Raw genomic sequence first — 55,936 nt, forward strand, 5'->3', positions numbered from 1 at the left:
CACGCCCGAGGGCGCACCGGACACCGAGACGATGCTCCAGCTGTCGCCGTCCGGATCGCTGCCGCCGACGGTGTAGGCGCCACTGGCGCGCTCGCCCGTGCTCTTCGATGCGAGCGAGATGCGCGGCGCACGGTTCGCGGCCTTCGTCGGCCGCGGCGTCGCGGTGGTCGGCGCGTCGAGCGCGTCGTCCGGGCTCGGTTCCGGTTCACCCGACAGGACCGGGGTCACCACGTCCTCCGCCTTCTCGGCTTCGGGGATGTCCGGGATCGGCACGACCTCACCCTCCCGCGCCAGGTCGGGAACCTCGCGCCTGATCAGCGGGAGCGCCGCGGTGAAGGCCTCCTCGTGCCAGCCGGTGATCCGCGCGAGGTAGTCGGCCGACGGCACGGCGCCCTCCGGCAGCAGCGTGGTCCAGCGCACCTGCCGGCTGCCGCCCGCAGGCAGCTTGAGCCGCCAGTAGACGACCGGGTCCGCCTCGATCACCTTGCGGTCGACCGGCTCGAACTTGACCAGGCCGACGTGGTCGGCCAGCTGCTTCGGCACCACCTCGGTCCACAGGACCGTCATCGCCGTCTTCTTCGTGTTGGTGAGCACGACGGTCGACGACACCCGCTCACCGCTGAGCAGGTAGGTCCGTTCGCTGCGCACGCCCTTGTCCACGTCGGTCCCGCCCGCGACGGAGAGCGGCACGAAGTCGGCAGCCGGGGTCGTCGTGCTCGAGCTGCGGTCGGCAGCCTCCGGGTCGTCATCGCCGCGACCCCAGCCGGAGGCGAAGGCGATCCCGCCCGCGAGCAGGGCCACGACGGCACCGGCGGCCAGCAGGGTCCGCCCGACACGGCGCGGACGCTCCGCGGACTCGTCCTCGAGGGGAACGGTGGAGGGCCGCTTGACCGTGGTCGCCGCGAGCGGCGCCGCTTCCACGCCGGCCGGCGCCGGGCGACCGGCGACCTGGGCGGCCAGCCCCTCGACGGGCACCATCGCAGCGCGCAGCTCGGTCAGGTCCGGCTCGTCGAGCTTCCCGACCGCGAACGCCAGGACACCGAGTGCCCAGGCCGCGCTCGTGGACTCCGTCGTACCCCGGTCGCGGGCCAGCTCCCGGCCCAGGAGCCGGGTCGCCTGGGCGATCTCGGCACCGTGCTCGACCTGGTCCATGAGGCGCGCGAAGGTGCCCAGGCGCACAGCGTCGACCAGCAGGTTGAGCTCGCCGCGCGTCGCCGCGTCCTCGGCGAGGAAGTCGTCCAGGGCGGCACGGAACGAGTCGGCGTCGTCCAGCACGCCGGGTCCGGCCTGTTCGACCAGACGAGCAAGTTCGTTATGCATCCCCACGTTCGGGAAGCATTCCAGCCATCGGCTCCACGCGGACCCGAACACCGATTTCCGGACGCTCCGGGTGCCGTTCGTCGCGCCGTACCGACCGTTCGTCGACAACCCGTTCCCACTCGGCGCGCACCCGGACCGCACCCCTGACGGTGTGACCGCGATCACTCCTAGCGTCGCAATGTCCGGTCGCGATCGCGGCCACTGCACCAGCCCAGGAGGTTTCGTCGTGACATCTGAAGTCGCCCCGCACGACCCGCACGAGGTGGCGTCACGCCACGATCCCGTGTACGACGAGTTGCACGCGTCGCCCGAGTTCGCCGAGCTGCGGCGCCGCTACCGGGCGTTCGTCTTCCCCGCCACGATCGCGTTCCTCGCGTGGTACCTGCTGTACGTCGTGCTCTCCAACTGGGGCGGCGACTTCATGACCCACAAGGTCGTCGGCAACATCAACGTGGCCCTGGTCTTCGGCCTGTTGCAGTTCGTGACGACGTTCGGGCTCGCGTGGCTCTACAGCCGCTACTCCAACGCCAGGCTCGACCCGCTCGCCCGCGAGCTCGACGAGCGCTTCATCGCCCTGGCCGGCAAGTCGTCGCACGGAAGGACCCAGAACTGATGGACCACCAGGTACTCACCGCGGGGCTCTTCCTCAGCGTCGTCGCCCTGACCCTCTTCATCACCATCAAGGCCAGCCGCTCGAGCAGCGGCACCGAGGACTTCTACGCCGGCGGCCGCTCGTTCTCCCCCATCCAGAACGGCCTGGCCATCGGCGGCGACTACATGTCGGCCGCGTCCTTCCTCGGCATCTCCGGCGTCATCGCCCTCGCCGGGTACGACGGCTTCCTCTACTCGATCGGCTTCCTGGTCGCCTGGCTGGTGGCGTTGCTGCTGGTCGCCGAGATGCTCCGGAACTCCGGGCGCTTCACGATGGCCGACCAGCTGGCCTACCGGATGAAGCAGCGCCCCGTCCGCACCGCCGCAGCGACCTCCACGGTGGCCGTGTCGATCTTCTACCTGCTCGCGCAGATGGTCGGCGCCGGCAGCCTGGTCGTGCTGCTCCTCGGCATCGACAAGGAGAACACCCTCGCCGTCAGCTCCGTGATCGCCGGTGTCGGGGCGCTGATGATCGTCTACGTCACCGTCGGCGGCATGAAGGGCACCACCTGGGTGCAGATCGTCAAGGCGGTCCTGCTCATGGTCGGTTCGGCCGTCATCGTCGTACTCGTCCTTGCGAAGTTCGACTTCAACCTCTCCGAGCTGCTCGGCGCCGCACAGTCGAACTCCGGCAAGGCAGGCTTCCTGGAGCCGGGCCTGAAGTACGGCATCGACGCCACCCACAAGCTCGACTTCCTGAGCCTCGGCATCGCCCTGGTCCTCGGTACGGCAGGCCTGCCCCACATCCTGGTCCGCTTCTACACCGTCCCGACCTCGCGCGACGCCCGCAAGTCGGTGCTCTGGGCCATCGCCCTGATCGGCACGTTCTACCTGTTCACGCTGGTCCTGGGCTTCGGTGCCGCGGCACTGCTCAACACCGGTGTCGGCAGCGACGTCGCCAACAGCGGCGGCAACCTCGCCTCACCCCTGCTCGCTGAAGCGGTCGGCGGTGGTGCCGGCTCCACGGGCGGCGCGATCCTGCTGGCGGTGATCTCGGCAGTCGCCTTCGCCACGATCCTCGCGGTCGTCGCCGGACTGACGTTGACGTCGTCCACCTCGGTGGCGCACGACATCTACAACTCGGTGATCCGCAAGGGCAAGGCCACCGAGGCCGAGGAGATCCGGGTGACGCGGTACGCCGCTGCCGGTCTCGGCGTGATCGCGATCCTGCTGGCCATCCCGGCCCGCAACCTGAACATCGCGTTCCTCGTCGGACTGGCCTTCGCGGTGGCGGCCTCGGCCAACCTGCCGGCGATCGTCTACAACATGTTCTGGCGGCGCTTCAACACCCGCGGCGCCACGTGGAGCATCTACGGCGGCCTGATCTCCTGCATCACGCTCGTGATCTTCTCGCCGGTCGTCTCCGGCAAGGGCGTCGACGCAGCCGGCAAGAACCTGTCCCTGCTGCCCACCAGCATCGACATCTCGTGGTTCCCGCTGGAGAACCCGGGCCTGGTCTCGATCCCGCTCGGCTTCTTCTTCGGCTGGCTCGGATCGATCCTCGCCAAGGAGCCGGAGTCCGAGGAGCGGTTCACCGAGCTCGAGGTCCGCGCCCTCACCGGCGCAGGTGCCGAGCAGGCCGTCTCCCACTGACGCCGGTGGTCGAGGAGGTTGCACAGCAACCGTCCCGAGACCACGCAACCACGAAGCAACCCCTAGCGGGCACAGTTGGGGGTGCGGCAATGTGAGCCGCACCCCCAACGTGCCCCTGAACGTCGAAAGGCCCGGTAGTGACCGACCACGAAGAGACCCTCGCCAACCTGTCGCGGGAGGAGCGCCGGTTCGAGCCCCCGGCCGAGCTCGCTGCGAACGCGAACGTGAAGGCCGATGCGTACGACGCCGCGGCCGCCGACCGTGAGGCGTTCTGGGCCACCCAGGCCGACCGGCTGGACTGGGCCACGAAGTGGGACCAGGTCCTCGACTGGTCGAACGCCCCGTTCGCGAAGTGGTTCGTGGGCGGCAAGATCAACGCCGCCTACAACTGCGTGGACCGGCACGTCGAGGCCGGGCGCGGGGACAAGGTCGCGATCCACTGGGTCGGCGAACCTCTCGATGACACGAGGGACATCACCTACGCCCAGCTCAAGGACGAGGTCTCGAAGGCCGCCAACGCGATCGAGGAGCTCGGCATCGAGGCCGGCGACCGGGTCGCGATCTACATGCCGATGATCCCCGAGGCGATCATCGCGATGCTGGCCTGTGCCCGCGTCGGCGCCCCGCACACGGTCGTGTTCGGCGGCTTCTCCGCCGAGGCACTGGCCTCACGCATCGAGGACTGCGGCGCCAAGCTCGTCATCACCGCCGACGGCGGCTACCGCCGCGGTGCCGCTGCTGCGCTGAAGCCGGCCGTCGACGAGGCACTGGTCAAGATCGACAACGACAACACGGCCATCGTCGAGAACGTCCTGGTGGTCCGTCGTACCGGCCAGGAGGTGGAGTTCAACTCCGCGATCGACAACTGGTGGCACGAGGTCGTCGACGAGGCCTCCCCGATCCACGAACCGCAGGCGTTCGACGCCGAGCACCCGCTCTACGTCATGTATACGTCCGGCACCACCGGCAAGCCGAAGGGCATCCTGCACACGACCGGTGGCTACCTCACCGGGGCGTCGTACACGCACAACGCGGTGTTCGACCTCAAGCCCGACGACGTGTACTGGTGCACCGCCGACATCGGCTGGGTCACCGGGCACTCCTACATCGTCTACGGACCGCTCGCGAACGGTGTGACCCAGGTCGTCTACGAAGGCACCCCCGACGCCCCCGAGCGTGGGCGCTGGTGGCAGATCATCCAGGACTACAAGGTCACGCTCTTCTACACCGCTCCCACCGCGATCCGTTCCTTCATGAAGCAGGGCCGCGAGATCCCCGACAAGTTCGACATGTCGAGCCTTCGGATCCTCGGCTCGGTGGGTGAGTCGATCAACCCCGAGGCCTACATCTGGTACCGCAACGTCATCGGCGGCGACCGCACCCCCGTGGTCGACACCTGGTGGCAGACCGAGACCGGCGCGGTGATGATCTCCCCGCTCCCCGGTGTGACCGCCGGCAAGCCCGGCTCGGCCATGACCGCCATCCCCGGCATCGAGGCCGACGTCGTCGACGACGAAGGCAACTCCGTCCCCAACGGTTCCGGTGGCTACCTCGTGATCACCTCACCGTGGCCCTCCATGCTGCGCACCATCTGGGGCGACGACCAGCGGTACGCCGACACCTACTGGTCCCGCTTCAAGCAGCAGGGCTTCTACTTCGCCGGCGACGGCGCCAAGAAGGACGACGACGGCGACATCTGGCTCCTGGGCCGCGTCGACGACGTCATGAACGTCTCGGGCCACCGCCTCTCCACGACCGAGATCGAGTCGGCCCTGGTGTCGCACCCCAAGGTCGCCGAGTCCGCCGTCGTCGGGGCCAACGACCCCGACACCGGCCAGGCCGTGGTCGCCTACGTCATCCTCCGCGAGGAGGCCGGTGACGGTGGACCGGACATCATCAAGGAGCTGTCCGACCACGTCCGCAAGGAGATCGGCCCGATCGCCAAGCCCCGGCAGATCATGATCGTCCCCGAGCTCCCCAAGACCCGCTCGGGCAAGATCATGCGCCGCCTGCTCCGCGACGTCGCCGAGGGCCGCACCGTCGGCGACACCCAGACCCTCGCCGACGCCTCGATCATGGACCTGATCTCGGCCGGGCAGACGACGTCGACGGAGGACTGAGCTCCTGCAGGAATCCCCGGGCGCCCGGGGATTCCTGCGCCGGATGGGGGTTGCAACCCCCGTCCGGCGCAGGAACTGCCCATCCCGTGTGACGGATGGTGCACGGGGTGCTCGCCACGGCGTCCGTACGCTCGAAGCATGACCACGGCCCTCCCCGGCGTCGCCTCGCTCCAGGCACGCTTCGCGACCGAGCTGCCCGAGCTCGCCGAGCCCTGGCAGGCCGCGGCCACGCCGGCACCCCGGCTGCTGGTCCTCAACGAACCCCTCGCCGCCGAGCTCGGCCTCGACGTCGAGCGGCTGCGCAGCGCCGAGGGCCTCGGTCTCCTGACCGGGACCGAGCTGCCCGCCGGGAGCACGCCGGTGGCGCAGGCCTACGCCGGTCACCAGTTCGGCGGCTTCACGAAGCTGGGCGACGGACGGGCACTGCTGCTCGGGGAGGTGATCGACGCCGACGGCAACCTGCGCGACATCCACCTCAAGGGATCGGGACGCACGCCCCACGCTCGCGGCGGCGACGGCCTGGCGGCGGTCGGCCCGATGCTGCGCGAGTACGTCGTCAGCGAGGCCATGCACGCCCTCGGCATCCCGACCACCCGGTCGCTGGCCGTGGTCGCCACGGGACGCGACGTCCATCGCGAGACCGTTCTGCCGGGCGCCGTACTGACCCGGGTGGCGAGCAGCCACCTGCGGGTGGGTTCCTTCCAGTACGCGCAGGGGATCCGCGACGACGACCTCCTGCGCCGGCTGGCCGACCACGCCATCGCGCGCCACTACCCGGAGCTCGCAGCCGATCCTGAGCCGTACCTCTCCTTCTACCGGGCCGTCGTCGCAGCCCAGGCCTCGCTCATCGCGCGCTGGATGCTGGTCGGGTTCGTGCACGGCGTGATGAACACCGACAACATGACGATCTCGGGCGAGACGATCGACTACGGCCCGTGCGCATTCCTGGACGTCTTCGAGCCCAACACCGTGTTCAGCTCGATCGACAGCGGCGGGCGGTACGCCTACGTGAACCAGCCCGGCGCGGCCGAGTGGAACCTCGCCCGTTTCGCCGAGGCCCTGCTCCCCCTGTTCGCCGACGACCGGGACCGCGCCGTCGAGATCGCGAGCGAGGCGCTCGCGTCCTTCCGCACGGAGTACGACGCCGCGTGGTCCGCCGGGATGCGCGCCAAGCTGGGCCTGGGTCCCGCCGTGGATGCGCAGGCCCTCGCGAGCGAGGTGCTCGACCTGCTCCGCGCGAGCCACGTCGACCACACGACGTTCTGGCGCCACCTGGCGACAGCGGCCCGCGGCGACGCCGAGCCGGTCCGCGGGCTCTTCCTCGACCTGCCGGCGATCGACGCGTGGCTCGCCCGGTGGCGCGCGCTGGGCCCCGACGCGGAGGCGATGGACCGGGTCAACCCGCTCTACATACCCCGCAACCACCTGGTCGAGGAGGCGCTCGCCGCCGCCACGGCGGGTGATCTCGAACCGCTGCACCAGCTGGTCGGGGCGGTGCGTTCACCGTTCGTCGAGCGCCCGGGGTTCGAGCGGTTCGCCGAGCCGGCGCCCGACGACTTCGGCCAGTACCAGACCTTCTGCGGAACCTGAGGAGCCTCGAACGTGCCCGTCCTGCATCCCGTCGACTGGTCGGCCCTGCCCGCACCCCTGCTCGACTTCTGGACCGAGTACCACCTCTGCACGCTCAGCACCCTCGACCGCACCGGCGCGCCCCACGCCGTACCCGTCGGGACCACGCTGGACCTCGAGAACCAGTGCGCCTGGGTGATCACCCGGCGCGGCTCGCAGAAGGTCGCCAACATCCGGCGCGACCCGCGACTGTCGATCACCCAGGTCGACCGCGGCCGCTGGTCGAGCATCGTCGGCACCGGCGAGGTGTTCGAGGACGAGGCCTCGATCGCACGCGCCTGTGAGCGGTACGCCGCCCGGTACCGCCCGCCGTCCCCGAGTGCCGAGCGGGTGGCCGTGCGGATCACCGTCGAGCGGTTCCTCGGTTCGGCGCAGGTGCTCTCCCCGATCTCTTGACAAGGATGGTGCGCCAGGCGCATTCTCCTAACTGTGTTAGGAACACCTAGTCGCAATAGGATTGCCGAACGACGTGAAGGAGTGCGTCGGGAGATCCTCGATGCCGCGTGGAGCCAGGCCAGGGACGTCGGGCTCGCCAACATCACGCTGCGCGACATCGCCCGTGAGGTCGGGATGCAGCCACCCTCGCTGTACTCGCACTTCGCCTCCAAGAACGCCATCTACGACGCCATGTACGCCGAGGCGTGGCTGGCCTACGAGGAGTCCGGCTCCGCGCTCGAGCCATTGCCCGAGCACCCCCGGGAGGCGTTGCAGAAGATCGCGCGGGTCTTCTTCGACTTCGCCGTCGCCGACCTGGCCCGCTACCAGCTGATGAACCAGCGCACGATCCCCGGCTTCGAGCCCAGCCCGGACTCGTACGCCCCCGCCGTCCGCGTCCTCGAGCACGGCCGGGCAATGGTCGGTTCGTGCGGCGTGTCCGACAGCGCCGACTTCGACATCATGGCGGCCCTGATCGGCGGCCTGATCGACCAGCAGTTGGCCAACGACCCCGGAGGGGACCGCTACTCGCGACTCCTCGAACGGGCCATCGACATGTGGGCGGACGCTGCCGGCGTCCCGAAGCAATCGCCTGCCGCCAGGAGGGCGGCCCGCAAGAGATGAGCACGACCATGAACCAGACCACGACCGCGCCGGGCATTCGACGCTCCGCCCTGGACCGCCGTACGGCGATGGCGCTCGCCGCCGAGGAGTACCGCCGCTTCGCCGACACCGTCGCCGCCCTCGACGCCGCCGACTGGAAGCGATCCACGGACTGCCCCGCCTGGGACGTGCGGCAGTTGACCAGCCACGTCGTCGGCATGGCCGCGATGGCGGCCGGGATCCGAGAAGGCGCCCGTCAGCGCAAGATCGCCGGCGCCGAGTCCTCCGCCCGCGGCATCGCCATGGTCGATGCCCTGACCGCCCTCCAGGTCCGCGAACGCGCCGACCACTCGCCGCAGCGTCTGGTCGACGACGCTCGCGCCCTCGGACCCCGGGCCGCCCGCGGTCGCCGGATGACGCCGTTCTTCCTGCGCCGGATGGCGATGCCCGACAAGCAGTCGGTGCAGGGTGTGGACGAGACCTGGGCGCTGGGCTACGTCATCGACGTGATCCTCACCCGCGACACCTGGATGCACCGGATCGACGTCGCCACCGCGACCGGTACCGCACCCGCACTGACCGCCGAGCACGACGGCAGGATCGTCGCGGACGTCGTCGACGAGTGGGCCGCCCGCCATGGTCGGCCGTACTGCCTGGACCTCAGCGGACCAGCCGGCGGCTCGTGGCGGTCGCCCGGCAACGGGCCGGTGATCGAGATGGACGCCGTCGAGTTCTGCCGGGTGCTGTCCGGCCGCGGTCAGGGCGAGGGGCTGCTCGCGACCGAGGTGCCCTTCTAGGACTGGTCGACGACCTCGGCCGGCTGCTCGGCGACCTCGGGTCGACGGGACGCCAGCAGGAGGACGACGACGCCGACGACCGCGGCAAGGACGGACGCCAGCAGGATCCCGACCTTCGCGTCGTCGGTCAGCGCGGCCGAGTCGGGGTACGACAGGCCTGCGATGAACAGCGACACCGTGAAGCCGATGCCGGCGACGGCACCGACACCGATCACCTGGCCCCAGTTGGTGTCGTCGGGCATCCGTGCGACGCCCAGGCGGATCGCGATGAAGCAGGCGAGCGCGATGCCGAGCGGCTTGCCGAGCACGAGTCCCGCACCGATGCCCAGGGCGACGGTCGAGGACAGCGCATCACCGAGCGCCCCATCCCCCAGCGCCACACCGGCGTTGGCGAGCGCGAACACCGGCAGGACGACGTACGACGACACGGGGTGCAGGCGCGACTGGAGACGTTCGGCGATGGGCACCGACTCGGCGAGCAGGAACCGCATCCGGTGCAGCTCCTCGGCGTCGAGGTCGTTGTCCTGGAGGGCGCCCGTCGCGAACTCCTTCGCGACCTCGGGGCGGAGCAGGGCGACGGCCGGTGTCATCAGGCCGATCGCGACTCCGGCGAGCGTGGCGTGGACGCCCGACTCGAGAACGGCGAACCAGATGGCGAGGCCGAGGACCCAGTAGACCGGGATCGCCCAGACGCGGGCGGCGCGCAGGACGGCCATCACCGCGAGCAGGCCGACGGCGATGCCGAGCCAGCCCCACGCGAGGTCGGCCGTGTAGAACACCGCGATCACGATGATCGCGCCGATGTCGTCCACGATCGCGAGGGTCAGCAGGAACAACCGGGCGGCCGAGGGGATCCGGCGGCCGAGGACGCCGAGGACACCGACTGCGAACGCGATGTCGGTCGCCATCGGGATGCCCCAGCCGGCACCGGCCTCGCCGCCACCCGCGATCGCCACGAACAGCAGCGCCGGCACGGCCATGCCGCCGACGGCCGCGATGATCGGGAGCGCTGCGGTGCGGGGGTCGCGCAGGTCGCCGTGGACCAGCTCGTACTTGATCTCCAGGCCGACCACGAAGAAGAAGATCGTCATCAGGCCGTCGTTGACCCAGTGCTGCAGCGACTCCTCGATCCGCCAGCTGCCGACGTCGAGACCGATCGGGGTGTGCCAGAAGTGGTCGTACCCGGAGGCCCAGCCGGTGACCGGCAGGTTGACCCACAGCAGCGCGATCACGGTCGCGGTGAGCAACAGGATCGACCCGGCGGACTCGACGTGGAGGAACTCCCGGATCGGACGGGCGACGTACTTCGCCAGCGGCTTCTCGCTGGCCGTCCAGACGGGGCCCTGGCGCCAGAGGTCGTCGGGCGAGCGGGGGGAATCGGGCACTGAGGCCTCCGGAGTCAGGTGGGCAGGGGAGATCGTCTGCCGACCAGACTTCCCGGCTCACCTGACGGGGAGTCTATCGATGTCGGTAAGGTCGGTCGCATGGCCATCGAACCGATCCGGGAAGAGCCCACCATCGGGCGCCTGATCAAGGACGCGCAGACCGACTTCTCCACGCTCATGCGCAAGGAGATCCAGCTCGCCAAGTCGGAGCTCAAGGTCAGCTTCACGGCCGGCGGGATGGGCGCCGTGTTCCTCGGCGCGGCGCTGTTCGTCCTGACCCTCGCCATCATCATGCTCTCGATCGCCATCGCGTTCCTGATCCACTGGAACGGCGACGGCCTGGACCTGCACTGGGCGTTCCTGATCGTCTTCGGGTTCTACCTGCTGGTCGCCGCGCTCCTGGTGCTGCTCGGCGTCCGGAGCTTCAAGAAGGTCAAGGCACCCGAGCGCGCCATCGAACAGGGTCGAGAGATCCCGCGGGCGCTCAAGGGACAGGCCTGATCCTCCGACCACCCGAGTCGACCTGAGAGGACCTGATGGCGCGGCAACCGGTCATCGCCGGTCGGGCTGAGCAACTGCTCGGCTCCGCCGTCGTGGCCACCGCGCCCGTGGCCGGCGGCGACATCTCGACCGCGGTCAAGGTGCGCCTCTCCAACGGCAGGACCGCCCTCTTCAAGACCCTCGGCACCGCACCCCCGCACTTCTACGAGCGCGAGGCCGCCGGGCTGCGCTGGCTGGCCGAGGCCACGCCCGACGGCGGCGTACCCACCCCCGAGGTGATGGCCGTCGCCGAGGACTGCGTGATCCTCCAGTGGATCGAGACCGGGCGCCCGGGCGCCGAGGCCGCGGGCCGCTTCGGCCGCGCACTCGCCGCGACCCACGCCGCCAGCCCCGACTTCTTCGGGTTCGACGCCGACGGCTACATCGGCCGGCTGCCGATGCCCAACCGTCCGGCGCCCACCTGGGCGGAGTTCTACGCCGAGCGCCGGATCGCGCCGTACCTCAAGGTGCTGCGCGCCAAGGAGATCGTCAGCGCCGAGGACGGCGCCACCATCGAGGCGGCCGTCGCCCGCGGGCCCGAGATCCTCCCCGTCGAGCCGCCCGCGCGCCTGCACGGCGACCTGTGGAACGGCAACGTGCTCTGGACCAACGACGACCGTGCCGTCGTGATCGACCCGGCGGCGTACGGCGGCCATCGCGAGATGGACGTCGCCATGCTCGCCCTCTTCGGCCTCCCCCAGCTGCCGCAGGTGATGGCGGCGTACGACGAAGCGGCGCCGCTCGCCGACGGCTGGGAGGACCGCCTCGGCTTCCACCAGCTGTTCCCGCTGCTCGTGCATGCGTGCCTGTTCGGTGGCCAGTACGGCGCCCGGGCGGCCAAGATCGCGGCGCGTTACCTCTGACCGCTGCTGGTTCATCAAGGTATGTCGGCGAACTGACACTTCCCCGCCTCTGCCCAGCGTGGGGAGTGCACATTCACCTGCATCCCTTGATGAACCTGCAGCGGGAGACGGCGATGACACAATCGCGACGTGGCCCTCTCGGACGAACTCACCGATCTCCTCGCACGCACCGGCAACGGCATCCTGTCCGACGCGACGAGCTTCGGGGCGGCGCTCGACGACTTCCTGACGCCCGAGGCGGCCAGCCGGGGCGTGACCAACCTGCTCGTCGATGCCGTGCGCCAGGGCGCCTTCGACCGGATGCAACGCGACATCGCCAACGGCGGGGACCCGGACATGGCCGTCGCCGCTGCAGGTGACCAGCTCGCGCGGGACCGGGCGGCCACCGACGTCGCCCCCAGCCGGTGGGCGGTCGCCGTGCTCGGTGTGGCGGCAGGCGTGCTGGATCGCGGGGTGCTGGACGCACAGACGGCGCCCGCCCCGTCCGTTCCACGGCCCACCCCGCCACCCAGTCCCCAGCCCACCCCGCCACCCGCTCCACCTGCGTACACGCAGCCACTCCCGCCACCCCCGGCCTGGGGACCACCCCCGGCCGCGGCGCGCCCCCGGCGTCGTACCGGCCTGGTCGTGGGCGCCGTCCTGCTGGCGCTGGCGCTGGTCGGTGGCGGGACCACGGCAGCGATCCTGATCGCGCAGGACGATCCGTCCGCCCGCCGCACCGATCCCCCCACCGACACGGCCACGACGGACGGGCCGACCACCGACGGGCCGACCACCGACGGGCCACCCGTGGCCGACCAGTACGCCATTGCGGACCTGATGAAGGAGGTGGCGCTCGACTCGTTCCCGGGCGCCACGGACCCCGAGGTGAGCGCCCGGTCCTGGAGCACGGCCGCAGACAACCTGACCGACAACTTTCCGCGCGACCTCGCCGTGGGCGAACGGGCCGAGGCGACGTCGTGGACGGTGCGCACCAGCATCGACGACCGGCGGCTCGACATCCGCGCCGAGCACGAGCCCAGCGACGGAGGGTCGTACTACGACTGGAAGTGCGCGGACCTCCAGTCCCGCGGCGACGTGCTGACGGAGTGCACCGAGGTCCCGACGAGCGACGGCCGGACCGCCATCGACTACTGGTACATCAACCGGGCCATCCCCAGTGCCTCCCACAACTTCGTCGTTCCTGCCGACCAGGCGACCGGCCGGGTCGAGGTCTTCGTCGGCGAACGACTCGCCGACCCGCCGGCCGACCTGACGATCGCCGACCTGAAGGAGAAGCTCCAGCTCAGCAGCCGGGCGATGCTCGAGATCGCCGAGGACCCACGACTGCGCCTGCCGCTCCCGGCCGCGCTGCCGCCACTGCCCAGCTACGGGTTCTGCATCAACTCCGACCCGCGCCCGCCGGAATGCCCCGCGAGCCTGTACTGACCTCGCTCTCAGGACGTCTTCAGGCCCATCGGCCATGATGGTGCCGTGTCCCGCCCTGTCCCGCCTGCTCGCGTGCTCGTCGTCGACGACGACCGCGCGGTGCGTGAGTCGCTGAAGCGCTCCCTCGTCTTCAACGGGTACGACGTCCACCTGGCCGGCGACGGAGCCGAAGCCCTGGCGGGGATCGGTGCGCTCGCGCCGGACGTGGTCGTGATGGACGTGATGATGCCCAAGCTCGACGGCCTCGAGACGACGCGGGCGTTGCGCGCCGCCGGCAACGACGTACCCGTGATCGTGTTGACCGCCCGCGATGCCGTGGGCGACCGGGTCGAGGGGCTCGACGCCGGTGCGGACGACTACCTCACGAAGCCGTTCGCGCTCGAGGAACTGCTGGCCCGGCTGCGCGCGTTGCTGCGCCGGGTCGTCCCCGCCGAGGACGGCGCCGAGGAGGAGGTGCTCTCGTTTGCCGACCTCACCATGAACGTCACCACCCGCGAGGTGTTGCGCGGCACCCGCCACATCGAGCTGACGCGCACCGAGTTCACGCTGCTGGAGATGTTCCTGCGGCGCCCGCGGCGGGTGCTGGACCGCTCCTTCATCCTCGAAGAGGTCTGGGGCTACGACTTCCCCACCACCGCCAATTCGCTCGAGGTCTACGTCGGCTACCTGCGCCGCAAGACCGAGGCCGCCGACGAGGCGCGCTTGATCCACACCGTCCGCGGCATCGGCTACGTGCTGCGCGCCACGGAGTCATGATCGGGTCGTGACGCGTGGTGAGCGAGTGAGCAGGTGAGCGCCTGGGGCCTGGTCGCGATGCGGCCGGGAAGCGACGGCCGCTGGCACTACCGTCGTTCCCTGGCCAGCCGGGTGATCTGGCTGACGACGATCGCGGTCGGCCTGTCGGTGGCGCTGGTGGCCGTGGGCGCGTACTTCACCGCCCGCGTCCAGATGCAGAACACCCTGGACGACTCCCTGCTCGACCGCGCCAACAAGGCCGCCGCCACCGACACCCTGCTGGAGGTCGGCGCACGCGGAGTACCGCCGTGGGCCCTGGGCGCGGCCGACGTACGGATCGCGTTCGTCGACTACAAGGGCAATCCCGCGATCCTCGACCGCGGGCCGGCGATCGAGCTCGGCGCTCCGGAGATCGAGGTCGCCCGCGGCGAGCACTCGTCGAGCCTGCGCACCCTGCTCATCGCCGGCGAGCGGTACCGCGTCGTCGCCGTGCCGACGCAGCAGGACGGCATCGCGCTGGTGATCGCCCAGCCCCTCGAGGACCAGGACCGCACCCTGTCCCGGCTCGGCTGGGTGACCATCGCCTTCGGTGCCTTCGGCGTGATCGTCGCTGCCCTGGCGGGTTGGACGGTGGCGAGCAACGGCCTCAGACCGGTGCGCAAGCTCACCGATTCGGTCGAGCACATCGCCCGTACGGAGGACTTCACGCCCCTGTCCATCGAGGGCGACGACGAGGTCGCGCGCCTCGCGACGGCGTTCAACCACATGCTGGTGGCCCTCGACGCCAGCCGCGTCCGGCAGCGACAGCTCGTCGCCGACGCGAGCCACGAGCTGCGGACCCCGCTCACGGCCCTGCGCACCAACGTCGACCTGCTGACCATGACGGCCCGCCAGCCCGACGGCCTGCGCAACCTGCCGCCCGATGCCCGCGAGGAGCTGCTCGACGACGTCCAGGCCCAGATCGAGGAGCTCACCACCCTGATCGGCGACCTGACCTCGCTCGCCCGCGACGAACCGATGCCCATCCAGGTCGAGCCCGTCGACCTCGCCGACGTCGTCGACCACGCCATCCAGCGGGTACGACGACGCGCACCCAGCCTCGAGTTCGAGGTCTTCACCCGTCCCTGGTGGGTGATCGGCGAAGCTGCCGAGCTCGAACGAGCCGTGACCAACCTGCTCGACAACGCCGCCAAGTGGAGCCCGGAGGCGGGCCACGTCACGGTGCGCCTCAGCGACGGCGTCCTGACGGTCGACGACCAGGGGCCGGGCATCAACGAGGCCGACCGCCCCCGGATCTTCGACCGGTTCTGGCGCTCCCCCGACGCCCGTACTCTGCCCGGATCCGGCCTGGGCCTGGCCATCGTGCGCCAGGTCGCCGAACGCCACTCCGGCTCGGTCCACGCCACCGCCAATGCCAGTGGAGGGGCGCGGATGGTCCTGCGGCTCCCCGGAAGAGAGAAGAACGATGCGTGACACGAAGTGGGGGGTGGCGGCCGTCGCCGTGCTGCCCCTGGTCCTGGCCGGCTGTGGCGGCGAGGACGTCGGCGCAAAGCCGGACCTGCCGACCGAGACGCCCGCGTTGTGGAACCCCTGCGACGCCCTGGATGCCGCCTTCGTGCTGAAGCACTTCGGGTCCACGACGACCGAGCACGCCGGTACGCCCACCCTTCCGGAGTGCCGGTTCGCGCCGGCGAAGGACTCGGGCGAAGCGGCCGTCACCGCGAACTACCAGCTGTTCGGCGGCAGCCTCGACGACTTCTGGGCGAAGATGGGCCAGACCGCGGGAGCCGACGTCCGCACACCCGACGTCCCGCTCGCCGACGCGGCACGGATCGTGGTCGACGCGGCCAAGGACCAGCTGTACGTCACCGGTTTCGTGCAGAACGGCACCCTGTTCGAGGTCGTCAACCTGGTCGATCCTGCGCCGTACGACGAGGCGCGGGCCGTGCGCGGTGTCGAAGCCACGCTCGGGGCCCTCTCCGCGCATGCCGACGAGGCCGGTGCGGGTTCGCCCAGCCCGGCCGGCTGATCCCGGTCAGATCCGGCGGTTGACGCTCTCGGAGTAGGCGCCCGGCCGGAACAGCAGGATCGGGTCGTCGGAGAGCCCGATGCCGTCGATGACGCGCGTGGGGTCGAAGACCGTCACCTTGCCGTCGTTCTCGGGGTCGGGTGCAGTGGAGGTGACCTCGATCGTGCCGGCGTCGAACATCTCGACGCCGCGCCACACGGACATCGGGTCGTGCGGGTCATCGCCGTCGGACGCGATGGTGACCTCCAGCGTGAACCGCACCGGCCTGGCCGCGAGTCGGGCCTCCATCTCGTCGAAGAGCCGGTCATCCCCGCTGAAGGTGCCCTCGGGCCGGCCGGCCTCCTCGTCCAGCGGGCGCAGGACGTAACGCACCCAGCGCTCGATGCCGGTGGCCGAGGTCCAGAGGTACGCGTGGATCGGGAAGAACGTCGCCGCGGCAAAGCTCTTCGGCGGCACGAGGGCCCCGGCCCTGGCGTTGACCGCGAGCGCGGGCAGGGCGTTGGGGTGGCGCAGCAGGAACCCCGGCAGGGCCGACGGTTTGCGGGCCGCCTCGACCATCCGGACGAACGCGTCGGGCGAGCGCACCGGGAAGCGTGGCGCGGTCTGCCCGAGCAGGTCGGTCGCGCCGTCGGGGTGACGGAACGACACCGCCATGCCGCGTACGTCGGGCGCCTTGTCGGGCGACTTCGGGTCGCCGCCACCGTTGGACCAGCGGACCAGCACGGGCACCGGATCGCCCTGCAGGTGCGCGGCGCGGCCGTGTTCCGTGGCGGTGGGGGTGGCCGTGAAGGTGCCGGTGTAGAAGCGGCCCTTGGCGTGCAGTGAGCGGGCGCCGCCATGCGCCCCGAAGGCGGCCTGGATCCGGTCGATCGCCTCAGCGGGAGTCACCATGAGGGGACGCTACCGTCAGGGGCTGATCGCTTGTAAGAGCCGCTCGGCCTTCCACCGCGTCTCGTCGTACTCGTCCTCGACCTCGCTGGCGACGGTGATCCCGCCACCCGTGCCGAGGACGTAGTCATCGCCGGCCGTGACGAGGGTGCGGATGATGACGCCGAGATCGGCGCGACCGTCGCCGGAGATCCAGCCGAACGCGCCGCTGTAGGCACCGCGCGGGGTCGCCTCGACCTCCTCGATGATCTCCATGGTGCGGAGCTTCGGGGCGCCCGTCATCGAGCCGGCAGGGAACAGCGAGCGCAGCGCACCCACCGTCGTGACGTCGTCGCGCAGGTGGCCCCGGACGGTCGACACGAGCTGGTGCACCGAGGAGTACGACTCGACCTCCATCAACGTCGGCACCTCCACCGACCCGACGTCACACACCATCGCCAGGTCGTTGCGGAGCAGGTCGACGATCATCAGGTTCTCGGAGCGGAACTTGGGATCGCTGGCGAGGTGCTCGCGCGCCGCCGCATCCTCGTCGGGCGTGCTGCCGCGCGCCGTGGTCCCCTTGATCGGCTTGGTCTCCAGGGTGCGGTCGGCGGTGACCAGGGCATACCGCTCCGGGGACGAGCTCAACAGCCACGCCTCCGCACCTGCCACGTCGTGCTGGAGAAAGCCCGCGTACGGCGCCGGGTTGAGCGTGCGCAGCCGGAGATAGGCGCCCGCGGGGCCGAGGGTGCTCGGCGTGCGGGTGCGGTAGGTCAGGTTGACCTCGTACGAGTTGCCCGCGTGCAGGTGCTCCTGGACTTGCGCGAAGGCGGTGGCGTAGGCGGTGGGGGTGTCGGTGGTTTCGAGGCTCGTCGCTGGCGCTCCTCGCACCTCAACCAGCGGCGCAGACCCGGTGGTTGAGGTGCGAGCGCCAGCGAGCCTCGAAACCCCCAGCACGTGCTCGTACTCCCGGATGTGCGAGGGCCGCAGCCACACCGCATCGGGCAGGTCCGGGTCGGGCAGCGCCGGCATGTCCGGTCGTGCCGCGTAGCCGAAGTACCCGAACCACTGGTCGGTCGGCCTGCCGGCCGCCAGCTCCGCCTCGAGTACGACGAACGGGTCATCCCCCACGACCTCGGACCGTCCACCGACGTGCCGGGTGACCTCCCGCCGAGCAGCCGAGTAGCTCAGGGAGACGTCGTCGTCCTCGAGCCAGCCGATCAGCGACTTGCGTCGCGACCAGTCCCGGGCACCGCCGCCGTCCAGCCAGACGCAGCGCGCATGGCGGGCCTGGATCCGGGCGAACGCCTCCGCGGGATCGCCCTGGGTCACCATCCCGTCAGCGTCCCATGGCCAGGAAGTTCGCTACCAGCATGGCACCGTGCTCGGAGAGCACCGACTCGGGATGGAACTGAACGCCCTCCACCCGCAGGGTCCGGTGCCGCACACCCATGACCGTGCCGTCGGCCGCCCACGCCGTCGCCTCGAGCTCGTCGGGCAACCGGGTCGCGGCCAGCGAGTGGTAGCGCACGGCATCGAACGACGCGGGCAACCCTGCGAACACACCTCGGCCGTCGTGGGTGACCGACTCGACCTCGCCGTGTGCGGGCTGGATCCGGGAGACCTCGCCGCCGAAGGCGACCACCATCCCCTGCATTCCCAGGCAGACACCCAGCACGGGCCGCCCGTCGAAGTCCCACTGGTACTCCCGCGGATGCCCCGGCCCCGGCGACAGCACCAGGTGGGAGAACCCGGACAGGTCCACGGGGTCGTTCCACTGGACCACCGTCGGCAGCTCCCCCGTGACGCCGGCGATCAGGTGCACCAGGTTCCACGTGTAGGAGTCGTGGTGGTCGACCACGACGACGTCGGGTGTGGTCACCTCTGCACCGCCAGCTCGCGACGACGCAGTGCCGCGACGACCTCCGGGGCGGGCGCGACATGGACCTCGGGGAAGTCCTCCTCGCCGGCTGTCGGGTCGACCGGCCAGGCCAGCCGTTCACCGTCGAGCGAGAACTCCGCGGCCACACCTGGCTTGTTGCCCCGCGGGTCCTGGCGGTGCCAGCTCCCATTGAGGTGCACCGCCACCAGGCCGTGCAGCACGTGCCCGTCGCCATCGGCCAGCCACTGGTAACAGAGCCCCGTCGGCACGCCGCCGGCCCTGAGCACTGCGGTGAGCAGGTGCGCCTTGGCGTAGCACCAGCCGGCACCGTCGGTCAGGACGTCGGTCGCGGAAACGGCGAACCGCGGATCGCCCGCGTCTCCCGCGTGCGCGATCTCGTCACGGACCCATTGGAACGCGGCCCGGGCGAACGCGATGTCGTCGCCCGCGCCGGCACCCAGCCGGGCCGCGAGCGCAATGACTGCCGGTGCCGTCGTCTCGACGACGTCGTCCTCGGCGAGGTACTCCCCCGGTGGCCGGGCGATGAGGTCCACGCCTAGAGCAGGACCGAGGAGACGAGGTCGTGCACGATGTCGAAGCCACGCTCGGTGAGGATCGACTCGGCGTGGAACTGGACGCCGCGGAAATGCGGGCCGGTCACGGCGTGCACGTCGCCGGACTCGGGATCGGTGTCGACACGCACGCCGGCCGGGAGCACGGTGTCCGGACCAGGTCGCCCGACGAACGTGTTGTAGAACCCGACCTTCGCCGGCTTGCCGTCGAGCAGCACGGCCGCCTGGGTGCCCTGGAAGACGATGTCCTTGAACGCGAGCGGGATGCCGAGCTGGTGGCACAGCGTCTGGTGGCCGAGGCACACGGCGAGGAACGGCTTCTCGTTCTCCAGCAGCCACGCGACCGCGGCCCGCATCCGCAGCATCTTCGGGTCGTTGTCGTCGCCGGGGTCACCGGGACCCGGCCCGACGATGACCAGGTCGTCGCCGTCGAGTGCGCCGTCGACGTACGCCTCATGGCGCACCACCCGGCTGCTGATCCCCATCCGGGTCAGCATGTGGCGCAGCATGTTCACGAAGTCGTCCTCGCCGTCGAGGATGACGGCGGACTTCCCGATCAGCCGCGGGTCGACCGGCGTCCCGGCCTGGTCGGCGAGCCAGAAGCTGGAGAGCCGGTTGTTGCGGCTGTTGAGCGCGATCAGCACCTCTTCGTCGGCGACCAGCGTCGCGACGTCGGCGGTGGGGATCGGCGCCGGCGGGACGAGTCCGAAGGCGGACAGGATGCCGCCGGCCTTGGCGTGCGTCTCCGCCACTTCGTACGACGGCACGGAGTCCCGCACGAGGGTCGCTCCGGCCGTCACCTTCAGCGCCCCGTCGATCGAGACATCGGCCGTACGGATCACGATCGGGCTGTCCACGACGGGCTCACCCGCGGCGTCACGGCCGAAGAGGGCGAGCGCGGCGCCGTAGTAGCCACGGCCCTCGGGCTCGTACTGCTTGATCAGCCGGCAGGCGTTCTCCACGGGCGAACCGGTGACCGTGGCGGCGTACATCGTGTCCCGCAGGACCTCGCGCACGTCGCGCGACGTACGGCCGGCGAGGAGGTACTCCGTGTGGATCAGGTGCGTCATCGGCTTGAGGAACGGGCCGAGCACCTGGCCACCCTCGGTGCAGATGTCGCACATCATCTTGAGCTCTTCGTCGACGACCATGAAGAGCTCGTAGATCTCCTTCTCGTCCTTGAGGAACTCGGCGAGGCGCTCCTCCGTGCTGCGCGTCTCGCCGGCGGGCGGGCGCAGGTGGAAGGTGCCGGAGATGGGGTTCATCCGGACGTCGCCGCCGTGGACGCTGACGTGGCGTTCGGGGCTGGCGCCGACGAGGTAGCGGTCGCCGGTGAAGAAGAGGAACGTCCAGTACGCGCCGCGCTCGCGCTCGAGCAGGCGGCGGTAGACGGTGAGCGCGACGTCCGCACTCCAGTCGGCGACCACGGCTCGGTAGTTGCGGCCGATGACGAGGTTCGCGCCCTCGCCCTGGCCGATCTCCTCGCTGATGATCGACTCGACGACCTTGGCGTACTCGTCGTCGTCGGTGTCGAAGCCACCGCGGTCGGTGAACTCGACCGGCACCTCGTCGATCGCTGCGATCACGTCGGCGACGGAGAACTCGTGCTCGGCCTGGACGTCGACGACCACCAGCGGGGTGCCGTCGTCGTGTGCCTCGAACCCGCGCTCGGTGACCTGCCGGAACGGTACGGCGACCAGCCGGTCACAGATGTGCCCGACCTCGGGAACGCCGGTCTCGAGCGGGATGTCCATGATCGACTCGGCGGTGCTGCGGGTGCCGCCGAGCACGCCGACGGTGTCGCGATCACCTGCCCGGGTCGAGCGCCGGATGATCGCCCACGCCTCGTGCCCCTGGATGGCCGTGATGGCTTCCCGGGCAGTGAGGCTGGTGCTGGTCTGATCCGACATGGGTGAAGCCTATTCGGGGTGGACGGTGGGTCGCCGCCCGGTTTCGCCCTACGGCCGGGATCGGGGGTTCGGGTCGACCGGGCCGGCTGGGCTGTAACACGCTGTCCGCCCCTCTGGCCGACCGTTGCCCTCGCAAATTCGCGTCTGTGGCGGGTTGCTAGCACTGACATCGGTCGGGTAGTCGAGCGGACAGCGTGTTACAGCTCGCCCGCCCGCTCAGACGCCGAGGGCGAGGAAGGCCGCGGCGGTGGCGGCCTCGACCGAGCCGGGTACGGCGGCGCGTCGTACCTCGTGCAGGGCGGTGGCCGGATCGCTGCCGGCGGCGAGGACCGCGTGCAGGTCGACCATCAGGTCGGCGGTCGCGGTGTCGTTGACCTCGGCGACGCTGCTGACCAGGCCGGCAGTGCCGAGCGAGAAGAGGGCGGCAGCCAGGCCGAGCAGCTCCTCGGCGCCGACCGGTGCGAGCACACCGGACTCGCAGGCCGAGAGGACGACCCGGTACGGCGCCCGCTGGAGCCGTTCGAGGTCGTGCACCGTCAGCGGTCCGTCGGCGAGGTCGAGTGCGGAGAAGAGCGGACTGTCCGCACGGAACCGCCCGTGAGCAGCGAGGTGCACGAGGTCGGCGCCGTCGAGGTGAGTGAGGACGGCTTCGAGCGTGGCGTGGGCGCCGTCGAGGAGTACGGCGTCCGGGTGCCGCCTCGCGAGCACGGGCACCTCGGCGCCGCCGGTCGCCAGCCCAGGGCCGCAGATGAGAACGGTCCGCGGATCCGCAGGCCGTGCAGTGGCGCGAGCCCGCAGCAACTGCCCCGCCGACGGCACCACACTGAACGGCCGGTCGTGCAGAGCAGGAAGCAACGCCCACGGCAGTCCATGCAGCCGCGCGGTCGGGGCGATCACGACCGGGCCCTCCGGGATCAGCCGTACGGCGTCCCCGAGGATCGCGTCCTGCAGCCGCTGCCCGAGTGCAGTCAGGTCGGCGGGCCGCCCGCGTGAGGTGCGCCGGAGCAGCATCGCGGCGGGTCCGAGAAGCTCGCCCACCTCGGCCGTCGAACCCGCGATCCGCCGTCGCACCTTCCCGCCGTGCACGACGAGCACGTGCAGGGTCCCGTCGACGTCAACCAGCTCGACCAGGCAACCGTCCCCGACCGAGGCCACGACCTCCTCGGCGCTGACCGGCCGCTGCCGCTCGACCGAGTCCGCGGACAACGTGTGGTGCTCGGCCCGCACCGCCCGCTCCAGCCGCAACCGCTCCTTCTCGAGGTCCTCGGTCGGATCGCCGTCCTGACGGGCCTCCGCGAGCCGGCGACCGTTGTCGCGCAGGGCTGCGAGCGAGGCAGGGATCGTCGCCGCGTCGGACGTCGCGGGCGGTTGGGCAAGGGCGGTGGCGCGGGTGCGTTCGCTCCAACGGAGGAGCGTGCGCGGGTCGGTCGCTGCGTGGCGCAGGGCGATGGTCGTCAGCTCTCGACCATGGGTCGTCGCAAGGGCCCGGAGCTCTGAGGAGCCGATCAGGCGTCGGTGCTCGTCGATCGCGTCGAGGCCGGCGGTGGCCGCGCGCAGGACCCCGCCGCGGTCGTTCGAGTCCTCACGGGCGAGTGCTTGGGCATTCCACGCGCCAGCGCGCACCAACGCGTTGGGATGGTTGCGGTACGACGCAGCGCAAACCCAGAGATCGACGGCTTCCTGACCACGGGCCGCCCGGCCGGCGAGGGTCAGCGCGATCGGTGCTTCGACCGCCCGCTCCTCGTGGAGTTCCTCAGCGACCAGTCGCGCCTCGCGCGCCAGTCCCTGAGTTGCTCCGGTTGCGGCCCGAGCCCGCACGACCGTCAGCCGGGCCCGGCGCTCGAACCACTCCCGGCCCTGCCGACGAAACATCACACGGGCCGTGCGTGCCGGTTCGATCGCCGATTGCGGTTGCTGGTCAGCCACCAGCGCATCGGCGAGGGCCAGCTTGCGCTCGGCTTCAAACGCGGCGGTCAAGCGCAAGTCACTTCTGCCGAGCAGCGCCACCGCATCGGCGGTCATGCCTGCTGCGAGGTAACAGACCGCAAGCGGGCCGACGTCCTCGAATCGCAGCCAGCCCACCGATTCGCTTCCACGGACCGCCTCCGTCAGGCGTCGGAGGCCGCCGGAGACGTCCCCTCGCGCCATCGCGATCTCACCAAGGTTCGTGAGAGCGCTGAGCCGATCAGTCGTGTCTCCCAGTTGCTCCAGGATCTCCGCGGCTTCGAGCGCATGGCGCTCGGCCGCATCCACTCGGCCACGGACGAGCTCGATGTGCGCCAGCCACAGGTGGGAGCGCGCCTCCCAGACCCGGTTGCCCGTTTGCCGAAACTCGTCGAGTGCTCGGCCCATGACCGGGAGGGCTTCGTCGTACCTGCCCAGGGTCGTGAGGATGCCGGCCTGCCGCATGGCGACCTTCGCTGCGATCTCACCCGTGGCGCTCTCCAGCGCGCGATCGAACTGGAGAAGGCCGGCGCGCGGTCGGCCCGCCAGTACCAATGCTCCCGCCAGAGTGGCGCGCACGTCGCTCTCACGACCGTCGACCCCGCTCCTGATAGCCGCCCGGACGCCCTCCCGCAACACAGCGGTCGCCTCCACGGCCTGTCCGTCGCTACGCAGGACGATGCCCAGCGCCTGGCACGCAAAGGACCGGAGGAGGTCGTCCGGGGCGCTGGCGAGGATCGCCCGAGCCCGTTCGCCCGCCTCTCCAGGACGATCCATCGCGAGCTCCAGAAGTTCCTGCATGGTTTCCTCGCGAGCGTCGAGAGCACCGCTCTTTACGGGCGGTTCGGGGCACCACTACGTTAGCGGCGGCGGTGAGCTCGGACCGCCGTACCTCCAACTCCCAGGAGCGTCGATGAATGAGCCGGACCGTCCCCCCTTGTCCCGCAATCCGCTGACGTCACTCCTCGAGTGGCTGCGCCGCCAGCGCGGCGGTGGCCGTGCCCCGGTCAAGCCCGGCCGTAGCAAGGAACAGCTCGAACGCGAGAAACTCCGGGTCCAGGTCGGGGTGATCCGCCGATCTTTCCGCGGCGACGTCGCGGCCGCTGCCGCACGAGGCGGAGGTCGCGCAACGGACGACGCCGACACCGCCTACCTGTTCCGCCCGGACCACCTCCTGGTCCGGAACGACCGACGCGACGACTTTGCGCGATTCTTCGAGCAGCGCCGCGACGACTTCGAGGAACCGGTCGAATGGCCCGAGGACTCGGTGATCGACGGTCTGACCCTGGTTGCCATCCCGAAGCGCCGCGACCGCAAGGACTCCGTGCTGCGCACCCTTGACGAGATGGACCGGGAGTTCGGCGACGGCGCGGTCGCCACACCCGACCACATCCTGTACGTGACCGGTCGTCCCGGACTCTGCCCCGCGACGGAACCCGAGGAACCGCGGACGCACCGTCCGTGGCCGCCTCAGGCTGCCTCCAGTGGCGAGGTCGCCGCGACGGACAAGGTACGGGTGGCCGTGGTCGACACCGGCCTGTGGAAGGACGCCGTCGGCAGCGCGGAGTCCCCCTGGCTCGAAGCCGACGACATCTTCGCCGACGCCACCGACCTCGAGACGGTGAACCAGTCCGCCATTCACGAGTACGCGGGTCATGGGACCTTCGTCGCCGGCGTCATCAGCTGCATGGCTCCCGAGACCAGGGTCGAGGTCGAGGGCGTCCTGACCCACGGCGGCGCCGTGTACGAGTCGGCGATCTGCCGGCAGCTCCGCGAAGCACTCGAGGATCCCGATCACCCCGAGGTGATCAGCATCTCCGCCGGCACGCACACGCGCCGGGGACTGGCCATGCTCTCGTTCCTGATGCTGGCCGAGAGACACGAGCTCGCCACCCGGAACGACGTACTGATCGTGGCCGCCGCAGGCAACGACGAGAGTGACGAACCCTTCTGGCCAGCCGCCTTCGAGTGGGTCGTGGGCGTCGGCTCAGTGGATCCCGACAAGAAGGTCTCCGACTTCTCCAACTACGGCAAGGGCTGGGTCAACGTGTACGCCCGCGGCCGCGACCTGGTGAACGCCTTCCCCATCGGGACCTACACCTGCCACGAACCGCCGAACGAGACGAAGGTGCGCCACTTCAAGGGCCTGGCCCAGTGGAGCGGCACATCGTTCTCGACCCCGATCGTCACAGGCCTGATCGCGGCGGAGATGCGCGCGAACCGGACGCCGAGCCCGATGTCTGCCCGGGAGGCGTGGGACGCCGTCCTGAACACGGCGATCGACCACCACGACACCCGCATCAACGAGGACATCAAGATCGTGGGTCCGCTGACCTGAGGCCCGGGGGTTTCGAGGCTCGCTGCGCTCGCACCTCAACCACCGGGCGACTTCGCTGCGCTCGCACCTCAACCACCGGGCGAGCTACAGGGTGACCCAGGGGGTGGTCAGCGACCACTCGCCACGCGTGACCTCGAACCGCACCGACCCGGGCCCGACGTCGGAGAACCGGAAGAACCCGGCGGCGTCGGCCTCGACGGTCACGTCGTCGGCGTCGGGGCGGCGCAGGACGACGACGGCCGGACCCCTGTCCGACGCAGCGGAACCCTCGGCGATCACCTCGCCGAGGACCTCGTCCCCGTCGATCTCGATCTCCAGGACCAGGCCGCTGCGACCGAAGGACAGCGACCGCGGTCCCTCGGCGGCCGAGCGGACGGCAGCCCCGGCCTCGAGGGCGGAGTCGTGCAGCAGCTCGGCCAGCTCGGTGTCGATCGTGCGCCACGTGAACGCAGCCTGCGCAGCGGCGCGGCGTCGGTCGACGACCTCCGGCGCGGTCTCCGTCACGGCTTCGGAGAGCGCAGTCATCAGCTCGTCGTCGGTCAGCTCGTCCCAGTTGGTCATCAGCTCATCCCTCCCACGAGATCCGGACCGAGACCGCGCAGGGCGCGGGTACGTCGTAGCTGCTCCAGCGCCCGGGCGCGGGTGGGTCCGATGCTGCCGATCGGGATCCCGAGGCGTTCGCTGATCTGCTCGTAACCGACCGGGGGGTCGGCGAGCAGCAGGAGCAGGAGCTCGCGGCGGGCTGCCGGCAGCTCGGCCATGGCCTCGCGCAGGAGACGGTGGCGCTCGACAGCGAGCAGCTCGTCGTCCGCGACGTCGCCTTCGACCGCGTCCAGGCCGCCGTGGTCCTGGGGGTCGACCGGGCGGACCCGGCCCCGTGCGGTGAGCAGGCGCAGGCACTCGTTGCGGGTCGTCGTACGGATCCAGCCGGGAAGGGCGTCCGGTTCGCGGAGCGCACCCAGGTGTTCGACCAGGCGCAGCCACACGGTCTGACTGACGTCGTCACCGTCGGCCTCCGAGAGGCGGTAGCCGCGGACGAGGGCGTTGACGAGGGGCAGGAACCTGTCGACGATCGAGTTCCAGGCATCTTGGTCTCCTTCACGTGCCGCAGGGACGAGCGTCGACAACGGCGTAGTCACATCCACTCCCGACCTCCTCATCCAGCGTGCGCAGGATTCCTGTCGAAAGCATCGTCCCGCACATAGGACCCGCGAACCAGTGCCGGTGATACGTCGAAACAGGGGCACCTTCCGGTATCACCGGGCCGCGCCGTCCCCTCCTCCAGGGAAGCGAGCGGTGACCCCCACCGCACCCTTCCCGGAAGAGGTACGGCGCATGACACTCGAACTCAGCTACATCGCAGCCACGAGCCGGCTGGACCGGCTCGATCCCACCGAGCGCGCGCTGCTCCGGGTGATCGCGCTCGGCCAGTCAGGGGCCGACACCGAGGCCCTCGTCGCGGCCCGGCTCGGCATCACGCTGCAGGAGGCAACGGCCCTGTCCACGGCCCTCTTCGACAAGCTCGGGCTACGGCCGACGGCGCACCTCGGCAGGCACACGCTGGCGAAGCTCGTCCTGCGCCGGCGAGGTCTTCCAAGAATTTCCGAAGTCGGCGTATCAGCGGGGGGTGGCCAGTCCTCCTCCTTCCGTGAAACCGAGCGGTGACTCCCCACCGCCCCTCCCCGGAAGGAACAACGTCATGACCTGGAACGAGACCCACGAACGCATCCGCATCTTCCACGAGGTCGAAGCGGTCGCCGCCGCCGACATGAGCGGCGCCGTCCCGTGGCGCGAGGAATGGGCGCCGTACTTCAACGGCCCCGCCGGCCTGGTGGCCGCCCTCCGCGCCCGCTGGAACCACATGTGCGAGGCACAGCTCGACATCCGGACGAACGAGGACGAGCTGAACGAGACCAGCGCCCGCCTGCGCCGGTCCGAGGCCGGGATCCTCGAGATCCTCAAGAACGCCGCGGGCGGGATCACCCCGTCCATGGTCCTGACACTGGCGGGGCCGCGGAACGCTCCCTCTCCCCGTGAGCGGTCCCGCCGGTTCCAGTTCCACGGCGGACCCGTCATCCCGGCCTGATGACGACCACGATGATGGATCTCGGGGCAACGTACGTGGCGGCGACGAGTCGGCTCGACCGGCTCAGTCGTCGGGAACGCCAGGTACTGCACCAGATCGCCCTGGGCCAGTCCAACGCAGGCATCGCGGCTCAGCTGTGCCTGTCGCGGAAGTCGGTCGAGGCACTGTGCACGCACATCTTCGACAAGCTCGAGCTCGAACCCTCACAGCACCTGAACCGACGTGTGCTTGCGGTCCTCACCCTCCTCCAGGCGCGTTCGCGCCGGACGACGGACTGAGCGGACCGCACGCACCAGCGTCGCCGACCAGTGGGGGTCCGGGCGACGCACGAAAAAAGGGAAACACCGACCGAGAAGGGCTCCGGGGCCCGATGCGGTCGGTGTTTCCCTGCGTTCGGGTACGTCTTTCGGGTGCCGACGGGTACGTCGGCAGCCCGACCTAGGCTGCGTGGGTGCTCGGTCCACACGCCTCTCCGCTCCGCATCCCCGACTTCCGCTGGCTCGTCGGCGGGGTCACCGTCAGCGCCCTCGGTTCGGCGATGGCCCCGGTGGCGCTGGCGTTCGCGGTGCTCGACCTCGGCGGGTCCGCCACCCAGCTCGGCCTCGTCGTCGCCGCCTTCTCCGCGGCCGAGGTCGTCACCATCCTGTACGGCGGTGTGCTCGGGGACCGGCTGCCGCGACAGCTCCTGATGCAGGGCTCCGCCGCGGCCACCTGCATCAGCCAGGCCATCTGCGCGACGGTGCTGATCACCGGGCACGGTTCGATCCTGTTCCTCACCCTGATCGGGGTGCTCAACGGCTGTCTCGGTGCGCTCGCCCAGCCCGCGTCGAACTCGCTGACACGCTTCACGGTCCCCGCGGAGCTGCTGGCGCGCGCGGTCGTGGTCCGCAGCCTGGCCAACCAGACGTCGTACGCCGTGGGGTTCGCGGTGGCCGGCATCATCGTGGCCGTCGCCGGGCCGGGTTGGGCGATCGCCGTCGACGCGGCGTCGTACGCCTTCGCCGCGGCCTTCTTCTCGCTGATCCGGGTCGCTGCCCCGTCCCGGGGCGAGCGCGAGCGGCTGCTCAGCGAGCTGGCCGACGGCGCCCGTGAGGTGCTGCGCCACAGCTGGTTGTGGCTGCTCATCACGCAGGCGCTGCTCTACCACCTGTGCTTCGGCGGGGTGCAGGGCGTGCTCGGCCCGATCGTCGTCGGCGACACCTGGGGCGAGGAGGCGTGGGGCTGGGCGCTGGCCTCGATGATGGCCGGCTTCGTGATCGGCGGGCTGGTCGCGCTGCGGTGGCGGCCGACGTTCCTGCTCCGGTGGGGCGTCCTGCTCCTGTCGCTCACCGCGGCGTTCCCGCTCGCGATGGCGCTGGCCGACCAGTTGCCTCTGGTGCTGCTCGGTGCGGCGGTGCACGGCGTCGGCCTGCAGCTGTTCAGCGTCAACTGGGACCTCGCGATCCAGGAGAACGTCGCCGAGGACATGCTGTCGCGGGTCTACGCGTTCGACCTCGTCGGCTCGTTCGTCTGTCGCCCGCTCGGCCTGGCGCTGACCGGGCCGGTCGTCGGCCTGGTCGGTACGGACCGCTGGCTGGTCGTCGTGGCCGCCGTGATCGGCCTCAGCTCGCTGGCCGCGCTGGCCCTGCCGTCGGTGTGGCGGCTGACCCGGCGGGTCAGCGCAGCGTCGACTGCGCCGGAAGGAACAGGGGAGCTCCGCGTTCCCCGACCTCGACGTCGAGGATGACGTGGTGGCTGGTGTTGCCGAGGATCGCCGACTGGTTCGCCACCAGCACCCGGGTGCCCAGGAAGGTCGCGTTCGACGGACTGTCGAACGGGACCGCCGAGCCCGTGGCGCGCATCCTGGCCAACACCTTCCCCGCGGGGCTGAGCTTGACCAGCTGGTTGGTACCGAGCAGCGAGAGGTAGATGTTGCCCGACCGAGCGATGCCGAACCCGTCGGGCAGGTCCAGCGGCCCGGACGTCCAGACCGTCCGCAGCGCACCGGGAGCACCGTTGCTCAGCACGGGGATCCGGTACAGGTGTCCACGCAGCAGCCCGAGCAGGTCTCCGGTCGTCTGCTGGCTGACCAGGAAGGAGCGCGTCCCCGGCTCGTAGACGATGCCGGTGGTGCCGAAGCCCGCGAGTCCGGCGAGCTTCGCGGAGCGCAGCCACACCCGCGGCGTGCCGCCAGCGGCCGGGATGCGCCAGATGACGTCCTGCCCGTAGTCGCTCAGGTAGAGCGCACCGCCCGGACCCCAGGCCGCGTAGTTCGGGATCGGGTGGCCGCCGCCGGGCAGGTCCGGAAGGGTCGCCTGGACCACGAACCGCCCGGTCGCCACGTCGAGCGTGAGCACGCGACTGCGCGACTTCTCGAGCAGCACCAGCCGGCCGCGCGCATCCGAGGTCGCGACCTGGACGCCGCGCGGCTTGGTGAGGTCCTGGCCGGGGACGGTCCACGAGCGCAGCGGGGCGCCGGACGCGGCGTACTCGAACACCCGCGAGGGCAAGGCGTCGCCCTTCGGGTTCGTGTAGGTGCCGGCGTAGACGCGGCCGTTCGTGTGGACGTGGACGTACGCCGGGAAGCCCGGCGACGGGACCTTCGCGTAGACCCGTGTGTGCCCCACGGCGCGCTCCGCAGCGGTGGCCGGGACCAACCCTGCGGCGGCGAGGAGCGCGACGAGGACCAGGAGCGTCGTACGGCGCATCAGAGCTTCGCCAGCGCCTCGGCGGCGGCCCGGTTGCCCGAGCGGACGGCCCCGTCCATGTAGCCGGTCCAGTACGTCGAGGTCTCGGTGCCGGCCCAGTGCACGCGCCCGAACGGCGCGCGGATGTGGCGACCGTAGGTGGCCATCACGTTGGGCGGGTACATCGCGACCGGGCCGCCGCGGGTCCAGCGCTCGCGGGTCCAGTCGTGCTCGGTGTACTCGATCGGGTGGAGTGCCTTCTCGCCGAACATCCGGGCGAAGCCCTCGAGCACGGCCTTGCGGCGCTCGGCCAGCGACAGGTTGCCGTACTGCGCCCAGGTCGAACCGCCGACGAACGCCAGCAGGATGCCGTGACTGGTGCCGGGCACGCCGTTGTCGAAGGCGGCGCGGACCGCGCCGGAGTCGGAGATGCCGAAGCCGGTGAGGCCGTCGGTGCGCCAGAACGGCGTCTCGTAGACGGCGTCGCACTTCATCAGGCGGCCCATCTGCATCTTCGTCAGCAGGGTACGACGACCGGCCGGCATGCCCGGCGAGAAGTCGATGTCGAGCACCTGCTTGGGCGGCGCGGACACGATGACGCGGCGGCAGGAGACCACGCCGCGGGCGGTGCGGACGCGGACCCGGCCGTCGACGTGGGCGATCTGGCTCACCGGCGCGTTCAGCGCGACCCGGTTGCCCAGGCCCTTGGCGAGGGCGAGCGGGATCCGCTGGGAGCCACCGACGAACCGGCTCTCCTGCGCGCCGTTGACGGTGTCGGAGTTGCGCTCGAAGGTGCCCACATGGGTCTCGTCGCCGGAGCAGGCGATGTAGTGGATGACGTAGAGCAGCGAGAGCTGGTCGGGATCGGAGCCGAAGCCGGGCTGCGTCCAGGCCCTGATGAGCGACTCGACGCCGCGGCTGTTCAGGGTGTTGCGACGGATCCAGTCACCGAGGGTGATCCGGTCCCACTCGGCAGCACGCGGGTGGGTCCACGGCGCTGCGACAGACATGCCCTTGGCGTAGCCGTTCAGCTTCTGCAGCAGGAGCAGCGCGTCGAGCAGGATCGTGGGGTCGGGCGGGACGGTGCCGGTGTAGGTCTGGCGGCCGAGCAGCGAGGAGATGTAGACGTTCTTGCCGGTGACGTACTCGTCGAAGGTGGCGACGCCGAGGCTGGTCGCGAGGTTCTTGATGTAGCGCTGGGTCGGGCCGATGAAGGCGCCGCCCGCCTCGATCGTGCCGCCGGTGCCGAGCGTGTGGTTGAGCACCCGGCCACCGACCCGGTTGCGTGCCTCGACGACCAGCACCGAGCGTCCGCTACGCGCCACCCGCGCGGCGGCGACCAGCCCGGCGATCCCGCCACCGACGACGACCACGTCGACCTTGGGCGGCAACGGTCCCTGCAGGGTCGCGGCGTTGACCTCGGCCTCGAGTGCCTCGGTCGCGAGCAGCCCGAGGGCGGCGGCGCCGCCCGCGAACAGGCCGCGCCTGCCCAGCGCGAACGCGCCCGGATCAGTCGCCAGTCGTGGGGTGCTCATCGTGACCTCCCGGCCCTTCGTCGTACGTCTTCCGGACGACTAAAGTGAATATGTGTCAGGTTCGGGTTCAGAGGCTACACTGCCCCCATGCCGTCGTCCATCACTTCCGGCCCTGCTGCGCCCGTCGACAGGTCAACGACCGAGCCGCCGTCCGGTGCCACACCGAGCCGCCGGCGGATGCCCACGCAGGCCCGGTCTCGCGAACGGGTCGAACGGATCCTCGACGCCACGGCGGGTCTCGTGCTCGTCGACGGGATCGACGGCCTCACCACCCGCGCGATCGCCGACGCCGCCGAGCTGCCGGTCGCCTCGCTCTACCAGTACTTCTCCGACAAGGAGGCAGTGCTCCTCGCCCTGTGCGAGCGCGACATGGCCGAGATGGACGACCAGGTCGCCCGCGACCTCGCGGCGATCTCCGACCTGACCATCGCCTCCCTGGTCGAGACCTCCATGCGGGCGTTCGTCGCCGTCTACCACCGCCGCCCCGCGTTCATGCAGATCTGGATGCGCGGGCGCACCAACAACGCCGTCTACGACTACGGCCGCCACCACAACAAGCGGATCGCGGAGAACCTCCTCGCCGTGGCCGCCGCAGCCGACCTCCTCGACACCAGCGCGTTCACCGCCGCCGAGCTCTCCGCCCTGGCCGAGCTGGCCGTCGAAGTGGGCGACCGCGCGTTCCAGCTGGCCTTCGAACGCGACCCGCGCGGCGACGACTTCCTCCTCGACCAGGCCATCGAGCTGGTGACCGGCTACCTCGAGCGCATCACGAAGAGCCGATGACCGCGGACCACCTGCGCGCCGGCGTCGCCGACGCCTGTCGCCGCCTCGCCGACGCCGGCCTGCTCATCGGTACGGCGGGCAACGTCAGCGCCCGGTCAGGTGACCTGGTAGCAGTGACCGCCACCGGCGTCACCCTCGGTGGCTGCACCGCCGCGGACGTGACCGTCGTCGACCTCACCGGCCGCGTGGTCGAGGGCACCCTCGCGCCCACCTCCGAGCTCGCCCTGCACCTCGGCGTGTACGCCGACGGGCCGGCTGAACAACGGGGGGCGGTCGTCCACACCCACGCTCCCTTCGCCACCGCCGTCGCCTGCGTCCTCGACGAGCTGCCGGTGCTCCACTACCAACAGCTCGCTCTCGGCGGCGCGATCCGCGTGGCGCCGTACGCCACCTTCGGGACGCCGGAGCTGGCCGAAGCGGTCCGCGACGCCCTCGCCGGCCGGGGCGCGGCGCTGCTGGCGAACCACGGCTCGGTGAGCATCGGCGGGAGCCTCGACCAGGCGGTCGACAACGCGCTGCTGCTCGAGTGGCTGTGCCAGCTGCACCACCGCGCCAGCGCCCTCGGCCCGCCGCGCGTCCTCACCGACGACCAACAGGCCGACGTCATCCGGGTCGCGCTCGAGCGCGGCTACGGCAGCACCCAGGAGATCTGATGAGCACCCCCAACGCCCCGATGCAGGTCGCCGCCGTCGGCGTCCACGTCCTCGACACGCACGTGCTCGGCATCGAGTCGATCCCCCCGGGCTCCGACGGCCAGCTCGTCGAGACGATCCGGATGTCGCCGGCCGGCACGGCGGGCGGCACGGCCGTGGTGCTGGCCCGGCTCGGCGCGCAGGTGCGGTCGTACGGCGCCGTCGGCACCGACCCCGTCGGCGACACGCTGCTCGCCCTCCTCGCCCGCGAGGGCGTCGACACGGGCGGACTGGTCCGCAAGGCGGAGGCGCAGACGTCCGCATCGGTGCTGCCCGTGCGGCCGAACGGCGACCGGCCGGCGTGGCACTGCATCGGAGCGAACGGTTCGTTCACGCTCGACGACCTGCCGGCCGACGTACTCGACGGCGTGACGCACCTGCACCTCGGCGGGCCTGAGTTCCTCGGCGGCGACGCGGCCGGCGAGCTGCTGGCCCGCGCCCGCGCGCTCGGCATCACCACCTCGGTCGACATCCTGGCGCCGGGCGACCCCGACATGCTGGCGTGGATCGGCGCAGCGCTGCCCCACACCGACTACCTGCTGCCCAACGACGAGCAGGTCCTCGGCTTCACGGGCGCGGCGTCCCTGGTGGACGGCGCGCGCGCCCTGGTCGACCTCGGCGCCGGTTGCGTGGCGGTGACCCAGGGAGCCCGTGGTGCGCTGGTCGTCAAGGCCGAGGGCGTGGCGGAGGTTCCGGCGTACTCCATCGACGTCGTCGACACGACCGGGTGCGGCGACGCGTTCTCCGCCGGTTTCCTGCGCGGCCTCTCGCTCGGCCTGCCCGCCACGGAGGCGGCAGCGCTCGGGTGCGCGACCGCCGCCCAGGTGGCCCAGGGGGTCGGTACCGACGCGGGCTCGTACGACCTGGCCGCCGTACAGGCCTTCCAGGACGCCTGACCGACGCCTGGACCCCGTTTGTGCAGTTCGCCAACGCACCCCGGCAACGTTGTGCGGGCGGCCTGAGATGACGACCTCGCTCCGGTGACACCTTGGAGGGCATACGGCGACATGGCCGTTTGCCCGAACCAGGAGGCCCCCGATGACGAACGTCGCAGCTGACGCCGCAGGCACCGCGCCGCGGTGGAAGGACAAGAAGCGCTACCTGTGGATGCTGGGACTCGTCGTCCCGACCCTGCCGCTGGCGGCCATCGCACTGCACCGCGCGACCGACCAGGCCGTGTGGCTGTGGCTGACGCCGGTGATGTTCTTCGTCGTCATCCCGGTGCTCGACCTGATCTCCGGGTACGACGACACGAACCCGCCGGACGAGGTGATCGAGGCCCTCGAGAACGACAGGTACTACCGCTGGGTGACCTACCTCTACCTGCCGGTGCAGTACACCGGCTTCATCCTCGCCATGGCCTACCTCGCCACCGCCGACCTGTCGGTCGCGGCCAAGATCGGCCTCGCCATCTCGATCGGCACCGTCGGCGGCGTGGCCATCAACACGGCCCACGAGCTGGGCCACAAGCGAGAGTCGGTCGAGCGCTGGGCGTCCAAGATCGCCCTCGCCCAGACCTTCTACGGCCACTTCTTCATCGAGCACAACCGCGGCCACCACGTCCGCGTCGCAACGCCCGAGGACCCCGCCAGCTCGCGGATGGGCGAGAGCGTCTACCGGTTCCTGCCGCGCACCGTCCGCGGCTCGCTGACGAGCGCGTGGCACCTCGAGGCCAAGCGGTACCAGCGCAAGGGCACCCACCCGTTCCACCTCGGCAACGACGTGCTCAACGCCTGGCTGATGTCCGTGGTCCTGTGGGGTGGCCTGATGCTCTGGCTCGGCCTCGCGTACGACGTCAACCCGCTCGCGCTGCTGCCGTACCTCGTCCTGCAGGCCGTGATGGGCTTCTCGCTCCTCGAGGTCGTCAACTACATGGAGCACTACGGCATGCTGCGCCAGAAGGTCGGGCCCCCGGAGAAGCAGCGCTTCGAGCGGGTCCAGCCGAGCCACTCGTGGAACTCGAACAACATCGCCACGAACGTGCTGCTCTACCACCTGCAGCGCCACAGCGACCACCACGCGAACCCGACCCGTCGCTACCAGACCCTGCGCGACTTCAAGGACGCTCCGGTGCTGCCCACCGGCTACACCGGGATGATCGTCGTCGCCATGTTCCCGCCGCTGTTCCGCCGGATGATGGACAAGCGCGTGGTCGCCCACTACGACGGCGACATCCGTCACGCGAACCTGCTGCCGAGCAAGCGCGAGAAGCTGCTGAGGAAGTACCCCGCCCCCGTCGCGGTCGTGGACGAGGTCCTCGAGGACGTCACGGCGCACACGTTCACCGACGAGGTGCTGGCCGCGAAGTGCCCCGGCTGCAGCTACACCTACGAGGTCGAGATCGGCAACGAGCTCGAGGGCTTCGCCGCCGGTACGGCGTGGAAGGACATCCCCGACGACTGGTGCTGCCCTGACTGCGGTGTCCGCGAGAAGGTCGACTTCGTGCCCGTCACCCCGAGCTCCCGGGTCGGTGCGTGATGAGGATCCACGCCGACAAGGCGAAGTGCGAGGGCCTCGGGATGTGCGAGTCGATGGCCAACGACTACTTCGAGGTCGACGAGGACGAGGACCTGGTGCAGGTGCTCGACGACTCCCCGCCGGAGGCCGACCGGGCGCACGTCTTTGCCGCCGTACAGGCCTGTCCCGTCCTGGCCCTCACCCTCGAGGGCTGACACTTCGGACCCCCATTTCCCACACTTCGTGCCTACCGGTGGAAGAGCTCGTGGTGGCGCAGGGCGATGGAGAGCTGGGGGCTGAGCTTCGCGATGGGGCGACCGAGGAGCTCTTCGGCCTGGCCCAGGCGGTAGCGGATCGTGTTGCGGTGCACGACCAGGAGGCGGGACGCCTCCTCGGCGCTGCCGCCACAGTCGAGGTACGCCGACAAGGTCTCGCGGATGCGCTGGGTGCCCTCGTCCTCCTCGGTCAGCGGTCCGAGCTGGCGGGCGACGAAGCGGTCGACGTCGGGCGAGCAGCCGAGCAGGACGGGGAGCTCGACGTCGGTGTAGAGGGTCAGCCAGGAGGCCGCGTCGGGGGTCGCCACCCGCAGCGCGCCGAGCGCCTCGCGATGGCTGGCCGCGAATCCGGCGATGCCGGTGGTCGAGGACCCGACCCCCACCGCGATGCTCTCGTGCCCGGGTCCCCCGGTGGTCGACGCCAAGGGCGACAGGTCCGGCGCGTCGCGGGTGCCGAGCCACATCCACAGCTGTCGCCCACCCGGCTTGACGACCAGCGGGTTGGCCGCGCCGACATGGCGGGCGAGCTCCAGGGCGAGTGACTCGAGCGAGCCGGCCCGTTCCGGATCGGTCACCGACAGGACGAAGGCCGTGTGGTGCACGGAGATCGGATAGCCACCCAGCGCACTCGAGGCCTCGCGGGGGTCGTCGAGCTCGCCCGCGAGGACCGCGCGCACCGATTCGTAGCGTTGCGCGGCAGCGCCGGCCAGTACCCGGCTGCGCGCCGCCTGGTAGACGTCGACCGACGCCGTGATCGAGCTGTCGAGCCACATGCCCGCGCGGTTCCAGAAGTGGATGAGCAGCTCGGCGTGGTCGATCTCGCCCGGCGGCGCCTCGGCGACGACCTCCCGCGCGTAGCCCCACACCTCCTGCTGGGCGACCCGGTAGAACCGGATCAGGATCTCCAGCGGCACCTGGCGATCGGCGACCTCTGCGGCCAGCCGATGGGCCGAGTCGACGAGACGGAAGTTCTGCTCGGGCTGGGCGAGGTCACCCAGGAAGGCGATCCAGTGGTCACGGACCGTCACGCTGATCGCGTCGCCCAACCCCTCGATCTCGGCGACCTCGGGGATCTCCGAGACGATCGCGCCGCTCACCCGTTCCACCCACGCGGCGACCTGCTCGGGCTGGCCCTGTTCGGCGATGTACCCGAGCAACCACGGCGCGAGGTGGGACGACGTGGACTTGCTGGACACCATGGGCGCCACCGTAGCCACGTCCAGCGTCTTTGTGCAGGGGGACAACGGGTCGGTGGTTCTTTGGTCGGCTGCCACGAGCGCCGTGACGCACGCCACCTGTCAGATGGACCCCATGCCAACGCGGACCCCTGCTGACCCGACCCAACTCGACTACGACGTCGTCGTCGTGGGCTCCGGTTTCGGCGGATCGGTGACCGCCCTCCGGCTCACCGAGAAGGGCTACCGCGTCTGCGTGGTCGAGGCGGGGCGCCGGTTCGCCGACGACGAGTTCGCGAAGACCTCCTGGGACGTGCGCCGCTTCCTGTTCGCACCGCGGCTCGGCTGCTTCGGGATCCAGCGGATCCGGTTGCTGCGCGACGTCGTCGTGCTCGCGGGCGCGGGGGTCGGCGGCGGGTCCCTCGTCTACGCGAACACCCTCTACGAACCCGCGTCCGACGCGTTCTACAACGACCCCCAGTGGCGGCACATCACCGACTGGAAGGCCGAGCTGGCGCCGTACTACGACCAGGCGAAGCGGATGCTCGGCGTGGTCGACAACCCGACCCTGACCGCGTCCGACGAGGTGATGAAGGCGGTCGCCGACGACATGGGGGTCGGCCACACCTTCCGGCCGACGCCGATCGGCGTCTGCTTCGGCGCGGGCGGCGAGAAGCAGCCCGGCCAGGCCGTCCCGGACCCGTACTTCGGTGGCGCCGGCCCCGAGCGCAACGGCTGCCTCGAGTGCGGCGAGTGCATGACCGGCTGCCGCCACAACGCCAAGAACACGCTGCTGAAGAACTACCTCTACCTCGCCGAGAAGGCCGGCGCCGAGGTCCGTGAGCGAACCACCGTCGCCGCGATCGTCCCCCGTCCCGAGGGTGGGTACGACGTCCGGACGCACCGTTCCGGAAGGTCGGCCCGACGCCAGGAGACCGTCACCGCCGGCCAGGTCGTGATGGCGGCCGGCACCTGGGGCACCCAGGAGCTCCTGCACGGCATGCAGTGCTCCGGCGACCTGCCGCGGCTCTCGGAGCGACTCGGCTACCTGACCCGCACCAACTCCGAGGCGCTGTGTGCGTCGAGCACGAAGATGCGCAACAAGGACAGGTACGACTTCCACCACGGCGTCGCGATCACCTCGTCGATCCACCCCGACCCGGTCACCCACATCGAACCGGTCCGCTACGGCAAGGGCTCGGGCCTGATGGGGATGCTGCTGACCCTGATGACCGACGGCGGCGGCCGCACGCCGCGCTGGCTGCGCTGGCTCGGCCAGGCGTTGCGCCACCCGGGCCTGCTGATCTCGACGATCGCCGGCCTCGGCTCGTGGCCCGAGCGCACGATCATCGCGCTGGTCATGCAGACCAACGACAACTCGATCACGGTGTTCCCGAAGAAGGGCCGGCCCGGTCGTCGTACCCGGTTGACGTCGAAGCAGGGCCACGGCGAGCCGAACCCGACCTGGGTCCCCGTCGGCAACGAGGTCGTGCGCAACATCAGCAAGCGGATCGACGGCGGTTCGTACAGCAGCACCGGCGAGATCTTCAACATCCCGATGACCGCGCACTTCCTCGGCGGCTGCCCCATCGGCGACTCGACCGAGACCGGCGTGATCGACGCCTACCACCGGGTCCACGGCCACCCGGGCCTGCACGTCGTCGACGGTGCCGCGATCTCCGCGAACCTCGGCGTGAACCCGAGCCTGACCATCACCGCCCAGGCCGAACGGGCCATGGCCGTGTGGCCGAACAAGGGCGAGGCCGACCTGCGGCCCGCACCCGGAGCCGCCTACCAGCGGCTCTCCCCGATCGCGCCGGTGCGGCCGGCCGTGCCGCCGACCGCACCGGCTGCCCTCCGCCTTCCGTTGTACGTCGTCGACAGCTCCGCTCACGGGGCCACCGCATGACGCTCGCGCCTGTCCGGGAACGCCCGGGTCCCGACGGCATGACGCCCGAGGCCCGGCAGATCGCCCGGGAAGCCGTGCGGTCGTCGATGCCGTTCAGGACGCTGGGCACCTTCGGTGACTTCTACAGCTTCGTCGGGACCGTCTTCAAGCAGATGTTCACGCGCAAGTTCCACTTCCGCGAGTTCATCTCGCAGGCGTGGTTCGTCACCAATGTGTCCTTCTGGCCGGCGCTACTGGTGTCGATCCCGTTCTGCGTCGTGATCATCTTCCAGGTCAACCAGCTGCTCATCCAGATCGGTGCGGTCGACCTCGCCGGCGCCGGAGCTGCCGTGGCCGTGGTGCGCGAGATCGGACCGATCGTGAGCGTCCTGGTCGTGGCGGGAGCGGGCGCGACCGCGATCTGCGCGGACCTCGGGTCGCGCAAGATCCGCGAGGAGATCGACGCCATGGTCACCCTCGGCATCGACCCGATCGAACGACTCGTGGTCCCCCGCGTCCTGGCGTCGACCCTGGTCGGTGTGGCGCTGAACGGGATGGTCACCGTGGTCGGCCTGGTCGGCGGGTACTTCTTCTCGGTCGTCCTGCAGGGCGCCACCCCCGGCCTCTACCTCTCCGACCTCACGCTGCTCGTCGGGCTGCCCGACTTCCTGGCCTCCGAGGCGAAGGCCGCGATCTTCGGGATGCTCGCCGGCCTCACCGCCTGCTACCTCGGCCTCAACGCCAAGGGCGGACCCAAGGGTGTCGGCGAGGCCGTGAACCAGACCGTGGTCTTCGCCTTCATGCTCCTGTTCGCCGCCAACAGCGTGATCTCCGCGCTGTTCCTCCAGATCAAGCTGGGTGCCTGAAAGTGATGACGTCCTGATGGCCACGATCAACCGCGCCGAGGTCTCCCGCCACCTGGCGAAGCCGACGGGTGCGTTGCGCAACCTGGGCGACCAGCTGTCGTTCCACGGCAACGCCTACTCGCACATGCCGCGGGCGCTGAAGCACTACCCGAAGGAGGTCGTGCGCCTCCTGGCCGAGGTGGCGCTCGGCTCGGGTGCGCTGGCGCTGATCGGCGGCACGGTGCTGGTCATCGGGTTCCTGACGGCGGCCTCGGGCATCGAGGTCGGCCTGCAGGCCTACACGTCCTTCGACAACATCGGCGTCTCGACGCTGTCCGGGTTCTTCTCGGCGTACTTCAACACCCGCGAGGTCGCACCGATCATCGCCGGCATCGCCCTCACCGCAACGGTCGGCGCGGGCTTCACCGCCCAGATCGGCGCCATGCGGGTCAGCGAGGAGATCGACGCGCTCGAGGTGATGGCGGTCCCGCCGGTCCCCTACCTCGTCACGACCCGGATCATCGCGGGACTCATCGCCGTCGTACCGCTCTTCGCGATCGCGCTGATGATGTGCTGGCTGGCGACCTATCTCGTGGTGACGGTCGGGTACGACCAGCCGCCCGGCACCTATCAGCACTACTTCGACACGTTCCTCGTCCCCAGCGACATCTTCCTGGCGATGGTGAAGGTGATCCTGATGGCGCTCGTGATCGTCTCGATCTGCTGCTACCACGGCTTCCGCGCGTCCGGCGGACCCGCCGGTGTGGGTGCCGCGGTCGGCAAGGCCGTCAGGTCCGCCCTGATCTGCACCATGTTCATCGACCTGATCTTCGCGATCGCCGTCTGGGGCGGTCCGTCGGTCCACATCGCGGGGTGAGCAGACGATGACGACTTCATCTGGAACGCACTCCCACCGGATCGACCGCCAGGTCATCTTCGGATTCCTGTTCCTCGCGCTGATCGCGCTGATGATCGCGGGCACCATCGCGAAGTACCGCGGGGCCTTCGAGCGCAACGTGCTCGTGTCGGTCGAGGCCGACCGCGCCGGGCTCACCCTCGCGTCGGGCGCACCGATCAAGCTCCGCGGCGTGGAGATCGGCCGCGTCGCCGAGATCCACACCGACGGGTCGAAGGTGACCATCGACCTGGAGATCGACTCCGACAAGGTCGACCAGGTGCCGGCCGACGTGACGGCGCAGATCGTGCCCCCGACGGCGTTCGGCGCCAAGTACGTCCAGCTCACCCCGCCCGCCGGCAATCCGGGTGACGACATCGGCGAGACGATCAGGGCCGGTGCGGTGATCCCGGCCGACCGGGTGACCGTCGAGGTCGACGAGGCCTTCGAGAACCTCACCGCCGTCCTCGCGGTCGCCCGCCCGGCGGACGTGAACTCTGCGTTGACCGCCGTGGCCGGTGCGGTCGACGAACGCGGCGAGCTGATCGGTGACCTGATCACCCAGACCGACACCTACCTGCGCTCGTTCAACCCGTCGCTGCGCACGTTGAGCTCCGACCTCCGGGCCGCCGACGACGTCCTCGACGTCTACGAGCTCGCCCGGCCGGACCTGGTCAGCGCGTTCAGCCAGACCGGCACGATCTCCCGGACCGTGGTGCGCCAGCAGGCATCGCTGCGCGCCCTCGAGCGCAGCCTGACCGGGTTCAGCGACGAGACCGACGTGCTGTTGCGCAGCTCCGAGAAGGGCCTGGTGACGTCGTTGCGCCTACTCGCGCCGGTCAGCGCCGTCCTCGAGCGGTACTCACCCGAGCTGCCGTGCCTGGTGCTCGGCCTGGCCAACGCCAACAAGCTCGCGGAGGCCGCGGTCGGCGGCACGCACCCCGGCATCACGACGATCACCCGGCTGATCCCGGGCCGCGATCCCTACACGTACGGCGAGAACCTGCCGCAGCAGGGCGACACCACCGGACCCGCCTGCTACGGCCTGCCGTACGTCGACGCGGGCGAGGCAGCGCAGGAGCCGCCGTCGATGCTGACCGGCGCCAATCCGCACGTCGGCCCGCAGCCGACCCCGGACGAGGCCGCCCTCGACACCCTGCTCGGCCTGCTCAAGGGAGGGGCGCAGCTGCCATGACGCGCACACACCGACTCAGTCCCGAACGGCGCCGCCAGCGCGGCGACCTGATCAAGTTCGGCGCCTTCCTGGCGATGGCTGCCGCCTTCACCCTGTGGGTCGCAGCCGTCACGGGCGAGTACCGCCCGGGCGACCGCACCGACTACAGGGCCGTGTTCGAGGACGTCTCCGGCCTCGCGGTCGGCGACGAGGTGCGGATCGCCGGTGTCGACATCGGCAAGGTCCGCGACATCGACGTCCAGCCCGACAACACGGTGGTCGTCGGCTTCGACGTCAACGACGACCAGGCCCTGACGACCGCGACCCGCGCGACCATCCAGTACCGCAACCTGATCGGCGACCGCGTCGTCCAGCTGACCCAGGACCCTGCGCAGTCGGAGGCCGGCAAGGAGGCGAAGGCACTGGCGAAGGGCGGCACCATCCCGGCCACGCAGACCGCGTCGGCGCTCGACCTCGACACCCTGCTCAACGGGTTCAAGCCGCTGTTCGCCGGGCTCAGCCCCACCCAGGTCAACGAGCTCTCCGGCCAGCTGGTCCAGGTGCTGCAGGGCCAGCACTCGGCGATCGCGACCCTGGTCCAGCACGTCGGGTCGTTCACCACCACGATCGGCAACCGCGAGCAGCTGATCGGCCAGGTGATCCGCAACCTCAACGACGTGCTCGGCACGGTCGATGCACGCAAGGACACCGTCGGACTGCTGCTCGACCGGCTCGACACCTTGCTGACCGGCCTCGACAAGCAGGACACCCAGGTCCTCGACGCCGCAGCGAGGATCGACCGGTTCGCGGTGGAGACCTCCGACCTGCTCAGCCGGGCACGCGGTGACGTCCGGACGGACCTGGCCCGTCTGGCGGCCGCCGCACGCGGGATCAACAGCGAGTCCGACACCCTCGAGACGGTGCTGCAGAAGCTGCCCGGCCACTACCGGACGATCCAGAACTCCGCGTCCTACGGCAACTTCTTCAACTTCTTCCTCTGCGGCGTGCGGGTGCAGACCGGACTCGAAGGGGTCGCCCCGCTCTCGACGCCATGGATCTACTCCGACGCCCCGAGGTGCAAGAAGTGAGTCGCACTCCCAGCCCCGACCGGATGGCCGCACGCGGCCTGATCGGCACCCTCGTCCTGGTGCTGATGGTGCTCGCCGCGCTGAACATCAACCGGCTGCCCCTGATCGGCAACAACGACCTGCTGCACGTGCAGTTCGCCGAGGCCGGCGGCCTCAAGGGCGGCGACTCCGTGATGATCTCCGGTGCCGAGGTCGGCAAGGTCCGCGAGGTGCGGCTCGACGGCGAACACGTCGTCGCCGACCTCGTGATCACCGACAGCGGCGTCTCCCTCGGCGACCTCACCGAGGCCCGCATCATCACCGTCACCCTGCTCGGCCGGGCGGCCGTCGAGCTCGAACCCCGCGGAAGCGGCAAGCTCGGTGCCGACGACTCCATCCCGCTCGAGCGGACCTCGTCGCCGTACAACCTGACCGCGACGCTGAACGAGCTGACCGAGACCACCGCCGCGATCGACAAGTCCCAGCTCGCCGCGGCGCTCGACCAGGCCTCGAAGACGCTGAGCGCCACCAGCCCCGACCTCGGCCCGGCGCTGGAAGGCATCACGGCGCTGTCGTCGGCCATCTCCGGCAACGACGACGAGCTCCGCTCGCTGGTCGATCGTGCCGACCGGGTCACCGGCGTGCTGGCGAGCCGCGACGAGCAGATCGCGTCGTTGCTCGGCTCCGGTCGGTCGTTGCTCACCGAGCTCGACGAGCGGCAGGCGGTCGTCGTGAGCCTCCTGTCGAGTGCCCGCGAGCTCGCCGGCCAGCTGCGGCTGATGCTCAAGGACACCGACGACGTGCTCGGCCCGGCCCTCAAGGAGCTCGATGGCGTGGTCGGCGTACTCAACAAGAACAAGGCGAACCTGCAGGCCAGCATCACCGGCCTGCGCGGCTACGCGACCGCCTTCGGCGAGGCGCTCGCGAGCGGGCCGTGGTTCGACGCCTACATCCAGAACCTGACAGCGCCGTCGACGCTGGTCCCGATCCTCTCCGGAGTGACGCCATGACCACCCACGCGAAGAGCCGACTGAACGCGCTGCGCAGCGGACGCGGTCTGGTGACGGCACTGGTCGTCCTCGCCCTGGTGGGTGCCGTCCTGCTGTGGACCCGCGACACCGGCAGCACCGTCGTGCAGGCGCGCTTCGCCAGCGCCGAGGGCCTCAACGTCGGTGACGACGTGAAGGTGCTCGGCGTCCGGGTCGGCGAGATCGCGGAGATCGAGAACGACGACGAGGGCGTGCTGGTGACCCTGGAGGTCGACGCCGGCCAGCCGATCCCGGCCGACGCCCACGCGGCGATCGTGTCGCCCAGCCTGGTCAGCGGTCGCTTCGTCCAGTTCGACCCCGTCTACTCCGGCGGCGACCGGCTCGAGGACGGCGACGTGATCGGCCTGGACCGGACCGCCGTACCGGTGACCTTCGACGACGTGAAGCAGCAGCTGACCGACCTGGCGACCACGCTCGGCCCCGATGCGGGCAAGAGGTCCGGGCCCCTCGCTGTCGCGATCACGTCGCTCGAGAACGCCCTGCAGGACGGCAACTCCACCCAGCTGCGGACATCGATCGCCGAGCTCCGCGGCGCCGCGACTGCCCTGTCCGACGGCCGCTCCGACCTGTTCAGCACCATCGACAACCTCAACACCTTCACCCGCAACCTGGCCCTCAACGACGCAGCGGTGCGGGGGTTCACCACCGAGCTCGACGACGTCAGCGCGGTGCTGGCGAGCAACAGGACGAACCTCAGCGGTGCGATCAAGGACCTCGCGACCGTGCTCGCCGCGACCGAGAAGTACTTCGAGAAGCACGGCGACCGGGTGACCCGGTCCGTCGCCGACCTGAACACGTTGGCCGCCACCCTCGCCGACCGCTCCAACCAGCTCGCCGGCGTGCTGCACGTCGCGCCGCACTCGCTGATCGGCCTGCACAACACGATCCAGGACCAGGCGATCACCGGCCGTGCGACCGCCACGAACTTCGACAGCGTGTCGCAGCTGCTGTGCGGGGCAGTGCTCGGCGCCGGCGGTACGAGCGAGGACTGCATCAAGGCGCTCGACCCGCTGCTCGGGCTGCTGGGCCTCCTGCCGGGCGGCGAGACCGGCGGCCTGCCCCTGGTCGGCGGAACGGGAGGGACCGAATGAGCACGCCCCGTCTCCGCACCAGGAGCCGGCTGCGCCGGACGTTGCCCGCCCTCGTGCTGGCGGCGCTGGTCAGCTCCGGTTGCGCGATCCAGCCGAACGACAACACCCTGCCCGGCCAGGTCGCCGTCGGCGAGGACGGCTACACCGTCCAGGTCCATTTCGACCAGATCGAGAACCTGGTGCCGAACTCGACGGTCCTCAAGGACAACGTCGTGATCGGCACCGTGGCGAAGATCGAGGTGCACGACTGGGAGGCCGTCGTGGAGATGCGGCTGCTCAAGGACGTGCCCCTGCCGGCGAACGTCGTGTTCGCCGTCGGCCAGAAGACCCTCCTCGGGGCGCAGTACGTCGACGTGTCGATCCCCGGCGAGGCCGATGCTGCGGCACTCAACGACGGTGACGTCATCGGCGTCGAGCAGACCGGCACCTACCCCGCGACCGAGCAGGTGCTGGGCGCGGTCGCGCTGTTGCTCAACAACGGCGGCCTGTCGCAGATCAGCACCATCACCGGCGAGCTCTCGACCGCGCTGCGCGACCGGGTGCCCGACACGAAGGGCCTGATCCGTCGGGCGAACGACCTGCTCGCCGTACTCGACGCCAACCGGGGCGAGATCGTCTCGGCGCTGGAGTCGCTGGACAAGCTCTCCGCAGGTCTGAAGGACGACCGCTCGGCCATCGCCACCGCGATCGACGACATCTCCCCCGGTCTTCAGGCGCTCGAGGAGGAACGCGCGCGGCTGGTCAAGGCAGTCACGGCAACCGGCCGCACCGGCGACCGCGCCGTGCGGGTCGTCCGGGCCAGCGAGACCGCCCTGCTCGCCAACCTCGACTCGCTGGGGCCGATCCTGGCCAACCTCGGCAAGGTCAGTGCATCCCTCCCGGATGCCCTCAAGATCGGGCTCACGATCCCGTTCCCGGTGATGACGACCGGCAACGCGATCAAGGGCGACTACGCCAACCTGTTCGCCACCCTCGACCTGCGTACGGGCAGCCTCGTCGACAGCTGGCTGGGTGGGCTGCCGCCCGCACTGCAGGCAGGTGATCCGGTGCAGGATCCGCTCACGCCCGCAGAGCCCGCAGCAGGTGAGCCGGACGAGGCGCCAGCCGACTCGGCCGGCGACTCCACCGGTGACAAGGCCGGTGTCCCGGCGCCGGCTCCCGCACCCGCCCCGGCCCCGCAACCGAAGCCCGGCTGCCTGCTGCGCTTGCTAGGACTCTGCTGATGCTGCTGACACCCCTGATCAAGCGCCAGCTGCGCATCTTCGCCGTCCTGGCGTCGATCGCTCTGGGCCTGGCCTTCTTCAACTACGCCAAGGTCCCGTCCATGGTCGGCATCGGCGTGTACGACGTCACGGTCGACTTCGCCGACGCCAGCGGCCTCTACCCGAAGGCCACCGTCACCTACCGCGGCGTGCGCGTCGGGATCGTCTCGGACCTGGTGGTGCGCGACAACGGCGCACTCGCCACGCTGCGCATCGACAACGATGCGGACATCCCCGCAGGGTCGAAGGCCGAGCTGCACAGCACGTCCGCCATCGGGGAGCAGTACGTCGACCTGGTCCCGCCGCCCGACGCGAAGGGCCGGGGTCCGTTCCTGGCCGACAACCCGACCATCCCGCGGGACCGTGCGATCGAGATGCCCCAGATCACGCCGGTCCTGGACTCGGTGAACCGGCTGCTCGAGTCGGTGCCGAAGGACGACACCCGGCGGGTGCTCGCCCAGATCGACGACGGGCTCGGCGGCTCCGGTCCCGAGCTCAACGAGCTCGTGTCGTCGGCCGGGTCGCTGCTGACCGAGGCCCAGTCCCGGATCGACGCCACCACCTCCCTGATTGACGTCCTCGAGCCGGTGCTCGGCACCCAGCAGGACCTCGGCCCGTCGACCCGCGCGTATGCCGACAACCTCGACGAGGTCACTGCCGCGCTGGCGAAGGACGACAGCGCCGACCTGCGCGCGCTGCTCGAGAACGCACCCGGCGGACTCGACGCGGCCACGAAGACCGTGAAGGACCTCCAGCCGGCGCTCCCGATGCTGCTCGCCAACCTGACCACCAACGCCGAGGTCCTCAACACCTACCTGCCGGAGATCCGCCAGATCCTGGTGGTCTACCCGGCCACCGTCGCCCGCGTGCAGTCCGCCGTGAACCCGCGTGCGGCCCAGGGCGACGTACAGCTGGACCTGCGCGCGGCGCTCAACAACCCACCGTCCTGCCTGAAGGGCTACCTGCCCCCCAAGGAACGCCGCAGCCCCCGCGTGACCGAGACCCGTCCGGTCGACCGGCTGGCGCACTGCGACATCGCGCCGGACAACCCCACCGCGATCCGGGGCGCGCGCAACCTGCCGTGTCCGCAGGGCGGCGACCGCGGACCGCTCCCGGCGGACTGCGGCCTGACGTTCCGAAGCGGTGTGTGGCCCGATTCCAGCGGCACCGTGGCCTACGACCTGGCCGTCGGCCGGGGCGACGACACCGCTGCGCTCGACCTCGCCGACGGCGACACGACTGAAGGAGACGAACTGTGGAAGATCCTCGTCCTCGCACCGCTGGCGGCACGCTGATGTCGCGCCTGACCTCCCTGACCTCACGCATGACCTGGCGCTCCGGTGCCGTGATCCTGGTGGTGGCCGCCCTGCTCGCCTTCTCGGCCGAGCGAGGACTGGCATGGCAGGACGAGCGGTCCCGCGTGTCCGACGAGAAGGCAGCCTCGGCTGCCGCCACCGCCGAGGTGGAGGGCCTGATCGACATCAGCGGCTCCACGTCGGAGGCCGACATGGACCGGCTGCTCGAGGGCGCCACCGCCGGTTTCCGCAGTGAGCTGGAAGCCCAGTCCGAGCGCCTGAAGAAGGCCCTCAACGACAACGCGGTCAAGGCGACCGGCGAGGCCGTGTCGACCGGCGTCGCCAAGCTCGATGACGACCGGGCCACCGTGATCGTCGCGGCCGTCGGCACCGTCGCGAACAAGAAGACGAAGGCGGCCGAGCCGCGCAACTACCGGCTACAGGTGGACCTGCAGAAGACCGACGGCACCTGGCTCGTCTCGGGACTGGAGTTCGTCGCATGAGCACCCGCACACGTCTGGTCGCGGTCATCGCGCTGGCGGTCGCCGTTGCCGCAGCAGCATTCGTGGGTCTGCAGGCACGAGGTGCATCGGCCACCGCGGACGCCCGCAACGATGCCCTCGCCGCCGCGAAGACCCGCGTGCCGGAGCTGCTGAGCTACGAGAACGCCACCCTCGAGGACGACCTCGCGACGGCACTCGACCAGACGACCGGAGCCTTCACCGACGACTACCGCACGATCCTCACCGACGTCGTCACCCCGACCGCCACCGAGCGCAGGATCAGCACGTCGGCCTCGGTCAGTGCCGCGGGGGTCGTGTCGGGTGACCGGGACGAGGTCGTCGTACTCCTCTTCCTGACGCAGTCCACGACGGCGGCCAAGGCCGGTACGACGGTCGCGGGCAGCCGGGTCGAGGTCACCATGGCGCGCGACGGGGACACCTGGAAGATCGCCGGCCTCAAGCCGCTCTGACCGGCTGCTGCGGGGTCAGCGCAGCAGCGAGAGCAGCGTCAGCACGACCGGTGTCGCGAAGGCAGCGAGCAGCACCCATGCGACGACGCGGTGCGACAGCTTCGTGCTGTCGAGCGCTCCGGCGAACTCCAGCATCGCGCCGTCGGGCACGTTCGCGTTCAGGCCCATCCGCTTCGCATCGGCCGGGATGTGCTCGCTGGGCGACCAGGGCTGCGGCTCGTCGTCGTCCCTGGGGTTCATCCCCAGATCGTACGGCGCGTCAGCTGATCGTGGTGAGCAACTGCGTCGCACGGGTCAGCACGACGTAGAGCGTCGCGCGTCCGGTGGCCGACTCGTCCTCGATCTCCTGCGGGCGCACCACGACGATGGCGTCGAACTCGAGGCCCTTGGTGTCCAGGCCCGTGAGTACGACGACGCGGTCATCACCGGACGGAGCGACCGAGGAGTCGACCGATGCCCGCGCCCCGGCGGCGTCCGCGGCGAGCTCCGGCCACGAGGCCAGCCAGGCGTTGACCTCGGAGCGCCGGGCGACCGGGACCACGATTCCGACCGTTCCGGAGACGGCGCCCGCGACCTCCAGGACGGCCGCGCGGGTGGCGGCCTCCAGGTCGCTGGTGTCGGCGCCGGGGCCGAGGACGACCTCCTTCGGCTCCTCCCCGGTCCGTCGTACGGCGTCCGGGAGATCCGCGTCGAGACCGACCCGTTGTGCGTAGGCCGCGGCGTGGGCATAGATCTCGGACGAGTTCCGGTAGTTCGTGGACAGGTGGAACTCGTGGATGACCTTGCGCTCCAGCGCTGCGGCGCGGGCCTGGGCCGCCTCGGCGGGCTCCGGCCACGACGACTGGGCCGGGTCGCCGACGATCGTCCACGACGCCGTGCGTCCGCGCCGGCCGACCATCCGCCACTGCATCGGCGTCAGGTCCTGCGCCTCGTCGATGAGGACGTGGGCGTAGAGGTCGTCGTCGATGCTGCTGGTCGGCGGCGCCCAGGGTCGCCCGGACGGGGCGTACTCCCGGTCGGAGGCGGTCATCAGCTCCTGGATGTTCACGCCGCCCTCGATGAGGTGCATCGGGTCGTCGCGCGCGTCGTCGGCCTTCTGAGGCAGGTCGCCGAGCGCGTACCGCAGCTCGTCGAGGAGCGGGACGTCCTCGATGGAGATCTGGTGGCTGATCGCGCGGGTCGGGTCCAGGTCGCTCCACGACTTCGCGAGCAGGCGCTGCTCCTCGGAGTTGAGCAGGCCCTCGGAGACGCGGGACAGGAACTCCGGGTCGCGCAGCCAGCACAGCACCGTCGGTGCGTCGAGCGGCGGCCACCAGTCGATGGCGAAGTCCAGGAAGTCCTGGTTGGACAGCATGTCCTCGTTGAACTTCTCGCGGCCGTACTCGCGGCCCCGCTCGCCGCGGACCTGGCGCCACAGCGCGTCGAGGAGGGCGTGGGAGACGCGCGGCAGCTGCTTGTTGCGCAGGCCCTGCGACATCAGCTGGCGGCGGACCTGTCCGAGCCGGCCCCGGTCGAGCACCAGCCGGTCGTCGCGGAAGAAGACCCGGAACTCGTTCGGGGCACCCGGCGCCTGCTGGCGCGAGACCCGGCGCATCACTTCGGCCATCCGGGCCGAGCCCTTGATGTCGGCGACGGCCGGCTCGTCGTGCCGGGTCGCGCGGACGTCGTTGACGACCTCACCGAGGCTGCGCAGCGCCACCGCGGTCTCGCCGAGGGACGGCAGCACGCGCTCGATGTAACGCATGAAGACACCGGACGGGCCGACGACGAGGACGCCGCCGCGCTCGTAGCGCTGGCGCTCGTTGTAGAGCAGGAACGCGGCCCGGTGCAGGGCGACGACGGTCTTGCCAGTGCCGGGACCGCCGGAGATCGAGACCACGCCGCGCGAAGGCGCGCGGATCGCCTTGTCCTGCTCGGCCTGGATCGTCGCGACGATCGAGTGCATGGAGCGGTCGCGGGCCCGCGAGAGCTGCGCCATCAGCGCGCCCTCGCCGACGATCGGCAGGGCGCGACCAGCGGCCTCGGCGGTGGCCAGGGCCTCCGCGTCGAGCAGCTCGTCCTCGACCCCGATCACCTTGCGCGAGGCGCTGCGCAGCACGCGGCGGCGGATCACGCTCTGCGGCTCGGCGGCGGTCGCCTGGTAGAACACCGCGGCGGCCGGTGCTCGCCAGTCGATGAGCAACGAGTCGCGGTCGTCGTCGCGCAGGCCGATCCGGCCGACGTACCGCGGCTGGGTGTCGACGGTGGCGTCCATGTCGAGGCGGCCGAAGACCAGGCCCTCGTGGGCTGCGTCGAGCTGGGCGATCCGCTTCGCGGCCTGGAACACCATCGCGTCGCGCTCGACCAGGCCACCCTCGTGGCCGACCCGACCACGCGAATGGCCTTCCTTGGCCAGCTCCTGGGCGGCCTCGCCGGCCACCTCCAGCTGCCGATAGACCCGGTCGACGAAGGCCTGCTCAGACGCGACCTCGCGCTCCACCAGTTCGTCTGCCACCGACGTGACCCCTACCGTCCGCATTCCGTCCGACATACGCTGCTCCTACTGGGAGCGGCAAGCCCCCAACTCTACAGGGCTGGGTACTGCTTGAATGGCGGCAGGCTCGCACACCTGAGGGGGGTCCGATGAGTACGACGCCGGTGGCACTGCCACGCAAACTGAATCGACGAGGCCTGGCGGCGCGGGAGAAGTTGCTGTCCACTGCCGTGGAGATGCTCGGCACCGGGCGACCGGAGTCGGTCTCGATCAACCTCGTCGCCCGCGAGGCCGGCCTGAGCTGGGGATCGGTGCAGAACCTCTTCAACGACTCGGACGGGTTCTGGTCTGCCGTGGTCGACCTGATCACCGACGACAAGGCCGCCCTGTGGCCACCGCCGCAGAGCGACACGATCGCCGGTCGGATCACCGAGGTCGCGGAGCTGTACCGACAGGTCCTCGCCTCGCCGTACGCCGTGGCGATCGACACGATCCGGCTCGGGCTGCCCCGGCCACGGCCGGTCCTGGCGCAGACCCACCCCCTGACGGCTGCCTCGCTCACGCGACTGGAGGCCGACTGGGCGCAGGAGTTCCTCAACTTCTTCGAGGACGTTCGGGAACAGGCCGTCGACCAGGAGCGGTTCATGGACGTCGCCTGGGCGCTCCCCATCGCGCTGCACGGCCTCGTCGCCCACCAGGTCAACGGCGCTTCGGTCGATGCGGACCGGGTCTACCGCACGCTGGTCGTCTCGATGACGACCTACCTCGAGGGCTGAGGCCGGACCCGGCCGCTCAGCCTCTCAACCGATCAGCCGGCGGACCGGTTCGATGACGTCCGCGCGGAAGCGCTCGATCCCCTCGAGCTTCTGGGCCAGCGTCGCGTCGGGCCCGCTGTAGTACATCCAGGGCATCGTCATCGTCATGGTCACGCCGCCGTCGGTGGCGCGGGCGAAGTCGTCGGGCGTGAGGGCGTCGGTGAGGGCCGGCGCGACCTCGAACGGCTCGTCCAGGTCGCGGCCTGCCGCGGTGCGGAACGCGCGGAGCCGTTGCGCGATGGCGACCGCCTCCTCGACCGTGGCCAGGTCCCCGATCCACCCGTCGTTGCGCGCTGCGCGGCGCAGGGCGACGTCGGACAGGCCGCCCACCCACACCGGGATCGGCCCGGGCGGCTCGGGCCGCATCACCAGTCGGTCGCAGGAGTAGAACTCGCCGGCGAACTCGGTCCAGCCGGGCGCCCACAGGCTGCGCAGGAGGTCGAGCGCCTCGTCGGTACGTCGTCCGCGCGTACTGAAGTCCTGCTCGAGCAGCTCGAACTCCTCGCGGCACCAGCCGACCCCGACGCCCAGGGTGACCCGTCCGCCCGACAGCGCCGCCGCCGTACCGACCGCCTTGGCGACCACGAACGGGTTGCGCATCGCGGCGACGTAGATCGAGGTGAAGAACTGCAACCGCGTGGTCACCTGGGACAGGGCACCGACGGTGACCCACGGGTCCGGCCAGTCGACATCGGTCTGCCAGCGGCGTTCGCCGTCGGGCGTGTAGGGGTACGGCGTCGCGACGGTCTCGAGGTCGACGACGTGGTCGGCCACGCTGAACGCCCGGAAGCCCGCTTCCTCCGCTGCTCGGGCCAGCGGCACGAGCTGGTCGATCGGCTGGTAGGCGGTCACCATCGCGAAGTCCACCCGCTCACCCTAGGCGAGGAGGTAGAACGCGTTCTAGTGTTCCGGGATGACCCCGTTCCCGCACCTTCTCGCTCCCGGGCGGATCGGCACCATGACGGTGCGCAACCGGATCGTGATGTCACCCATGGAGACGATGTACGGGACCGCCGAGGGCCACCCCTCCGAGCGGACCGTGGCGCACTTCGCTCGGCGGGCCGAAGGCGGCGCCGGGCTGATCACGGTCGGCGCCACCGGGATCGACCCGCAGCACCCGGAGACACCCGGTGGCCTGCAGATCGGCACCGCTGACTCGGTCGCGGCGCACCGGCGCCTGGTCGAGGCCGTGCACGCCCACGGCGCGCGCATCCAGCCACAGATCGTGCACGCCGGTCCCGACGGGCTCGGACCCGAGATGTTCGGCGTCACCTCGCTCGGCCCCTCGGTGATCGGCTCCTACCTCACCGGACGGCCCTCCGCGGAGGCCGGCAAGGAGCAGATCGCGGCGATCCTCGACCAGTACCGCGCGGCGGTGGTCCGCGTCCGCGAAGCCGGGTACGACGGCCTCGAGCTGCACGCCGCGCACGGGTACATGTTCCTGGGCTCCTTCCTGGCACCGCAGCGCAACCGGCGGGGCGACCGCTACCGCGGCAGCTCGATGGAGGGACGGATCCGGGTGGTGCTCGAGGCGCTCGCGGCGATCCGTGGCGAGGTCGGCACGGACTTCCCGATCACGCTGCGGATCTCCGGCTACGAACGCGTCGCCGGCGGACGACCGATCCACGACACCGCGTCGATGGCGCCGCTGCTGGTGCAGGCCGGCGTCGACGCGTTCCACGTCAGCGGCGGCGTGATCGACCGACTGGTGACGGGGATGGTGAACGGTGCCGACTCCGGTCCCGGCCTCAACGTGGGCGCGGCCGCTGCCGTGCGGGAAGTCGTCGACGTGCCGGTCATTGCGGTCGGCCGGCTGCACGACCCGGGCCTGGCCGAACAGGTCCTCGCCGACGGCCGGGCCGACTTCGTCGCGATGGGACGACCGCTGCTGGCCGATCCGGACCTGCCACGCAAGCTCGCCGGCTGGGGCGGCGGGCCCGACCGGGTCCGGCACTGCATCTCCTGCGAGAACTGCATCGACACCCTGGAGGAGAAGCTGGCCACCGAGTGCGCCGTGAACCCCTTCACCGGGCACGACCTGGACCGGGTGCTGCCGATGGTCTCCGACCGGCCGCGACGCGTGGTGGTCGTCGGCGGCGGGCCGGCCGGGATGGAGAGCGCACGCCTCGCCGCGAGTGTCGGACACCGGGTCACGCTTCTCGAAGCGAGTCCCCGACTGGGTGGCGCACTCGTCGACGCGGCCGCGGTGCACACCGGGAACAAGCCCTACCTGGACTGGATCCGTGCGGAGGTCGCTGGTTCCGCCGTCGAGGTCCGGCTGGGTGCGGCGGCCGACCCCGCGACGGTCACGGCACTGTCGCCCGACGTCGTCGTGGTCGCCACGGGCGGCCGGGTCGTCGTACCGCGGGTGACGGGGGACGACCTGCCGCACGTGCGGCACGGGCTGGACACCACCGCGATCCCCGAAGGCCGACGCGTGGTCGTGGTCGGCGCACGGATGGCGGCGGTCGAGTGGTGCGAGTCCCTGGCCCGCGCCGGGAAGCTGGTCGCCTTGCTGTGCCCCGGAGAAGAGATCGCGCCCGAGTTCGGGCCGAAGCGTCGTGCCGAGCACATGGACCGGCTCGACCGGCTGGGCGTGACCGTGCACGCGGGCTGCTCCGTGGAGGAGATCACCGCCACGGGGGTCCGCCACACGCCGGCGAACGGCACGACCCGTGAGCTCCCGGCCGACGCGGTCGTCCTGGTCGGAGAGGTCGTCGCCGACCGGTCCGTCCGGGACGCCCTGGTCGCTGCGCTGCCCGGCGTCGACGTACACCTGGTCGGGGATGCGGACGGCCTCGGCCTGATCCGCGGCGCGACGGCCGACGCCGCGACCCTGGTGGCCTCGCTCTAGCCCTTCTTGCGGGTCAGGAAGGCCGTCATCGCCTCGCGTGCCTCGTCGGAACCGAACAGGCGCGCGCTGAGCTCGACGAGCTCCTCGCCCTTGGCGTCGATGTGCGCCAGCAGGTCGGCGCCCAGCAGCTGCTTGGTCTCACGAAGGCCCTGGGCGGCACCCGTGGCGATCTGGCCGGCGACCTCGTCGACCTTCGCCTGCAGGTCGGCGGCGGGTACGGCGAGCGTGGCCAGGCCGTGCTCGACGGCCTGCGCCCCCGTGAAGACCTCGCCGCCCAGGGCCGTCAGCGCGGCACCCCGTGACGTCATCCGCGGCAGCACCGTCAGCGAGATGACCGCAGGCGTCAGGCCGAGCTTCACCTCGGTCAGCGCGAAGGTGGCGTCCTCGGCCACTATCGCCACGTCCGCGGCCGCGACGATGCCGATCCCGCCGGCCCGGGCCGCGCCCTCGACGACCACGACGACCGGCTTCGACAACGCGACGATCTGGCGCTGCAGCGCGACGATGGCCCGCGCACCCTCCTGCATCGGCGTCGTCGCCGCTGCCGCGAGGTCGGCACCCGAGCAGAACACCCGGCCCGACGACTTCAGTACGACGACACGGACGTCGTCGGCTGCGTCGGCCGTGCTCAGGTGGCCGGTCAGCTCGGTGATCAGCTGCCTCGACAGCGCGTTGCGGTTGTGCGGCGAGTCGAGGGTGATCGTGGCGACGGCGTCAGCGACATCGAGGTGGACCAGCTCGGCGGGTGCGTCAGTCATGCGGTCATCCTGCCGCACCGCTCGCCCGGTGGTTGAGGTGCGAGCGCAGCGAGCCTCGAAACCCGGGGCAGGCCGCCGCAGACCCGCTACCCCCTATCCGGTGAGCGTGCTCATGACCAGGAATGTCGACATGACAATCGCCGTGAAGTCGAGGACGGCCCCGCCGAAGACTGCTCGTCCGAGCAGC

Annotated in this window: 54 protein-coding genes (2 of these 54 cut by a window edge); 36 read left to right on the top strand and 18 right to left on the bottom strand. The window is 70.7% G+C overall.

The genetic code is table 11. The features are described 5' to 3' along the window. On the bottom strand, window positions 1–1,326 hold the 5' portion of the coding sequence (locus tag ACOACQ_RS14815; protein WP_420288626.1) for a hypothetical protein. Its footprint begins 378 nt before the window's first position; only the first 1,326 of its 1,704 coding nucleotides appear in the window; the start codon lies at window positions 1,324–1,326; its stop codon lies off the left edge, out of view. A 220-nt stretch (window positions 1,327–1,546) separates the two neighbouring features. On the opposite strand from ACOACQ_RS14815, the gene ACOACQ_RS14820 reads away from it, so the two are divergent. The 7 genes from ACOACQ_RS14820 to ACOACQ_RS14850 all read left to right on the top strand — a co-directional run bounded on the left by ACOACQ_RS14820 (window position 1,547) and on the right by ACOACQ_RS14850 (window position 9,148). Beyond that, on the top strand, window positions 1,547–1,933 hold the full coding sequence (locus ACOACQ_RS14820) for a DUF485 domain-containing protein (protein WP_420288627.1): 387 nt from the start codon (window positions 1,547–1,549) through the stop codon (window positions 1,931–1,933). Then, window positions 1,933–3,564, top strand: coding sequence for a cation acetate symporter (locus ACOACQ_RS14825; RefSeq protein ID WP_378606510.1), 1,632 nt, complete (start codon window positions 1,933–1,935; stop codon window positions 3,562–3,564). The genes ACOACQ_RS14820 and ACOACQ_RS14825 overlap by 1 nt, the downstream gene beginning before the upstream one ends. 137 nt (window positions 3,565–3,701) lie before the next feature. Next, a complete protein-coding gene (gene acs, locus ACOACQ_RS14830) occupies window positions 3,702–5,684 on the top strand; it encodes an acetate--CoA ligase (protein ID WP_420288628.1) in 1,983 nt (660 codons plus the stop codon). A 138-nt stretch (window positions 5,685–5,822) separates the two neighbouring features. After that, on the top strand, window positions 5,823–7,274 hold the full coding sequence (locus ACOACQ_RS14835) for a protein adenylyltransferase SelO (RefSeq protein WP_420288629.1): 1,452 nt from the start codon (window positions 5,823–5,825) through the stop codon (window positions 7,272–7,274). A gap of 12 nt (window positions 7,275–7,286) precedes the next feature. Then, window positions 7,287–7,709: a pyridoxamine 5'-phosphate oxidase family protein gene (locus ACOACQ_RS14840; RefSeq protein WP_420288630.1), complete on the top strand. Its 423-nt coding sequence runs from the start codon at window positions 7,287–7,289 to the stop codon at window positions 7,707–7,709. Between the two features lie 81 nt (window positions 7,710–7,790). Then, entirely contained in the window at window positions 7,791–8,372 is a 582-nt protein-coding gene (locus tag ACOACQ_RS14845) for a TetR/AcrR family transcriptional regulator (protein WP_378606498.1), read from the top strand. An 8-nt stretch (window positions 8,373–8,380) separates the two neighbouring features. Then, window positions 8,381–9,148 (top strand): maleylpyruvate isomerase family mycothiol-dependent enzyme, encoded by a 768-nt coding sequence (locus ACOACQ_RS14850; RefSeq protein WP_378606495.1) that lies wholly within the window; start codon window positions 8,381–8,383, stop codon window positions 9,146–9,148. Here the strand turns inward: ACOACQ_RS14850 and nhaA are convergent. Further along, a complete protein-coding gene (nhaA, locus tag ACOACQ_RS14855; protein WP_420288631.1) occupies window positions 9,145–10,533 on the bottom strand; it encodes a Na+/H+ antiporter NhaA in 1,389 nt (462 codons plus the stop codon). The genes ACOACQ_RS14850 and nhaA overlap by 4 nt on opposite strands. A gap of 99 nt (window positions 10,534–10,632) precedes the next feature. On the opposite strand from nhaA, the gene ACOACQ_RS14860 reads away from it, so the two are divergent. From ACOACQ_RS14860 to ACOACQ_RS14885, 6 genes are all read left to right on the top strand, one after another. Next, window positions 10,633–11,034, top strand: a complete 402-nt coding sequence (locus tag ACOACQ_RS14860; RefSeq protein ID WP_378606489.1) for a phage holin family protein — start codon at window positions 10,633–10,635, stop codon at window positions 11,032–11,034. 35 nt (window positions 11,035–11,069) lie between these two features. After that, complete coding sequence (locus ACOACQ_RS14865) at window positions 11,070–11,936, top strand: fructosamine kinase family protein (RefSeq protein ID WP_420288632.1); 867 nt, start codon at window positions 11,070–11,072, stop codon at window positions 11,934–11,936. Between the two features lie 129 nt (window positions 11,937–12,065). Continuing rightward, window positions 12,066–13,364 carry a hypothetical protein gene (locus ACOACQ_RS14870; RefSeq protein ID WP_420288633.1) on the top strand — a complete coding sequence of 433 codons (1,299 nt, stop codon included), beginning with the start codon at window positions 12,066–12,068 and terminating at the stop codon, window positions 13,362–13,364. A 45-nt stretch (window positions 13,365–13,409) separates the two neighbouring features. Beyond that, window positions 13,410–14,120, top strand: coding sequence for a response regulator transcription factor (locus ACOACQ_RS14875; RefSeq protein WP_378599683.1), 711 nt, complete (start codon window positions 13,410–13,412; stop codon window positions 14,118–14,120). Window positions 14,121–14,153: 33 nt separating this feature from the next. Further along, complete coding sequence (locus tag ACOACQ_RS14880; RefSeq protein ID WP_420288634.1) at window positions 14,154–15,572, top strand: sensor histidine kinase; 1,419 nt, start codon at window positions 14,154–14,156, stop codon at window positions 15,570–15,572. Continuing rightward, on the top strand, window positions 15,565–16,128 hold the full coding sequence (locus ACOACQ_RS14885; RefSeq protein ID WP_420288635.1) for a hypothetical protein: 564 nt from the start codon (window positions 15,565–15,567) through the stop codon (window positions 16,126–16,128). The genes ACOACQ_RS14880 and ACOACQ_RS14885 overlap by 8 nt, the downstream gene beginning before the upstream one ends. 6 nt (window positions 16,129–16,134) lie before the next feature. Here the strand turns inward: ACOACQ_RS14885 and ACOACQ_RS14890 are convergent, their stop codons facing one another. The 6 genes from ACOACQ_RS14890 to ACOACQ_RS14915 all read right to left on the bottom strand — a co-directional run bounded on the left by ACOACQ_RS14890 (window position 16,135) and on the right by ACOACQ_RS14915 (window position 24,080). Further along, window positions 16,135–17,019 (bottom strand): catalase, encoded by an 885-nt coding sequence (locus tag ACOACQ_RS14890; protein WP_420288636.1) that lies wholly within the window; start codon window positions 17,017–17,019, stop codon window positions 16,135–16,137. A 15-nt stretch (window positions 17,020–17,034) separates the two neighbouring features. Continuing rightward, window positions 17,035–18,330 (bottom strand): anthranilate synthase component I family protein, encoded by a 1,296-nt coding sequence (locus ACOACQ_RS14895; RefSeq protein WP_420288637.1) that lies wholly within the window; start codon window positions 18,328–18,330, stop codon window positions 17,035–17,037. Between the two features lie 4 nt (window positions 18,331–18,334). After that, window positions 18,335–18,877 carry an anthranilate synthase component II gene (locus ACOACQ_RS14900; protein ID WP_420288638.1) on the bottom strand — a complete coding sequence of 181 codons (543 nt, stop codon included), beginning with the start codon at window positions 18,875–18,877 and terminating at the stop codon, window positions 18,335–18,337. Further along, window positions 18,874–19,431: a transglutaminase-like domain-containing protein gene (locus ACOACQ_RS14905; RefSeq protein WP_420288639.1), complete on the bottom strand. Its 558-nt coding sequence runs from the start codon at window positions 19,429–19,431 to the stop codon at window positions 18,874–18,876. The genes ACOACQ_RS14900 and ACOACQ_RS14905 overlap by 4 nt, the downstream gene beginning before the upstream one ends. A 2-nt stretch (window positions 19,432–19,433) precedes the next feature. Then, the gene (locus ACOACQ_RS14910; RefSeq protein WP_420288640.1) at window positions 19,434–21,359 is read right to left on the bottom strand and encodes an anthranilate synthase family protein; all 1,926 of its coding nucleotides are present in this window, start codon (window positions 21,357–21,359) and stop codon (window positions 19,434–19,436) included. 216 nt (window positions 21,360–21,575) lie between these two features. Beyond that, entirely contained in the window at window positions 21,576–24,080 is a 2,505-nt protein-coding gene (locus ACOACQ_RS14915; RefSeq protein ID WP_420288641.1) for a CHAT domain-containing protein, read from the bottom strand. Window positions 24,081–24,240: 160 nt separating this feature from the next. Between ACOACQ_RS14915 and ACOACQ_RS14920 the strand changes: the two genes are divergently transcribed. Then, window positions 24,241–25,641 carry a S8 family peptidase gene (locus tag ACOACQ_RS14920; protein ID WP_420288642.1) on the top strand — a complete coding sequence of 467 codons (1,401 nt, stop codon included), beginning with the start codon at window positions 24,241–24,243 and terminating at the stop codon, window positions 25,639–25,641. Between the two features lie 84 nt (window positions 25,642–25,725). Here ACOACQ_RS14920 and ACOACQ_RS14925 read toward each other — a convergent pair whose 3' ends face one another. Together ACOACQ_RS14925 and ACOACQ_RS14930 are read right to left on the bottom strand one after the other, a co-directional pair. Then, window positions 25,726–26,202 carry a hypothetical protein gene (locus ACOACQ_RS14925; RefSeq protein ID WP_420288643.1) on the bottom strand — a complete coding sequence of 159 codons (477 nt, stop codon included), beginning with the start codon at window positions 26,200–26,202 and terminating at the stop codon, window positions 25,726–25,728. Next, a complete protein-coding gene (locus tag ACOACQ_RS14930; RefSeq protein WP_378598400.1) occupies window positions 26,202–26,786 on the bottom strand; it encodes an RNA polymerase sigma factor in 585 nt (194 codons plus the stop codon). The genes ACOACQ_RS14925 and ACOACQ_RS14930 overlap by 1 nt, the downstream gene beginning before the upstream one ends. A gap of 190 nt (window positions 26,787–26,976) precedes the next feature. Here ACOACQ_RS14930 and ACOACQ_RS14935 point away from each other — a divergent pair, with 190 nt between their 5' ends. The 4 genes from ACOACQ_RS14935 (at window position 26,977) to ACOACQ_RS14950 (ending at window position 29,453) form a co-directional block, all read left to right on the top strand. Beyond that, window positions 26,977–27,306 (top strand): hypothetical protein, encoded by a 330-nt coding sequence (locus ACOACQ_RS14935; protein WP_378598402.1) that lies wholly within the window; start codon window positions 26,977–26,979, stop codon window positions 27,304–27,306. Window positions 27,307–27,340: 34 nt separating this feature from the next. After that, entirely contained in the window at window positions 27,341–27,727 is a 387-nt protein-coding gene (locus tag ACOACQ_RS14940; protein ID WP_378598404.1) for a hypothetical protein, read from the top strand. After that, on the top strand, window positions 27,727–28,005 hold the full coding sequence (locus ACOACQ_RS14945; RefSeq protein WP_378598405.1) for a response regulator transcription factor: 279 nt from the start codon (window positions 27,727–27,729) through the stop codon (window positions 28,003–28,005). Before ACOACQ_RS14940 ends, ACOACQ_RS14945 begins: the two co-directional genes overlap by 1 nt. 173 nt (window positions 28,006–28,178) lie before the next feature. Further along, window positions 28,179–29,453: an MFS transporter gene (locus tag ACOACQ_RS14950; RefSeq protein ID WP_378598407.1), complete on the top strand. Its 1,275-nt coding sequence runs from the start codon at window positions 28,179–28,181 to the stop codon at window positions 29,451–29,453. On the opposite strand, the gene ACOACQ_RS14955 is transcribed toward ACOACQ_RS14950, so the two are convergent. Together ACOACQ_RS14955 and ACOACQ_RS14960 are read right to left on the bottom strand one after the other, a co-directional pair. Next, window positions 29,383–30,414: an SMP-30/gluconolactonase/LRE family protein gene (locus tag ACOACQ_RS14955; protein ID WP_378598409.1), complete on the bottom strand. Its 1,032-nt coding sequence runs from the start codon at window positions 30,412–30,414 to the stop codon at window positions 29,383–29,385. The two genes, ACOACQ_RS14950 and ACOACQ_RS14955, sit on opposite strands and share 71 nt — an antisense overlap. Continuing rightward, window positions 30,414–31,928 (bottom strand): flavin monoamine oxidase family protein, encoded by a 1,515-nt coding sequence (locus ACOACQ_RS14960; protein WP_378598411.1) that lies wholly within the window; start codon window positions 31,926–31,928, stop codon window positions 30,414–30,416. The genes ACOACQ_RS14955 and ACOACQ_RS14960 overlap by 1 nt, the downstream gene beginning before the upstream one ends. 87 nt (window positions 31,929–32,015) lie before the next feature. Here ACOACQ_RS14960 and ACOACQ_RS14965 point away from each other — a divergent pair, with 87 nt between their 5' ends. From ACOACQ_RS14965 to ACOACQ_RS14985, 5 genes are all read left to right on the top strand, one after another. Further along, complete coding sequence (locus ACOACQ_RS14965; protein ID WP_378598414.1) at window positions 32,016–32,711, top strand: TetR family transcriptional regulator; 696 nt, start codon at window positions 32,016–32,018, stop codon at window positions 32,709–32,711. Further along, entirely contained in the window at window positions 32,708–33,364 is a 657-nt protein-coding gene (locus ACOACQ_RS14970) for a class II aldolase/adducin family protein (protein WP_378598417.1), read from the top strand. The genes ACOACQ_RS14965 and ACOACQ_RS14970 overlap by 4 nt, the downstream gene beginning before the upstream one ends. Beyond that, window positions 33,364–34,299: a carbohydrate kinase family protein gene (locus tag ACOACQ_RS14975; protein ID WP_420288644.1), complete on the top strand. Its 936-nt coding sequence runs from the start codon at window positions 33,364–33,366 to the stop codon at window positions 34,297–34,299. The genes ACOACQ_RS14970 and ACOACQ_RS14975 overlap by 1 nt, the downstream gene beginning before the upstream one ends. Window positions 34,300–34,441: 142 nt before the next feature. Beyond that, window positions 34,442–35,881 carry a fatty acid desaturase gene (locus ACOACQ_RS14980; RefSeq protein WP_420288645.1) on the top strand — a complete coding sequence of 480 codons (1,440 nt, stop codon included), beginning with the start codon at window positions 34,442–34,444 and terminating at the stop codon, window positions 35,879–35,881. Further along, complete coding sequence (locus ACOACQ_RS14985; protein ID WP_420288646.1) at window positions 35,881–36,075, top strand: ferredoxin; 195 nt, start codon at window positions 35,881–35,883, stop codon at window positions 36,073–36,075. The genes ACOACQ_RS14980 and ACOACQ_RS14985 overlap by 1 nt, the downstream gene beginning before the upstream one ends. Window positions 36,076–36,107: 32 nt before the next feature. Here the strand turns inward: ACOACQ_RS14985 and ACOACQ_RS14990 are convergent, their stop codons facing one another. Next, a complete protein-coding gene (locus tag ACOACQ_RS14990; RefSeq protein WP_378598430.1) occupies window positions 36,108–37,334 on the bottom strand; it encodes a PucR family transcriptional regulator in 1,227 nt (408 codons plus the stop codon). Between the two features lie 112 nt (window positions 37,335–37,446). Between ACOACQ_RS14990 and ACOACQ_RS14995 the strand changes: the two genes are divergently transcribed. The 11 genes from ACOACQ_RS14995 (at window position 37,447) to ACOACQ_RS15045 (ending at window position 48,849) form a co-directional block, all read left to right on the top strand. Beyond that, window positions 37,447–39,219: an FAD-dependent oxidoreductase gene (locus tag ACOACQ_RS14995; protein ID WP_420288647.1), complete on the top strand. Its 1,773-nt coding sequence runs from the start codon at window positions 37,447–37,449 to the stop codon at window positions 39,217–39,219. A gap of 86 nt (window positions 39,220–39,305) precedes the next feature. Next, window positions 39,306–40,064, top strand: coding sequence for an MlaE family ABC transporter permease (locus ACOACQ_RS15000; protein ID WP_378598555.1), 759 nt, complete (start codon window positions 39,306–39,308; stop codon window positions 40,062–40,064). Between the two features lie 16 nt (window positions 40,065–40,080). Then, a complete protein-coding gene (locus ACOACQ_RS15005; protein WP_378598436.1) occupies window positions 40,081–40,920 on the top strand; it encodes an MlaE family ABC transporter permease in 840 nt (279 codons plus the stop codon). 7 nt (window positions 40,921–40,927) lie between these two features. Beyond that, window positions 40,928–42,133: an MCE family protein gene (locus ACOACQ_RS15010; protein WP_420288648.1), complete on the top strand. Its 1,206-nt coding sequence runs from the start codon at window positions 40,928–40,930 to the stop codon at window positions 42,131–42,133. Then, the gene (locus tag ACOACQ_RS15015) at window positions 42,130–43,200 is read left to right on the top strand and encodes an MCE family protein (protein WP_378605352.1); all 1,071 of its coding nucleotides are present in this window, start codon (window positions 42,130–42,132) and stop codon (window positions 43,198–43,200) included. Before ACOACQ_RS15010 ends, ACOACQ_RS15015 begins: the two co-directional genes overlap by 4 nt. Further along, the gene (locus ACOACQ_RS15020) at window positions 43,197–44,189 is read left to right on the top strand and encodes an MCE family protein (protein WP_420288649.1); all 993 of its coding nucleotides are present in this window, start codon (window positions 43,197–43,199) and stop codon (window positions 44,187–44,189) included. The genes ACOACQ_RS15015 and ACOACQ_RS15020 overlap by 4 nt, the downstream gene beginning before the upstream one ends. Continuing rightward, complete coding sequence (locus tag ACOACQ_RS15025; RefSeq protein ID WP_420288650.1) at window positions 44,186–45,319, top strand: MCE family protein; 1,134 nt, start codon at window positions 44,186–44,188, stop codon at window positions 45,317–45,319. Before ACOACQ_RS15020 ends, ACOACQ_RS15025 begins: the two co-directional genes overlap by 4 nt. Then, a complete protein-coding gene (locus tag ACOACQ_RS15030) occupies window positions 45,316–46,542 on the top strand; it encodes an MCE family protein (RefSeq protein WP_378605361.1) in 1,227 nt (408 codons plus the stop codon). Before ACOACQ_RS15025 ends, ACOACQ_RS15030 begins: the two co-directional genes overlap by 4 nt. Further along, window positions 46,542–47,876: an MCE family protein gene (locus ACOACQ_RS15035; RefSeq protein ID WP_378605364.1), complete on the top strand. Its 1,335-nt coding sequence runs from the start codon at window positions 46,542–46,544 to the stop codon at window positions 47,874–47,876. The genes ACOACQ_RS15030 and ACOACQ_RS15035 overlap by 1 nt, the downstream gene beginning before the upstream one ends. After that, window positions 47,876–48,379, top strand: a complete 504-nt coding sequence (locus tag ACOACQ_RS15040) for a hypothetical protein (RefSeq protein ID WP_420288651.1) — start codon at window positions 47,876–47,878, stop codon at window positions 48,377–48,379. Before ACOACQ_RS15035 ends, ACOACQ_RS15040 begins: the two co-directional genes overlap by 1 nt. Beyond that, window positions 48,376–48,849, top strand: coding sequence for a hypothetical protein (locus ACOACQ_RS15045; RefSeq protein ID WP_420288652.1), 474 nt, complete (start codon window positions 48,376–48,378; stop codon window positions 48,847–48,849). Before ACOACQ_RS15040 ends, ACOACQ_RS15045 begins: the two co-directional genes overlap by 4 nt. A 15-nt stretch (window positions 48,850–48,864) precedes the next feature. On the opposite strand, the gene ACOACQ_RS15050 is transcribed toward ACOACQ_RS15045, so the two are convergent. Together ACOACQ_RS15050 and ACOACQ_RS15055 are read right to left on the bottom strand one after the other, a co-directional pair. Further along, window positions 48,865–49,089 carry a hypothetical protein gene (locus tag ACOACQ_RS15050; protein ID WP_378605373.1) on the bottom strand — a complete coding sequence of 75 codons (225 nt, stop codon included), beginning with the start codon at window positions 49,087–49,089 and terminating at the stop codon, window positions 48,865–48,867. Between the two features lie 19 nt (window positions 49,090–49,108). Then, window positions 49,109–51,343 carry a HelD family protein gene (locus ACOACQ_RS15055; RefSeq protein ID WP_420288653.1) on the bottom strand — a complete coding sequence of 745 codons (2,235 nt, stop codon included), beginning with the start codon at window positions 51,341–51,343 and terminating at the stop codon, window positions 49,109–49,111. Window positions 51,344–51,471: 128 nt separating this feature from the next. On the opposite strand from ACOACQ_RS15055, the gene ACOACQ_RS15060 reads away from it, so the two are divergent. After that, on the top strand, window positions 51,472–52,098 hold the full coding sequence (locus ACOACQ_RS15060; RefSeq protein WP_378605379.1) for a TetR/AcrR family transcriptional regulator: 627 nt from the start codon (window positions 51,472–51,474) through the stop codon (window positions 52,096–52,098). 24 nt (window positions 52,099–52,122) lie between these two features. Here the strand turns inward: ACOACQ_RS15060 and ACOACQ_RS15065 are convergent, their stop codons facing one another. Beyond that, on the bottom strand, window positions 52,123–53,004 hold the full coding sequence (locus ACOACQ_RS15065; protein ID WP_378605382.1) for a TIGR03619 family F420-dependent LLM class oxidoreductase: 882 nt from the start codon (window positions 53,002–53,004) through the stop codon (window positions 52,123–52,125). 46 nt (window positions 53,005–53,050) lie between these two features. Between ACOACQ_RS15065 and ACOACQ_RS15070 the strand changes: the two genes are divergently transcribed. Further along, window positions 53,051–54,991: an FAD-dependent oxidoreductase gene (locus ACOACQ_RS15070; protein ID WP_420288654.1), complete on the top strand. Its 1,941-nt coding sequence runs from the start codon at window positions 53,051–53,053 to the stop codon at window positions 54,989–54,991. On the opposite strand, the gene ACOACQ_RS15075 is transcribed toward ACOACQ_RS15070, so the two are convergent. Both ACOACQ_RS15075 and ACOACQ_RS15080 read right to left on the bottom strand, forming a co-directional pair. After that, on the bottom strand, window positions 54,988–55,749 hold the full coding sequence (locus tag ACOACQ_RS15075) for an enoyl-CoA hydratase-related protein (protein ID WP_420288655.1): 762 nt from the start codon (window positions 55,747–55,749) through the stop codon (window positions 54,988–54,990). The genes ACOACQ_RS15070 and ACOACQ_RS15075 overlap by 4 nt on opposite strands. 93 nt (window positions 55,750–55,842) lie before the next feature. Continuing rightward, on the bottom strand, window positions 55,843–55,936 hold the end of the coding sequence (locus tag ACOACQ_RS15080) for a hypothetical protein (RefSeq protein ID WP_420288656.1). The gene runs 200 nt beyond the window's last position; the window shows 94 of its 294 coding nt (coding positions 201–294); its start codon lies off the right edge, out of view — the gene reads right to left on this strand; the stop codon is at window positions 55,843–55,845.

Origin of the sequence: Nocardioides sp. CPCC 206347, assembly GCF_048654605.1 — a bacterium.
Taxonomy (GTDB): Bacteria; Actinomycetota; Actinomycetes; order Propionibacteriales; family Nocardioidaceae; genus Nocardioides.

What these genes read in the sequence shown, in the direction of transcription:
- ACOACQ_RS14825 (WP_378606510.1), top strand. Translation starts at nt 1,933, where the DNA reads ATGGACCACCAGGTACTCACCGCGGGGCTCTTCCTCAGCGTCGTCGCC.
- ACOACQ_RS14835 (WP_420288629.1), top strand. Translation starts at nt 5,823, where the DNA reads ATGACCACGGCCCTCCCCGGCGTCGCCTCGCTCCAGGCACGCTTCGCG.
- ACOACQ_RS14850 (WP_378606495.1), top strand. Translation starts at nt 8,381, where the DNA reads ATGAACCAGACCACGACCGCGCCGGGCATTCGACGCTCCGCCCTGGAC.
- ACOACQ_RS14860 (WP_378606489.1), top strand. Translation starts at nt 10,633, where the DNA reads ATGGCCATCGAACCGATCCGGGAAGAGCCCACCATCGGGCGCCTGATC.
- ACOACQ_RS14865 (WP_420288632.1), top strand. Translation starts at nt 11,070, where the DNA reads ATGGCGCGGCAACCGGTCATCGCCGGTCGGGCTGAGCAACTGCTCGGC.
- ACOACQ_RS14885 (WP_420288635.1), top strand. Translation starts at nt 15,565, where the DNA reads ATGCGTGACACGAAGTGGGGGGTGGCGGCCGTCGCCGTGCTGCCCCTG.
- ACOACQ_RS14890 (WP_420288636.1), bottom strand. Translation starts at nt 17,019, where the DNA reads ATGGTGACTCCCGCTGAGGCGATCGACCGGATCCAGGCCGCCTTCGGG.
- ACOACQ_RS14895 (WP_420288637.1), bottom strand. Translation starts at nt 18,330, where the DNA reads ATGGTGACCCAGGGCGATCCCGCGGAGGCGTTCGCCCGGATCCAGGCC.
- ACOACQ_RS14910 (WP_420288640.1), bottom strand. Translation starts at nt 21,359, where the DNA reads ATGTCGGATCAGACCAGCACCAGCCTCACTGCCCGGGAAGCCATCACG.
- ACOACQ_RS14915 (WP_420288641.1), bottom strand. Translation starts at nt 24,080, where the DNA reads ATGGATCGTCCTGGAGAGGCGGGCGAACGGGCTCGGGCGATCCTCGCC.
- ACOACQ_RS14925 (WP_420288643.1), bottom strand. Translation starts at nt 26,202, where the DNA reads ATGACCAACTGGGACGAGCTGACCGACGACGAGCTGATGACTGCGCTC.
- ACOACQ_RS14935 (WP_378598402.1), top strand. Translation starts at nt 26,977, where the DNA reads ATGACACTCGAACTCAGCTACATCGCAGCCACGAGCCGGCTGGACCGG.
- ACOACQ_RS14940 (WP_378598404.1), top strand. Translation starts at nt 27,341, where the DNA reads ATGACCTGGAACGAGACCCACGAACGCATCCGCATCTTCCACGAGGTC.
- ACOACQ_RS14945 (WP_378598405.1), top strand. Translation starts at nt 27,727, where the DNA reads ATGACGACCACGATGATGGATCTCGGGGCAACGTACGTGGCGGCGACG.
- ACOACQ_RS14955 (WP_378598409.1), bottom strand. Translation starts at nt 30,414, where the DNA reads ATGCGCCGTACGACGCTCCTGGTCCTCGTCGCGCTCCTCGCCGCCGCA.
- ACOACQ_RS14960 (WP_378598411.1), bottom strand. Translation starts at nt 31,928, where the DNA reads ATGAGCACCCCACGACTGGCGACTGATCCGGGCGCGTTCGCGCTGGGC.
- ACOACQ_RS14965 (WP_378598414.1), top strand. Translation starts at nt 32,016, where the DNA reads ATGCCGTCGTCCATCACTTCCGGCCCTGCTGCGCCCGTCGACAGGTCA.
- ACOACQ_RS14970 (WP_378598417.1), top strand. Translation starts at nt 32,708, where the DNA reads ATGACCGCGGACCACCTGCGCGCCGGCGTCGCCGACGCCTGTCGCCGC.
- ACOACQ_RS14975 (WP_420288644.1), top strand. Translation starts at nt 33,364, where the DNA reads ATGAGCACCCCCAACGCCCCGATGCAGGTCGCCGCCGTCGGCGTCCAC.
- ACOACQ_RS14980 (WP_420288645.1), top strand. Translation starts at nt 34,442, where the DNA reads ATGACGAACGTCGCAGCTGACGCCGCAGGCACCGCGCCGCGGTGGAAG.
- ACOACQ_RS14985 (WP_420288646.1), top strand. Translation starts at nt 35,881, where the DNA reads ATGAGGATCCACGCCGACAAGGCGAAGTGCGAGGGCCTCGGGATGTGC.
- ACOACQ_RS14990 (WP_378598430.1), bottom strand. Translation starts at nt 37,334, where the DNA reads ATGGTGTCCAGCAAGTCCACGTCGTCCCACCTCGCGCCGTGGTTGCTC.
- ACOACQ_RS14995 (WP_420288647.1), top strand. Translation starts at nt 37,447, where the DNA reads ATGCCAACGCGGACCCCTGCTGACCCGACCCAACTCGACTACGACGTC.
- ACOACQ_RS15000 (WP_378598555.1), top strand. Translation starts at nt 39,306, where the DNA reads ATGCCGTTCAGGACGCTGGGCACCTTCGGTGACTTCTACAGCTTCGTC.
- ACOACQ_RS15005 (WP_378598436.1), top strand. Translation starts at nt 40,081, where the DNA reads ATGGCCACGATCAACCGCGCCGAGGTCTCCCGCCACCTGGCGAAGCCG.
- ACOACQ_RS15010 (WP_420288648.1), top strand. Translation starts at nt 40,928, where the DNA reads ATGACGACTTCATCTGGAACGCACTCCCACCGGATCGACCGCCAGGTC.
- ACOACQ_RS15015 (WP_378605352.1), top strand. Translation starts at nt 42,130, where the DNA reads ATGACGCGCACACACCGACTCAGTCCCGAACGGCGCCGCCAGCGCGGC.
- ACOACQ_RS15025 (WP_420288650.1), top strand. Translation starts at nt 44,186, where the DNA reads ATGACCACCCACGCGAAGAGCCGACTGAACGCGCTGCGCAGCGGACGC.
- ACOACQ_RS15030 (WP_378605361.1), top strand. Translation starts at nt 45,316, where the DNA reads ATGAGCACGCCCCGTCTCCGCACCAGGAGCCGGCTGCGCCGGACGTTG.
- ACOACQ_RS15035 (WP_378605364.1), top strand. Translation starts at nt 46,542, where the DNA reads ATGCTGCTGACACCCCTGATCAAGCGCCAGCTGCGCATCTTCGCCGTC.
- ACOACQ_RS15040 (WP_420288651.1), top strand. Translation starts at nt 47,876, where the DNA reads ATGTCGCGCCTGACCTCCCTGACCTCACGCATGACCTGGCGCTCCGGT.
- ACOACQ_RS15045 (WP_420288652.1), top strand. Translation starts at nt 48,376, where the DNA reads ATGAGCACCCGCACACGTCTGGTCGCGGTCATCGCGCTGGCGGTCGCC.
- ACOACQ_RS15050 (WP_378605373.1), bottom strand. Translation starts at nt 49,089, where the DNA reads ATGAACCCCAGGGACGACGACGAGCCGCAGCCCTGGTCGCCCAGCGAG.
- ACOACQ_RS15060 (WP_378605379.1), top strand. Translation starts at nt 51,472, where the DNA reads ATGAGTACGACGCCGGTGGCACTGCCACGCAAACTGAATCGACGAGGC.
- ACOACQ_RS15070 (WP_420288654.1), top strand. Translation starts at nt 53,051, where the DNA reads ATGACCCCGTTCCCGCACCTTCTCGCTCCCGGGCGGATCGGCACCATG.
- ACOACQ_RS15075 (WP_420288655.1), bottom strand. Translation starts at nt 55,749, where the DNA reads ATGACTGACGCACCCGCCGAGCTGGTCCACCTCGATGTCGCTGACGCC.